Source organism: Pseudobutyrivibrio sp. UC1225 (assembly GCF_900115215.1).
In the GTDB taxonomy this organism is placed as follows: Bacteria; Bacillota; Clostridia; order Lachnospirales; family Lachnospiraceae; genus Pseudobutyrivibrio.
This window is the reverse complement of the sequence record NZ_FOVQ01000003.1, coordinates 287,941-333,941: the sequence shown is the minus strand read 5'-3', so window position 1 is coordinate 333,941 and position 46,001 is coordinate 287,941. Positions and strand designations below refer to the sequence as shown.

General features: G+C 33.4%; 42 protein-coding genes (1 of these 42 running past the window's edge). 2 read left to right on the top strand and 40 right to left on the bottom strand.

Translation table 11 applies throughout. The annotated features are described in order from the left end of the window. The 6 genes from BMZ41_RS06580 to BMZ41_RS06550 form a co-directional block, all read right to left on the bottom strand. The coding region (locus BMZ41_RS06580) for an S-adenosylmethionine synthetase N-terminal domain-containing protein (protein WP_143071327.1) at positions 1–542 on the bottom strand (542 nt) is incomplete at its 3' end. Between the two features lie 767 nt (positions 543–1,309). Beyond that, positions 1,310–2,377 carry a prenyltransferase/squalene oxidase repeat-containing protein gene (locus tag BMZ41_RS06570; protein WP_090527936.1) on the bottom strand — a complete coding sequence of 356 codons (1,068 nt, stop codon included), beginning with the start codon at positions 2,375–2,377 and terminating at the stop codon, positions 1,310–1,312. A gap of 120 nt (positions 2,378–2,497) precedes the next feature. Further along, entirely contained in the window at positions 2,498–3,112 is a 615-nt protein-coding gene (locus BMZ41_RS06565) for an HAD family hydrolase (protein ID WP_090527933.1), read from the bottom strand. A 34-nt stretch (positions 3,113–3,146) separates the two neighbouring features. After that, on the bottom strand, positions 3,147–4,742 hold the full coding sequence (locus BMZ41_RS06560; RefSeq protein ID WP_090527930.1) for an aldolase catalytic domain-containing protein: 1,596 nt from the start codon (positions 4,740–4,742) through the stop codon (positions 3,147–3,149). 8 nt (positions 4,743–4,750) lie between these two features. Continuing rightward, positions 4,751–5,407: an acylneuraminate cytidylyltransferase family protein gene (locus tag BMZ41_RS06555; RefSeq protein WP_090527927.1), complete on the bottom strand. Its 657-nt coding sequence runs from the start codon at positions 5,405–5,407 to the stop codon at positions 4,751–4,753. A gap of 76 nt (positions 5,408–5,483) precedes the next feature. Next, positions 5,484–6,578, bottom strand: a complete 1,095-nt coding sequence (locus tag BMZ41_RS06550) for an FkbM family methyltransferase (RefSeq protein ID WP_090527924.1) — start codon at positions 6,576–6,578, stop codon at positions 5,484–5,486. 264 nt (positions 6,579–6,842) lie between these two features. On the opposite strand from BMZ41_RS06550, the gene BMZ41_RS06545 reads away from it, so the two are divergent. Beyond that, entirely contained in the window at positions 6,843–7,904 is a 1,062-nt protein-coding gene (locus tag BMZ41_RS06545) for an IS110 family RNA-guided transposase (protein WP_090527921.1), read from the top strand. Between the two features lie 217 nt (positions 7,905–8,121). On the opposite strand, the gene BMZ41_RS06540 is transcribed toward BMZ41_RS06545, so the two are convergent. The 33 genes from BMZ41_RS06540 to BMZ41_RS06380 form a co-directional block, all read right to left on the bottom strand. After that, the gene (locus tag BMZ41_RS06540; RefSeq protein ID WP_090527918.1) at positions 8,122–9,213 is read right to left on the bottom strand and encodes a hypothetical protein; all 1,092 of its coding nucleotides are present in this window, start codon (positions 9,211–9,213) and stop codon (positions 8,122–8,124) included. A 27-nt stretch (positions 9,214–9,240) separates the two neighbouring features. Then, positions 9,241–10,062, bottom strand: a complete 822-nt coding sequence (locus BMZ41_RS06535; RefSeq protein WP_090527915.1) for a class I SAM-dependent methyltransferase — start codon at positions 10,060–10,062, stop codon at positions 9,241–9,243. A gap of 36 nt (positions 10,063–10,098) precedes the next feature. Continuing rightward, a complete protein-coding gene (locus BMZ41_RS06530) occupies positions 10,099–11,367 on the bottom strand; it encodes an ABC transporter ATP-binding protein (protein WP_090527912.1) in 1,269 nt (422 codons plus the stop codon). Between the two features lie 2 nt (positions 11,368–11,369). After that, positions 11,370–12,209 (bottom strand): ABC transporter permease, encoded by an 840-nt coding sequence (locus BMZ41_RS06525; protein WP_090527910.1) that lies wholly within the window; start codon positions 12,207–12,209, stop codon positions 11,370–11,372. After that, on the bottom strand, positions 12,210–13,118 hold the full coding sequence (locus BMZ41_RS06520; RefSeq protein WP_090527905.1) for a glycosyltransferase family 2 protein: 909 nt from the start codon (positions 13,116–13,118) through the stop codon (positions 12,210–12,212). Beyond that, positions 13,115–14,131, bottom strand: a complete 1,017-nt coding sequence (locus BMZ41_RS06515) for a glycosyltransferase family 2 protein (protein ID WP_090527902.1) — start codon at positions 14,129–14,131, stop codon at positions 13,115–13,117. The genes BMZ41_RS06520 and BMZ41_RS06515 overlap by 4 nt, the downstream gene beginning before the upstream one ends. A gap of 12 nt (positions 14,132–14,143) precedes the next feature. After that, positions 14,144–14,845, bottom strand: a complete 702-nt coding sequence (locus BMZ41_RS06510; RefSeq protein WP_177184165.1) for a hypothetical protein — start codon at positions 14,843–14,845, stop codon at positions 14,144–14,146. Positions 14,846–14,922: 77 nt separating this feature from the next. Then, positions 14,923–15,621 carry a hypothetical protein gene (locus tag BMZ41_RS06505; RefSeq protein WP_090527895.1) on the bottom strand — a complete coding sequence of 233 codons (699 nt, stop codon included), beginning with the start codon at positions 15,619–15,621 and terminating at the stop codon, positions 14,923–14,925. Next, a complete protein-coding gene (locus BMZ41_RS06500) occupies positions 15,605–16,636 on the bottom strand; it encodes a glycosyltransferase family 2 protein (protein ID WP_090527893.1) in 1,032 nt (343 codons plus the stop codon). Before BMZ41_RS06500 ends, BMZ41_RS06505 begins: the two co-directional genes overlap by 17 nt. Before the next feature lie 6 nt (positions 16,637–16,642). Continuing rightward, positions 16,643–17,734, bottom strand: a complete 1,092-nt coding sequence (locus tag BMZ41_RS06495) for a polysaccharide deacetylase family protein (protein WP_090527888.1) — start codon at positions 17,732–17,734, stop codon at positions 16,643–16,645. A gap of 15 nt (positions 17,735–17,749) precedes the next feature. Further along, on the bottom strand, positions 17,750–18,853 hold the full coding sequence (locus BMZ41_RS06490; protein ID WP_330388830.1) for a DegT/DnrJ/EryC1/StrS family aminotransferase: 1,104 nt from the start codon (positions 18,851–18,853) through the stop codon (positions 17,750–17,752). A gap of 17 nt (positions 18,854–18,870) precedes the next feature. Further along, positions 18,871–19,275, bottom strand: coding sequence for a sugar 3,4-ketoisomerase (locus tag BMZ41_RS06485; protein ID WP_090527885.1), 405 nt, complete (start codon positions 19,273–19,275; stop codon positions 18,871–18,873). Between the two features lie 113 nt (positions 19,276–19,388). Then, complete coding sequence (locus BMZ41_RS06480) at positions 19,389–20,327, bottom strand: glycosyltransferase (protein WP_090527882.1); 939 nt, start codon at positions 20,325–20,327, stop codon at positions 19,389–19,391. Between the two features lie 9 nt (positions 20,328–20,336). Continuing rightward, positions 20,337–21,272, bottom strand: coding sequence for a glycosyltransferase family 2 protein (locus tag BMZ41_RS06475; RefSeq protein ID WP_090527879.1), 936 nt, complete (start codon positions 21,270–21,272; stop codon positions 20,337–20,339). Beyond that, entirely contained in the window at positions 21,273–22,487 is a 1,215-nt protein-coding gene (locus tag BMZ41_RS06470) for a glycosyltransferase (protein WP_090527876.1), read from the bottom strand. It lies immediately after the preceding gene. 9 nt (positions 22,488–22,496) lie between these two features. Beyond that, entirely contained in the window at positions 22,497–23,945 is a 1,449-nt protein-coding gene (locus BMZ41_RS06465) for a DUF362 domain-containing protein (RefSeq protein ID WP_090527873.1), read from the bottom strand. A gap of 37 nt (positions 23,946–23,982) precedes the next feature. Beyond that, positions 23,983–24,843: an ATP-grasp fold amidoligase family protein gene (locus BMZ41_RS06460; protein WP_090527870.1), complete on the bottom strand. Its 861-nt coding sequence runs from the start codon at positions 24,841–24,843 to the stop codon at positions 23,983–23,985. Between the two features lie 23 nt (positions 24,844–24,866). After that, positions 24,867–25,805, bottom strand: coding sequence for a glycosyltransferase family 2 protein (locus BMZ41_RS06455; RefSeq protein ID WP_242942018.1), 939 nt, complete (start codon positions 25,803–25,805; stop codon positions 24,867–24,869). 10 nt (positions 25,806–25,815) lie between these two features. Next, positions 25,816–26,901: an NAD-dependent epimerase/dehydratase family protein gene (locus BMZ41_RS06450; RefSeq protein ID WP_090527867.1), complete on the bottom strand. Its 1,086-nt coding sequence runs from the start codon at positions 26,899–26,901 to the stop codon at positions 25,816–25,818. Between the two features lie 11 nt (positions 26,902–26,912). Next, complete coding sequence (locus tag BMZ41_RS06445) at positions 26,913–28,556, bottom strand: hypothetical protein (RefSeq protein ID WP_090527864.1); 1,644 nt, start codon at positions 28,554–28,556, stop codon at positions 26,913–26,915. Between the two features lie 17 nt (positions 28,557–28,573). After that, the gene (locus BMZ41_RS06440) at positions 28,574–29,542 is read right to left on the bottom strand and encodes a glycosyltransferase family 2 protein (RefSeq protein WP_090527861.1); all 969 of its coding nucleotides are present in this window, start codon (positions 29,540–29,542) and stop codon (positions 28,574–28,576) included. Further along, complete coding sequence (locus BMZ41_RS06435) at positions 29,535–30,596, bottom strand: glycosyltransferase (protein ID WP_090527858.1); 1,062 nt, start codon at positions 30,594–30,596, stop codon at positions 29,535–29,537. The genes BMZ41_RS06440 and BMZ41_RS06435 overlap by 8 nt, the downstream gene beginning before the upstream one ends. Before the next feature lie 12 nt (positions 30,597–30,608). Further along, positions 30,609–31,448, bottom strand: a complete 840-nt coding sequence (locus tag BMZ41_RS06430; RefSeq protein ID WP_090527855.1) for a glycosyltransferase family protein — start codon at positions 31,446–31,448, stop codon at positions 30,609–30,611. Between the two features lie 33 nt (positions 31,449–31,481). Continuing rightward, complete coding sequence (locus tag BMZ41_RS06425; RefSeq protein ID WP_090527852.1) at positions 31,482–32,420, bottom strand: alpha-1,2-fucosyltransferase; 939 nt, start codon at positions 32,418–32,420, stop codon at positions 31,482–31,484. 3 nt (positions 32,421–32,423) lie between these two features. Further along, the gene (locus BMZ41_RS06420; RefSeq protein WP_090527849.1) at positions 32,424–33,362 is read right to left on the bottom strand and encodes a glycosyltransferase family 2 protein; all 939 of its coding nucleotides are present in this window, start codon (positions 33,360–33,362) and stop codon (positions 32,424–32,426) included. 23 nt (positions 33,363–33,385) lie between these two features. Next, complete coding sequence (locus BMZ41_RS06415; protein ID WP_090527846.1) at positions 33,386–34,567, bottom strand: glycosyltransferase; 1,182 nt, start codon at positions 34,565–34,567, stop codon at positions 33,386–33,388. 16 nt (positions 34,568–34,583) lie between these two features. Next, entirely contained in the window at positions 34,584–35,861 is a 1,278-nt protein-coding gene (locus BMZ41_RS06410; RefSeq protein WP_090527843.1) for a glycosyltransferase, read from the bottom strand. Between the two features lie 2 nt (positions 35,862–35,863). After that, the gene (locus BMZ41_RS06405) at positions 35,864–37,579 is read right to left on the bottom strand and encodes a formyltransferase family protein (RefSeq protein ID WP_090527840.1); all 1,716 of its coding nucleotides are present in this window, start codon (positions 37,577–37,579) and stop codon (positions 35,864–35,866) included. A gap of 5 nt (positions 37,580–37,584) precedes the next feature. Then, entirely contained in the window at positions 37,585–39,831 is a 2,247-nt protein-coding gene (locus tag BMZ41_RS06400; protein WP_090527838.1) for a glycosyltransferase family protein, read from the bottom strand. 15 nt (positions 39,832–39,846) lie between these two features. Then, complete coding sequence (locus BMZ41_RS06395) at positions 39,847–40,239, bottom strand: HAD family hydrolase (RefSeq protein ID WP_090527835.1); 393 nt, start codon at positions 40,237–40,239, stop codon at positions 39,847–39,849. Beyond that, a complete protein-coding gene (locus tag BMZ41_RS06390; protein WP_090527832.1) occupies positions 40,232–41,686 on the bottom strand; it encodes a hypothetical protein in 1,455 nt (484 codons plus the stop codon). The genes BMZ41_RS06395 and BMZ41_RS06390 overlap by 8 nt, the downstream gene beginning before the upstream one ends. A gap of 1 nt (position 41,687) precedes the next feature. Further along, positions 41,688–42,554 carry a lysylphosphatidylglycerol synthase domain-containing protein gene (locus BMZ41_RS06385; RefSeq protein ID WP_090527830.1) on the bottom strand — a complete coding sequence of 289 codons (867 nt, stop codon included), beginning with the start codon at positions 42,552–42,554 and terminating at the stop codon, positions 41,688–41,690. A 10-nt stretch (positions 42,555–42,564) separates the two neighbouring features. Beyond that, positions 42,565–43,365: a glycosyltransferase family 2 protein gene (locus BMZ41_RS06380; protein WP_090527828.1), complete on the bottom strand. Its 801-nt coding sequence runs from the start codon at positions 43,363–43,365 to the stop codon at positions 42,565–42,567. 129 nt (positions 43,366–43,494) lie between these two features. On the opposite strand from BMZ41_RS06380, the gene BMZ41_RS06375 reads away from it, so the two are divergent. Beyond that, positions 43,495–44,670, top strand: coding sequence for a glycosyltransferase (locus BMZ41_RS06375; protein WP_090527825.1), 1,176 nt, complete (start codon positions 43,495–43,497; stop codon positions 44,668–44,670). 27 nt (positions 44,671–44,697) lie between these two features. Here BMZ41_RS06375 and BMZ41_RS06370 read toward each other — a convergent pair whose 3' ends face one another. Continuing rightward, positions 44,698–46,001, bottom strand: the 3' end of a protein-coding gene (locus tag BMZ41_RS06370) for a hypothetical protein (RefSeq protein ID WP_090527822.1). 1,597 nt of this gene lie beyond the right edge of the window; only the last 1,304 of its 2,901 coding nucleotides appear in the window; the start codon falls outside the window, past its right edge; it ends in the stop codon at positions 44,698–44,700.

Genomic DNA, 46,001 nt, shown 5'->3' with positions numbered 1-46,001 from the left:
TCTACAGATACCTGTGTCTTTCCATCTGGTCGGAGGTACTTTAAAGTACCGTCTTTGCGGACATTTGCAAGCTGTAGAGCAAGTCTATGAGCAAGAGAAATAGGATAAGGCATGAGCTCTTCTGTTTCGTTTGTAGCGTAACCGAACATCATACCCTGGTCACCGGCGCCTGTATCCAGGTCGTCTGTAAGTGAGCCTTCCTTTGCCTCAAGAGCCTTGTCAACACCCATTGCAATGTCTGCGGATTGTTGATCAAGAGCGACCATAACAGCGCAAGAGTTTCCATCAATGCCTTTCTTTCCATCGTCATAACCGATTTCAAGAAGAGTCTTGCGAACAATAGCTGGAACATCGAGGGTAGCCTTTGTAGTGATCTCACCTGTAACAAGTACGAAACCTGTACATGAACAAGACTCACAAGCTACTCTACTCATAGGATCTTCAGCTAAGCAAGCATCGAGGATGGCATCAGATATGGCATCACATACCTTATCTGGATGGCCTTCTGTTACTGACTCTGAAGTAAATAATAGTTTTTCCATTTGATTTTCCTTCCTATCCTTTTTATACTCTATATATTCTAAAATTAAAATCAACTAGTATGTATAGAGCATACAGTTACTTATATTTTCTAAACCATTCCCTTAATCTTTTATATTGCTGATAAAACTGCTTCATAATAAACAAATAAGCAATTGACATAAAAAATGTAATAGGAAAAGTTAAAATAAATCTTATAAAAAACCTCCTATATATCTAGCATACTCCCACTTGATAATATATGTTATAACCAAATATTGTATACAATAGATAATCGAACTTATTCTTCCCAATACCTTTGTATCACCTTTAAAACACTTAAATGGTAATACATCACAGTTTAATATTAATCTAAAAAAATAATAAGCAACTAAAATAGTAAAACTCCATCTGTAGCATAAACGTTGCCTATATTTGTGTTAATTAGAGATTCGATACAAAGTAATATAATAAAAAGCAAAAAATGATTTCTATAATATGAAAATGATTTCTGTTTTTCACAACAAACTAGTCCAAGGAGCAAATAAGGGATAATTCGTACCCCCATTCTATTCTGATTCCCATAAAATATCCGCTACATAATAGAAAAAAGGTACTGCTATACATAGAAATAACAATGTCATAAATGTATTAAGGCTTTCTAATATATCTTGAAAGGGATGAGTATGATTAGCTACAACATTTATACACATGATAAATCTGAAAAAATCAATTCTATCAATACGTCTTTCAACCATTTCAGCATTATTATGCACAGATATATTCATCTTTACCTATGATATCCTCTTCTCTGCATTTCATCTGCTTCAATTAGTTTTTTTATTAAATAATACTGTCCATCATTCTCAGTCACATTATACATATAATCAGGTGATATACTTGAAAACTCAAGCTTTTCTTTTAATGCTAATGCATCTAAGAAATACTTAACAGCCCAACTGATCTCCGCGTCAGGAAAATAATATGGTCTCTTTCTTCCTCTGTAAAAGTTAGCCACAAAACCTGGTGCAGGATAACTACCATACCATCCACCTGACTTATTCTGTAAGCTAATTGCATAATAAAATAGTGAATTACCTTTCTCTAACTCCCCAAGCTTATACCATACAACAGCCAGCTGAAAACAGCCTGTAGAACATATCCATGGAACGTCTTTTAATCCTGGTATAGCTCCTTTTGACGTTCTATACTTTTCAAGTCGCTCCATAGATTCTCGACATAATTCAATTTCTCCAAGGTCATATAGTCCTTCCATGACATATGCATAAAAATGTGACAACAGACTAAAATTCTTAATCCTATCGAGTTTATTCTCCTTATAGTATTTAAGAATCTTATTTACACCCTCAAGGTATTCAGATTTATTAAAAATATGTCCTGCCTCCCTAATAGGTGACAAACAATAAATATGTATAAGCTCTGAACAATAGTCTTCATTCGCCCCCCATGCATCTTTGCATGGAGTAGTTAGTCTACCATCCGATTGCATGTTGGAAAGAATCCAATCACAGCCCTTGATAATATGTTCATCTACTTCAGGAATAATGTTTCTGATCGCTAAAAGTCCTTTCAAAATCTGAGCAGAATCAAAAACATATGGTGCAACATTCCCACTATCATACCAGGAACCATCATCCTTTTGTATCGAGCACAAATATCTAGCATATGCTATAGCCAAATCACATTCTCCCCACTGAAGCAGCGACGGAATATAGTATCCGGTGACCTCCGGATAAATACATAGCTCTTTAGACGTTACTGTAATACCATTTCCTCCAATAGTATAATTATTTATCCAAGTAATTGCCCTATTAAATACTTCATTTTTGTTTTTCATTGTTCTTTCCACCTTAAAAAAATAATTACTTCTTTGCTATTCTTTTATCAAAAAGAAATAATCCACCATCTATATATCTAGTTTGATTTTAAACCATTAATAAATCATATAAACATCACTTCATACATATTTCAGAATATCTGATATAGTACTAATCACATTTAACACACACCCACACTCTCCATATCCATATTTAGCAAAAACAAAACGGAAATCGTTTTCTTTAGCTGCAGTATAATCACCCATGGTATCACCAACCATATAATACTCCTCTACACTTATTACCTTTCTTATGAAAGCTAACATATCATTCTTCGATGATACACCATCTTCTACCACATACTGAACAATATCAAACATTTCTTTAATTTTGAAATAATCCAATAGAACTTCTACTTGTTTTTTTGTCTTCATGGTGGCAATTGCAAGCTTTATTCCTTTTGACTTTAATATGCTAAGTGTTTCTATCATAAAAGGGTACGGATTCGATTTCTTGATGTATTTTTCAACATATATTTTCCTGTACAATCTTGTGGCATTTTCAGCTACTGCTGAATCATAATTCTGAAATATACTAAGCGATTTATATATTGGCGGACCAATATACTTATCTGCATCTTCACTTCTTATGTACTCGCCACCATAAACTTTTATTACTTCATTTAATGCTTGTATTATTCCTTCTTTTGTATCGAATAGAGTCCCATCAATATCAAACACTATGCATGTATCCATTTAATATTCAACCTTCTATATATCTTTTTATTATCTATAATATATTTCCCCCATATATATCTAAATACGTTTTGGTTATAAACTTTATGTTAGATTTTTCTTTAAACTTTCTAATCATACAATTCATTCCAATATTCATCCTATCAATTGATTCTTCACTTATAAACACAGTTAAATCATCGGATTCGTAGTTCAATCTGGAATCTTTTAAGTATCCATCATATCCAGCTAAATATATATCGTTAACTCCTAATTCTTCAACTGCAAATTTTATAGCCATCAGTCCAGCATTATCTTTTACACCATCTATATCATTTAATAATATTTTATAATCAATTGTAGCAAAAATATCACCACTATGAATGTTACTTGTAGCTATCACTCTAGCTCTTGATGCCTCAGACAACTGGTTAAATCTTCGAATATTACTCACAAATATGTAATCTACATTACAGCCTGCATACTCGTGATTAATACTTATAACTATTGGCTTATTATTCTCAACAAATTTTGCTATCTTTTCTTCTTCTTTTTTTGCTGAAGCCCCCGGAGCTATAAGCAGAACTTCCCTTCCACTAACTTTTTGTTGAATCTCAGCTATGCAATCCTTATTCTTATTCTCTCTAGACATATAACTCATGTATAGATCATTAATATACTCCTCATCATACTCAACAGCTTTATCCTTATCCATCAAGGAAAAAATCTCATCCATGTCCTCTAGCAGTAAAGCCTCTTTTGACGTAAGGTATTTTGCATAATTCGGATGAACCATATGTGCTGCTGATAGATAATTAGGTAATGAATATCCCCATGGTTTTTCGTTATAAAAACGTGATAACACCTCGTCCATTATTCTCAATAATGGCTTTATTTCATAGTTCTTTCCATATTTTGAATTTAATTCGTTAAGAAACAATTCAGAATTAAGATTCCCTGCGCCTCTCCCCATACCATAAATAGAACTATCAATAATAATATTTCGATTTCTGGCGCTCTTTAGTAAACTTTTACAATTCGAAAATGCCCCTTGCAAATTGTTATGGGAGTGAAATCCTATATAAGTATTTTCATTTATTTCCTTGTCAGCAATCTGAAAATAATGTAACAATATATCCTCATCCATTGTTCCAAAACTGTCGACGATGTAAAAAGCATATGGATTCAATTCATTTGCTTTACTAATTAACTCTATAAATTCATCATCCGAATATAACATTGTTACCATAGGTTGCATATATAACTTATAGCCTTTTTGTTTAATTATCTTACATGAAGTCATGGCCTCATTAAGTGATTTCTTATGAAAAGCCAATCTTATTCCGCCTATAACACTCTCTGCGGCATCTGGTAAATCTTCTAGTTTATATTCACCTAAATTCATCATAACAACATATTCAGACTTATTAGCTTCTTTTGAAATAAATGCTTCAATCTGCTTCAAATCTGTATATTTAGATATATCTTGATTATATGAAACTCTACTTGTTAAAAAACCGCATTCAATAATATCCACACCCGCTATGGCCAATCCATTTATGATTTTTTCAATATTTTTTTCTCTAAAATTCCAGTTATTACAATATCCACCATCTCTAAGTGTACAATCCAATGATAATATTTCGCCCATATTAATACCTATCTATTCATATAATTAAATATCGCATCAGCTATCAAAAAATCTTCTGCTTCATCAATATCTATACTTTCTATTTCCCCAACTTTCACAACAAATGGATGTTCGCCTATTCTTCTTCCTAACCCCTTAATAACTTCTTTGGTATAGATATAAAAGCCGCTAGTTTCCATAAGGAATGGTTTTAGATCCTGTGTACGAGGTATGTTATTTAAATCGTAGTTATATGGTTTATTTTCACCTTCAACCCACAAAAAATCCTGTAATACTTTAGCTGCAAACGATGAATCAAATTTTCCACTTATTACATTATCTAATCCCAATTGAATACTTTCAGTTTTTACAAAAGGAGCTGTTGTATGAGTCATCAAATAAATATCAGCTGGGATATCCTCAGAAAATGCCTTGAGAACCTCAATCATCGACGTACTATCTAAATCTAATCGTTCATCTCTTTTCAAATATTCAATTCCATCTGGTAAATATTCCTTTATGTCAGAATTACTACAATATACATATATTTTATCAACACCCTCCACTTTTTTTAATGTTTCCAATATATATGTACATAGAGGCTTCCCATTCGTAAAAGCCTTCGTGTTTTTCTGTGGCAATCTTTTATTATTTAACTTCATTGGCACAACTGCAACTGTTTTCATTATCTTCCTCACTCATCATGCATAAAACTTCGTGGTTCTATATTATGTAGACGTACCTTTAAGATTATCAATATTATTACACAGCATATAATACTGTTTCCTGTACAGATAGCTTCCTATAATGTCTAAGATAAAGCTTATAATCTGGATTCATCGATTTAATCAGTAGCGGAATTTTTATTAAATCATCTTGTTTATGATATACAGAAATCATTAATTTAGGTTTATCTCTCATAATCACCTTTTGTGCGCCTAACAAAGCTTGATACTCTGCACCTTCAATATCCATTTTTATGTACGATACCCGTTTATTGTCACATACGTTATCTATTGTATCAGACTCGACTTCTAACTCATAAGATAAGGATTCATCTTCACTTACTTTTCCTGAGCCTGAACCCAAACAATCAAATAGTAACTTTGTTCTTTCGCTCCAAACAGCGATTTCTTTTACTTCAACACATGGGTACTTATTTCGTATTATTTCTGCGTTTTCATGGTCAGCTTCAAATGAAATAACTTCACCGTATACTCCTTTGCTATGATTAACATACGACTCAATAGTATCACCAATATATCCTCCACAATCCACAAATATACCATCTTTAGTGTATGCAATTATATCTTTATCAAAATACTGATCTTTACAATTATCCGCAATGTCTTTAATTAAACTGATATCATGTGATAACTTGTACTGTAAAACACCATATAATACCCTTTTAGATTTATCATCTTGTAACATGTTATAAGTCATATTTAACAAACTAATATGATTACGAATAAACGACTTATCGTCTACTTTTAACATTGCTAAATCAGGAATATATACCTGCCTTTCTGTTATTCCATACTCAGTATTTAGCTGATTAAGAATTTCATCACCCTCTCCACACGAAATTACTATAACAGTATCTGCCTCTATCCCAACGTCTAGGACATCTGATGGTTTTTTTACTTTGATACCTACAAATTCAGAGTCCCACTTTAAAGGATTATTATCTATAAAACATTCAATATTTCCTTTTATTGATGAACATTTTTGGTCAATATATTCAACAACTCTAGCACCTCCTACCCCAGCGCCAAATAAAATTATCTTTTTCATTTTTAAGAATTCTTCAATTATTCTTTGTTCGAAATCAACATCGTAATTTAGCTCTAATTGCATTTGTCCCCCTATGATTAATTCAGAAGCAAATTAATCTACTTTCCTTTCTTTTTGATAACTGTGCCATAATACATTCAGATACTGTGGACTTTTGATTTTTCCCTGTAGCAATGACTACTGTATGGAGTGTATTGCCATTACCTTTATCTGAATTGTTTATAAGCTGGATGTCCCATTTATATCAGAGCACTTATTTCAATCAAGTGTACGATGATAATCGTTGGTGGATATCACAGTATCAGTCTTAATTGAAAGGAGAACGTTATGATTTACGTCGGCATCGATATTGCCAAACTCAAATCTTTTGAGAAAGACCAGATCATCATTGGTCATGGTTCTACGGCTCACCATGGCAACAACCTTTTGATGTTACTAGTACCAAAAGGCTATAATGTTTGCCTTATCAATCCTATTCAGACTGCGCAAATGAAAAAGAACAACATTCACAAAACCAAGACTGATAAGGTTGATACTATTATTATCTGTAAAGTTTTAATTATGCATCCCCACAGGTTCATTACGCTCTATGACATTGGTCTTACGCAGCCAAAGAACCTCGGAAGGTTCAGACAAAAGATTGTGAAGCAGAGTACCCAATTAAAGATTCAGCTGACTTCTTACGTGGTTCAAGGTTTCCCTGAGCTACAGTATTTCTTTAAATCTGGAATACATCACAAGGGATGCTATGCGCTTCTTAAAGAAGCTCCTACACCTGAAGCCATTGCTTCTATGCATTTGACTCATCTTACGCACCTTTTGAAATCCGCTTCCCAAGGCCATTTTAAAAAGGAAACATCTGTAGAATTAAGAGTTCTAACACAGAAGTCTGTCGGTTCAAGCGACAAATCTTTATCTATTCAAATCACTCAATCTATTGAACAGATTGAGCTATTGTATAGGCAGTTAAAATTAATTGAATCCGAAATGAAAGACATTGTCACATCATTAGATTCTGTAATAATGACCATACCAGGCATTGGTTACGTCAATGGCGGTATGATTCTTGGAGAAATCGGTGACATCACCAGATTCTCCAATCCGAGTAAGCTTTTGTCATTTGCTGGACTTGATCCCTCTATTTACCAATCTGGTAACTTTGAAGCCAAGCACACTCGTATGTCAAAACGTGGCCCAAGAGCCTTACGTTATGCATTGGTTAATTCAGCACACAATGTTGTTAAAAACAACAAGACTTTCAATGATTACTATCATCAAAAAGTATCTGAAGGCCGCTCGCATTACAATGCTTTAGGCCACTGTGCAGGTAAGCTCGTTCGCATCATTTATAGGATGCTAACTGATAATTTTTCCTTTAACCTAGATTAGCATATGTCTTACATAGATTTTTGAAAGGCCTCCGCTAGAAGGTCTAGTTAGAGTCAGCTATTTTTAGCCTCATAAGTCAAACAAATTATTCGCTAAATTTTTTCTTGACTATTCATAGCTGGTCTCCATATGCAAATCTTATTCCTTGCTTAAGCATGTTTATATTTAGCTAACCGCCATATTTCAAAGATATATATCAACGATATTACATCTTATACTACTTTAAATTCGTATACCCTATGCAATCTATTAAGTATTCTTTTATTGGTTCATATCGTCTCTTTTTTGCAATTTGCATTTTTCTTGTTTTACTCATAGTATTATCTATCTTACTAATATAATCAAAAAGCAAATATAATTCCCCTTTATCTAGCACATCATCATATCCATACCAATAATTACAAAAACTATATTTTTCCTCTGAGATTTTTTCATCATAATCTGAGAATAGGCTCTCAAATTTTTTCATTGTTTCTTTTACAAGTCCATTATTCGTTTGAACAACATTTTCCTTGCCTGATTCAATGAAATCAAACTCTCTATGAAATATTGATACAGGAACACCTAAATAAATGCAATATCCAAGAGCAGAAGTATATCCATCAATTAATGCATAATCTGCCATCTTTATTATAGTCTTCATACAATCATTAAAATCATAATTTTCTCTCCGTCCGGCAGACGTAATAATCCATCCTTCCTTCAAATATCTAAAATGTAATCCTCGCTCAATATCAACAAAATACATCGACACTATTACCGTATCGAATCCATATTTTTCCTTAATTTTTTTTACATATTCTATAAAAGCGTCAGATTTATCCTTATAATGAAAATCCTCTATATCATGCATTGGATAAATTAAAAGTGTTTTTCCAAGTGATTTTTTTATTACTTTATAGTCAAATTCATTGTAAATCGAATTTGCATAATGAATAGATGGACCTATTGGGAAAATAGGAACATCCACATATTGCGACAAAAAATCTTTTCGCTGACTTGAATTTACTATTAATGCCTTTTTTTCTTTCGCCTGCCAATCATACAAATCTAACATGTCCAACCCTGGAGCATGTTCCGAGTGTGCTTCTATTGTCTTTGTATAACCAGAATATCTCTTCAGAATATAATTATATCCATAAAATCTTGAACTTCCTAATACTTTTCTATCATAGTCTGGGCGTGATAATATTATATTATTGTAGTCAAAAATATTTGTTATAGTTGCATTTTTTGTTCTCCTACCATTATTACTTAATAATGGGTTTTTTTTTAGTATTTCAATTCGTATTCGCTTAAAATAATCCATATTTTTTCTCCTAGGAAATGAGTCTTATTACTTTTCACACACACATACCAAATCATTTTCCTTCTCATGATTCAAGTACGCCAATCTAACTATAGCCTTCACTTTAAATCCCGTTTCTTGAAGCAATGCAACCATACTTTCTTTTGAAAAAAAACGTACATGCTGTTCATCATCTATCATTCTCTCAAACGGAACTGAAATAAAACACAACCCTCTATCTTCTAAAATCATATACATATTAGATAATGTTTTTCTTATATCTGGAACATGTTCCAACATTTCCAACGAGATAAGAACTCCATACTTAGAATCCTTATTAATACTATCAATATCTATACATTCAGCATCTGAAATATAATCTCTAATCTCCTTAATTCTATTCGGATTCAAATCAATCCCCTTTATTTTATAACCACTTTGTGCAAGGTATTTATCTATACTGCCATGTCCACAAGCAACATCTAAAATATATGTATTCTTAGGAATATGTCTTTCTATATATTTTGCTATTATCCTCATACTCATTCTATGTTCAAAATATTCATCATAGTACATTTTATCTGAGTCTGCCTCTCCATACCACAATGCTATTCTTTTCAGATCATGATTTTTACATAAATCTACGAGTTCTCTATTTCTCTCATTGTAAAATTGATTTCTATAGATACACTCTGACTCATTACTAATCACATAATAACTTGACACCTCATCAACAAATGATTTTTCAAATCGTTTATATTCCAACATTTCTTTGCAAGCAATCGAAACCTTACATCTTGTCAACATATCAAAAAATAAACAAATCTTTAAATAAATATGTTTAAATATCTTTTGAAATAAAACTTTCAACTTATTCGCTCTCCTAACATGAACCACTAAACAATTTTACTCTCTAACTTGTAATGCATTAAAAAAAACATTACCAAACCAATCTTTTCGCCATTGAAGTCTAACTTCACAATCTTCCACTCTAAATGGCAGATTATTAGTTTGATCCAAACTGCGATCCCATCCCCCCATATCATTTTGCCGATGCAAATTAAACTGCATAGCATAATTACCAGCTGGTAATTCTTTAAATTCTGTTTGAAAACTAACTATCTTTTTTTCGCCTTTTTTCATATCTGGAATTCTAACATAGTCAAAGCCTATTGGTGAATTATCTAATTCATTAATAGATATTCCCATATAGAGATTTTCCAAATCCACAAACGACTCTATTTCTACATCAAATAATACTTCTTCCTGATTAGAAAAAAATAGACGGTCTTTATTTTTAAATGAAACATTATTCATCATTACTAATGAACCAAGTCTATCAACCCTAGTACCTCTATCTTTTAACGTATTATCGATATAAGCTGAAGATACATCTGTGTTACTATCCATATATACAGCTATAGCATCTTCAACCCCTCCATCAAAAACCACTTTTCCATGTTTTAGGACAATGCATCTGTCGCATAGATTTCGTATGGTTGCCATATTATGGCTCACATAAAGTACAGTCTTTCCTCCATGAGCTTCATCCCCCATCTTGGAAAGACACTTTTTCTGAAATGCCATATCTCCAACTGCTAACACTTCATCCATAATCATAATTTCCGCATCAAGGTGAGAAGCTACAGCAAAAGCTAGCTTAACATACATTCCCGAAGAATATCGTTTTACTGGTGTATCTATAAACTGTCTGCATTCTGAAAAGTCGATAATAGACTCTATCTTTTCATCAACTTCTTTTCTGGTCATTCCCAAAATTGCACCATTCATGTAGATATTCTCTCTACCAGTAAGTTCACCATGAAAACCAGTACCAACTTCAAGCATTGAAGCTATTCTACCATCAATCCATATATCACCTTCTGTAGGTGCAGTAACTCTGGAAAGAATTTTCAAAAGGGTCGATTTTCCTGCTCCATTCCAACCTATAATTCCAACGGCTTCTCCCTTTTTTATTTCAAGATTAATTCCATCCAACGCGTAGAAACTATTTACTGAATTAGAATACCCTTGGCCTATCATAAGGTTTGGATCCTCTTTTCCTCGCTTTCGAGCCCACCAAGACTGAAGCTCTGCGTTTAGAGTTTGTCCCCCTATAGCGCCAAGCATATATTGTTTTCTTAAATTTTCTATTTTTATAGCTATATCTGACATATTTATACCGTATCCATAAATGTTTTTTCTATTTTACTGAACAAAACTATTCCTAATGCTAAAACAATTAGGGTTACTATCCAACTTATCCCCCAATAACGCCAAGCGTCTGTTTGTATTCCAAGTAGTACACTTCGAAAGCACTCAATTACTGGTGACATTGCATTTATCATATACACCGACATATATTTCTTCGGAATAATATCTGCTGTATAAACAACTGGAGTAGCGTACATCCAAAGCTGAACGCCGAATCCCACAAGGATAACCAAATCTCTATACTTTGTAGTGAGAGCTGCTATGATAATACCACACCCAAGTCCAAGTAATCCTGTTTGGAATATTAGAACAGGAACTAATAAGAGTGAGTATCCAAGTCCAAAATTATAACCATTTAAACTATAATAAACGATTGCAACAACAAGCATCGCTAACTGTATTCCTAAATCTAGCATTCCTGTAAGAACAGACGAAATAGGCATTACAAGTCTTGGAAAATACACCTTTCCCATGATTGCTGCATTTGCTGTAAAAGTGCTAGATGTCTGTGTGAGACTAGTTGCGAAAAAGGTCCACAAAGCATTACTACACAAATAGAAAACAAATTGTGGCACTCCGCTTGTTGACAATCCAGCTAAATTGCCAAATACCAAAGCATATAGCGTCACAGTAATTAATGGGTTGAAAATAAGCCATAACGGACCAAGAATTGTCTGCTTATATCTTGTCGAATAATTTCTTTTAAAGAATAGCCATATAAGATCTTTATAATGAACTAACTCTTTCAAATCAATATCAAACCATCCAGTCTTAGCTTTTATATGTGTTGTATATTCCTCCATTTATCTAATTCTAATTCCTTTCATCTTTCGATAAATTTTATAAACCAACGAGTCACTTATATTTTTTTGTATATTATTTTTTCTTAATTTATGGCTTAAGTATTTCTCATAACTACAATCAATTGATAATAACATCTGCAATGTCTCATCCTTGTGAGACTCTGCCCTTACCATAATATGATCAAAAAATTCATGATTTAAACCATGTTTTTTCGCATCCGTGTATAGCGACATGAAATTCTTTTCTATAGCCCTATATGTCTGTTCCTTTATGGACGCTTTCTTTGTTTCAGTGAGAGAACCTGCATGTCTTCTATACAAGTATAGATTATCTGTAATATGTATTACTCTTCCATATCTATATATACGCATCCAGTAATCATAGTCCTCTGCTAAAAAGAGATTTGCATCGTACTCTCCAACTCTTTTTGCAACATCAGCTGTATATAAGAAACAAGCTCCACATACATTTCCTACAACAATTTTCTCTGGTTCTTGAAGTTTTCCTTCTCCAAGAATGTTTCCGTCAACATCAATATTAGTATAGTCAGCATATACCATTACAGCATCTGGATTTTTTTCAAGAGTCTCAACCAATTTACATATAGCATTAGGTTTATACATATTATCATCAGAAGTCCATGTATAATAATTACCTGTTGCTTCTCTAAAACCTGCATTTAATGTATTCGGTAATTTTAAATTACACTCATTAGAAATAACTTTTATTCTTGAATCATTGTTTGCAATACATTGGCATATCTCCAATGTATTATCTGTAGAACAGTCATTGACTATTATTAATTCCCAATTATCATACGTCTGGTTTACTATACTTTCTATTGAATCTAATACATGTTCAGCTCCGTTATAAACAGGCAGAATAATTGAAACTTTTTTTTCATTCATTTTAATAAATGTCGCATCCTTCCAACTATTTTAACAACACCAATATATAGTCTATATAGCGGTTTGCTAATATAAAAAACTTTAATAGGCCCGCCACCGTTCATATACTTCACTACCAACGGCTTTATCCTATCAAATAATATTTGGGACTCGTGGGAATTCTGTTCCTTTTTATTCATATGTTCCCAATTATTCAACATCATCAATGTAAACAATTTGATTTGTTGTTCTCCAACTACAGCTGTAATGTATGGGTGTTTCTTCAAAAATATATCTGTTTCTTCAGCACTTATGCACATTGAGCGATTTTTCTCAATCCAATTCGTTCCCTTAACAATAGAATCTGTTCTATATCGTCTATAATACAGCGGTTCGTGAAGAATTGAAACTCTATCACACAGACAAGTTAATTCAAAATTGAACAAATTATCCTCATGCAATATTCCCTCATAAAAACGAAGATTATTTTCTTCGATAACCTTTCTTCTAGTAAAAATTAAACAACAGCTAGGATAGTAATCATTATTATCTATAGCTTGTTTATAAAAATTTATACCACTAAGATAATTCGGATAGTTCCCAGAATATTTATATCCACCTTCATCTATTCCTGTCCATTTATAATCATTTGTACCATCTTCAAATGTATAAGCAACAAATCTTACTTGGTCCAGATTTTCTTCCTTTGCCTTTTTATATAACTTCTCTAAAGCATCATCGGCAAGATAATCATCACTATCAAGAAAATATATATATTCACCACGAGCTTCAGACATGCCTGTATTTCTTGCTGCACTAAGACCACCGTTATCTCTGTTAATTAATTTGTAATTTTCATTTCTGTTACAATATTTTTTTGCAATAACTTCAGAATTATCTTTCGAACCATCATTAACAATTATAACTTCGATTTCCTTCAGAGTCTGTCGTTCAATGCTATCAAGACATTCTGAAAGATACTGTTCAACGTTATACGCTGGTACAATTACACTTACTTTTATATCAGTTTTCATATTCTTTATTTTCTAATTTTTTACAGGTAAAATGTTAACCTTTTTTGCCTCTATTTTTCTTATCTCCAACAAAACGATGACTACAAATACATATGAAATAAGCCACATCTCGAAAAAATATTTAAAGAAACTAGCTGGCATCGAAAGGGTAGTAATAGCAATATGCACTAGTACACCAATCATAATAATCATCATAGGCTTATTTTTCACAATCAATGAATGTATTAGGGCTCCTAGCATAAACACTAACGGCAAAAACAAATTATAAGTATTCTTTTGGGCTCCAACAGCATAATATGCTCTAGCTCTAGATTTAATAAATACCATTGGTTGTTTCATAATTACTGCAAATACTGCATCGCTAAATTCCTCATAGGTTACAGACTTTTTTTCTCTTTGAATATAATACATCCCATCCATAAACCATGTCGTATCAAAGTAGTTCATTGCAAACCCATTCAGTCCCATATCACGATTATATTTATCTGCAATATTTAAATCTATATAACCATTTATAATCTCTAATTCTTCTGCAATTATTTGTCTATCAAGTGATTCTTCACCTAACATATGTACTATAATTGCATCCAGCTCAGTCCCCTTTTCCTTTACACCATTAATCATTACTGGAATAAATACTAATATTTCGCACAAAATAAATGCAATAAGAAATCTTTTTCTTATCTTAGAGTTACAATTTTTCAAATATGCCAAATATAACAGCACCGCCCCCACAAGTAGTAAATAGATCCCCTCTCGCCTTAAAACCGACAGGAGTGAAATAATAAAAATCATCCATATATTGGATTTATATTCCCCCCCTCAATAATGTCCATGTACAATTTAACCATTGCAAACAGATATAAAAATCCATACCATTGCATTCTATGAACTTCTATACCCAAGGTCAGAAATGGAGGCATTAAACAGAATGCATATATAATATACACAAGGTTTGATTTATAATGAGCTTTTATTCTCCACATTATATATCCCATTATCAACGATTCGAGAACAATCTTAACAATTACTGGAGCCAAAACAATTGGTAGGATAAAAAAACATACCAAAAATATTTCTGAGGTATAAACAAAAAAATACGGATACAACCTAACAGCAGCATCCCATATATTTTTCTCATCTCCCCAAAAATAGCTGTACACATCACTATTCGAATTTACATACTTGTATATAAAAAAGACAATAAACACAACTAAAAATGGAATCGAAAAAATAAGAATTTGACGTTCTTTTCCATTAATTAAAACAGCTTTAACAATAAATTTTACTAATAAAACTATACAAGAAACAGCTATTAAAATAGCAATGACTAACCACAATACTTGTTCTGATTTACTAACAACATTGGAATAAACATTGTTCATTCCAATGCTGTAATTGTTCTTTAAAAATCTAATTCCTAGTACAAAAGATAATACAGCCCATATCAAACTTATCCATCTAATGTAACCACTACTTTTGTCTTTCATATAAAAACCTCTTAAGTGTGACTCCATATATATCAGATATTATATGTAACAATATTTTTCTCTTTGATTTCCAGACCGCCTTCAAGCACAATGCTAATTTAGATGAAAATTTTATATCTCTATAATTTATCCACTTAAGAGAATTGTCCATTTTCTTATCTATAGCCTCTACATTAAACAATCCGAGGTCTTCTGGATTAATTGTTCTTCTAATTCTCAGTAATTCCATCCATGTACTAGCAAACCTAAAATCCGTTTCCTTTTTCATTTTAGGATTTATTTTATTACATAAATCATATAGAAACATATTTCTGATATGATTTACTACTTCTTTTCCACTGGTCCAAATCCCATCACCAGTTTGAAAATATATAGTCCACGATTCTGGAATATAATACAAGTTCCCTTGCTGCAAAAAACAAAAGGTAATCAAATTATCATTGAAGTTATTTTCCAAAAGTCGTTTGTCTATTTTTTCTATAACACATCTTCGTGTTAACAACGTATCTGTATGAAAATATAATTTTTGCCAATACTCCTTAGGGCCATATTTTCTTTCTTTTATTTTTGCGTTAGTTACCGTGACCCTTCTTCCATCCTCGTAAAGCATATCAGTATTATGACAACAAGCTATACAATCCTTATTTGCTACATCATCCAATATCTCCACCTGTTTCTGAAGTTTATAATTATAGCAATAATAATCATCTCCATCTAGAAAAATAAAATACTCTGTTTCAACATAATCCAACAATTTTAATCTGTTACGTGATGCTCTAAAACCAGATATTTGTTTTCCAGGATTGCGATCCATCACATACAATTCTATTTGATCTGGAAATTTATCAATCCACTCTCTAACCTTTAAGCATGTTCCATCCGTAGATCCATCATCTCCTACAATAATCTTAACTCCAAAATCAGTTTTCTGATTTATAATACTTTGAAGAGTACGATCTACATATTTCTCCTGATTATAAAATGTTACTAGTACACTAACACGGAATTCCTTCATGTTGTCTTACTCAGCCCCTCTTATTTTCATTACTAGTTCTTCATTAGGGATAATATTTATAACTAATTCATTTCCATCCTGTCTAATAGAGTTTCCTGATTTTTCGATATTCATATCATCTGGAATAGTTATATGAACAGTTAATGGCTGATTAAATGTACTGGATGACATATTTTTTTTATTTAGTTTTCCATACACATGTAGGTCACTATCATCAATATACGCATATACATTTATATTTTGTTTCTCTCTAATATACTTTACAGCCTCATCAAAAGTAGCTACCCAAATATCATTGTTATCAGATTTCTCTTTTATATAATCCATGTGCTTTTCAGCATCAGATATAAGAATGGTCTGATATCCGCCATCATCTTCTAGCATAACATTATGCCACATTTCTATAAGCCACACATTGTCTGATATAGCAGTATCAACCCATCCATTCCTTACTGATAAATCTGTACCTTCATCTTGTATTCCTTGTACCATAAGATTCATCCAATCGCCTTCATTTGTTCCGTCTTTTGGCGATAAGGGATTATACCCTCTGTTACCTCTTCTTACAGCCCAAAAATCATTTTCTTCAAGAATTTTATATCCCAAATCACACATAGTATTCTCAGGACACACGAAAACTATCTGTTTTTTACCTAGTTTCTCCTCATACCACTGATCCGCATCTACTATTTCATGTTTCAGTGCATTCTCATCCTTTGATATTTCTGTATCAGTTGCCATCTTTATATGATTATATGAATGACTCACTAAATCAATCGTGTCATTCTCCAACAACTGTTCCCATGATTCTAAATCAGGCTCAACAAATTTTATTGCACCCGCAACTGTACACTTGAGTTCTCTTTCTCCGAATATTTTATCTAAATTCTCTGCAGTTTGATAAAAACCATCATCTGATATTATAGTTACTATTGCATCTGCATCACCATATATTTCTGATATAGATGTATCTAATACTTCAGCTGTTTGTGGTATAGTAAAAATATCATTATTTCCTTTATCTTTCCCACATCCACCAAAGCATATTATAACCAAAGCGATAAGATTAATCCTAGCAATGGTCACTATTTTTCTCATATCTTAATCATCCTTTTATTTAAATTCGTTTACTACATCAATAACGTATTCTATTTCTTCATCTGTCATTCCATAATACATTGGCAAACTCAACTCAGTACTACTGATTTCCTCGGCAATTGGGTAATCTCCTTGTTTAAATCCTAAATCCTTATAACATTCCTGCAAATGTAATGGAATAGGATAATGTTTATTCGTACCAATACCATGCTCATTAAGATATACCTCTAACTCATCTCTTCTCTTGCATCTTATCCCATAGATATGCCATACAGCTTCCGTATACGTCGGAACATATGGAAGAATAATCTCCGAGTTAATAATTCCATTTTTGTACTTTTCTGCTATATATCTTCTAGCAGAATTCATTTTATTCAATTTAGAAAGCTTTGCCATAAGAAATGCTGCTTGTATTTCATCAAGTCTAGAATTATTACCTTTATATATATGGTGATATTTATAATCAGAACCATAGTTTCCCAACGCTCTTACTGTTTCTGCAAGCTTTTTATTATTTGTTAATATAGCTCCAGCATCACCTAATGCACCAAGATTTTTTCCAGGATAAAAACTGAAACCTGCTGCATCACCGAAGGTTCCAACCCTCTTCCCCTTATATGTAGCACCATGAGCTTGCGCACAATCTTCTACCACAAACAATCCATACTTTGTAGCAATTCTCATTATTGCATCCATATCACATGCTTGGCCATATAGATGGACCGGAATAATAGCCCTAGTTTTATTGGTAATCTTCTCTTCAATAAGATTTGGTGAAATATTATATGTACTAATATCTGGTTCAACAAAAATAGGGGTGGCACCTACATAGGTAACTGCTAAAGCTGTTGCAATGAAAGTATTTGACGGAATGATAACTTCGTCACCTTCTCCAATTCCTAAAGCTTTAAGTGATAACATAAGTGCATCTAACCCATTTCCCACACCTATACAATACTTTGCCCCACAATAATCGGAAAATGCCTTTTCAAAAGCTTCATCCTCTTTGCCTTCAATATACCAACTATTTGAAAAAACTCTTTCAAAAGCCTCTCTTAAATCGCTCTCGAGCTCTCTCTCCATAGGAAGAAAACTCACAAATGGTACTCTAATTTCCATAATTCATTACCTTTTTATTATTCATTAATGCCAACAAACTTCAAAAATTCTTCATAATCTCGAATATAATCTGATTCATCATATAATTCAGATGCAAAGACCATTAGCACAGCATCGTGTGTGAAATCAAACATTTCTCTCCACATATTATTTGACACATATAGCCCTTCATAAGGCTTTTCCAAAGCCACAACTTTCTTCTCTCTCCCATTATCAAGTCTAATTTTGCAGCTTCCATGAACACATACTAAAATCTGTTCAAGATTTCTATGTGCATGATGACCACGGACCACATCTGCAGCAGTATCATACATGTAGTAAACTCGCTTAATCCTAAATGGAATATCCTTGAATTCCTCCAATGAAATTAATTGACCTCTTTCATCCCCATGGGGTTGAAATGTGTATTTGATAGTTTGCATATATACACCCTTTCCTTCGTGACCTAATCAAGTCAATTATATCACAGCAATAATTCCACTTCTTTTTGAAGCACTTAATACCAAGCAAACATTTAATATATACGATATTACTACTATGGGAATTCCTTAACTGTATATAATTGTTCTAGATAAATTGCTTTCAGATACTTTTTTCTAATAAATTTAACAATTTTCATAAAAAAAGTGTTCTCTAGGATTATTCCACATTTCAAGATTCTTTGAACCCAGTTTTTAGACTGCCTATGTAATATAATCTTAGAACACGCTTTCCACTCCTCTGATATAATTTTATGCCATTTTTTCTTTCTTGAAGTCGATACTCCTGTCCCCCATTCATATTTCACAAGGACCTCATCAAAATACAATGGGATTACATCATCGTACATACAAATTCGCCATATCATATCTTCAGAATATTTAATAATTCCATCTATTTCTTGCATATACTCAAGAAACAACTCTTTTTCCCCAAGTATACTAGCTCCATTTGCATTATCTGAAAATATTAGATAATTAATTCTAGATAACAAATCGTTCTTCTTTATATATGGCATCAGATACGTTGGCCGTCTTCTAACTCTATCAACTATTTCTCCTGTTTCTCCCTTGTGATAACATACAATATCACAAAAACTCCATCTATTTTGGCTCGAAACGATATAATCTAACCATTTTCGTAATGCTTTTTCCCCATAAAGCTGATCTCCTGGACTTATACATTTCAAATATTTGCCATCTGAATTTCTAATAGAATTTAACAAATTTTTAACTGTTCCAATATTCTGACGTGCTGCACACAGCTTGTAGTCAAAAAATTTTTTTTCATAAAAATACTGTTCTAATTCTTCAAAATGGTTATTTGAGGACCCATCATCCGATATTACAATTTGTAAATTCACATCTTCTTGAATGAGGATAGATTCTATTGTTTCAATAAGCTTATCATATATAGGTTCATAACATAAAACATTTATTGTTACTTCATATTCTTTAGACATATAATCTACTTCTTTTCCTAAAACTTCACTCATATTATTCACTTATTGTTCATTTAACAATATTTGTACTATGAATCGAATATTGTATACCATGTATGGCGTTTTAATTTTTCTATTTGTAATTAATTGTAATTTATGTAATAAACTTTTATCCCCATCCAGCAGCAAATTTATAATTTCCATATTTTCACTTGGTATATAGTCACAATATCCTTTTTTCAATTGGCTTGCCACAATAGATGGCTTATACCTATAATCAAAAAATTTTCTAACACGATATGAAAACAGCTCAACATGAGACATTTTGTCTTTCCCCAAAACACTAACCACATTACTCTCGTGTTGCCTATATAAAATATGTGGAACGGAATCATAAATCACCCTTCCGCCTACTGCTAAACAAACATTGAGAACCCATATATCATGCATATAACAGTTCGAAGGTTTATACTTCTGGATTATTTCTAATAGTCTTGTATTAAAAACCATGGTACAACCAGCTGCCTGAGGCAAAACTAACGCACTTCCAAATTCATCTGTGTGATAACTTTTTTTAAATGGATTATCTATTTCCTCTAAATTTTTCCCAACAATTTTAGCATTCGAATAATATAATGCTGGTATGTCATCGTATTTTTCAAGTATATCAACCGCTGTTGATAACTTATCTGCCAGCCAATAATCATCTTGGTCAGAAAAGGCATAGTATCCACACTTTGATGGGGTAACATTGTATAACAATTCTAAAAAACTTGAGGCAGATCCAATATTTTCACCAACGTAATATGTAATCCTAAGTTTATCACTCCACTTGGTTATAATATCAATTGTAGAATCTGTCGACCCATCATCACGAATTTTGACATCTAAATTTACACTTTTTTGTGCCACTATACTAGACAATTGTTGTTCTAAATATTTTTCTCCATTATATGTAGACATTAAAATTGTCACATTTTTCAATTCACTAGACTTCATTTAAGACATATTACTCTCTATCAGAGACATCCATTTCTTTATCATACTTTTTAATTCAAAATCATTTGCTCTTTGTTGAGCTTTTCTCCTATACTCATCGTTCAATTTTTTATTGGTAAGCATTTCGAAGATGGCATTTTCCATTAATATTTCTTCATTCGTTATAGATTCATCATAAGAATATTTTATACCATCAAAGGTAGGCACTAAAACTCCATATTCCGCATACTCTACATGATTAACATTTTTGAATCTTATTTCTGTTTCTGGTGCTAAAATTTCTCTTGCACCAGATTCATGATCTGTACTAATACATGGAATCCCACAAGCTAACGCTTCTATAAGAGTATTACCCATCCCCTCAAATAATGACGGCAGAACATATAATTTTGCATGAGCTAAAATAGCAAATGGATTGTTACAAAATCCTAAAAAAATGACCTCATTATCTAATTTCATTCTTTTTACCAGTTCTTCATAGTATGATCTTTCGCTACCCTCTCCCAATATGAATAATTTAAAATTCACATCTCTTTCCTTTAACTTAGAGAGTGCTCTAATTAAATGCCATTGTCCTTTTTGATATTCAAGTCTTCCTGTAGTTATGATAATATTCTCAATTGAATCCAAATCTATTTCTTTTGTAGTTAGCTCTTCATTACATAATTCTTTAATTTTTTTAATATCACAGCCATTTGGAATAGTACATATTTTTTGTTCCTTAATTCCAAAATTATCAATAAGATCTTGTCTTACTCCCTCTGAAACCGCAACAATTATATCTGCAAGGTTATATAGTATTTTTACTAACGGGAATCCTATATATCTATATATTCTATTATTTGATGTGCTAGAAAGATTAACTCTAACAGACACTATTGTCTTAGAACACCTATTTCCACTTAAAATATTCGCTATATTAGCACTTTCAGAAAAACTTATTACAGCATCATATTTTTTCTGTTTTTTTAGTTCCCGTAATTTTTTAATTCTTCTCTCAAATGCAAGGAATTGATAACCTAGAGTCAATTTATTCTTTTTTGGTTTCATTTTTAATGAAATTATATTTCCCCGGAAATCATAATTTATACTTGAGTCATCATTTAAAATAATATCTATATCATAATTATCTGGAAGATGTGTGGTTATATTTGAAACTGTTCTTTCCGCCCCTCCATTTGATAATGAGTTTATAACAATAGCAATTTTAGGCATATACAAACCTCATCCTTTAATAAACACTTCAGTCCATCCACTTGTTGGCACAAAATTCCAAAATGAACTTTTATCTATATTACTTAATAACCCACTATATTCAATCCTATTAGAAATAATTCTAGGATTATCTAATTTACCGAAATTAAATTCTTCTACAGAACTAGCATTTTGAATAGTTGGGATTTTTTTTACATCAGCCCCCATAAGTGTAGCAATAGCAATATCAAATGCCACTTGATTTTCTCCAACCGCTATCACTCCTAATTTCTTTGGAGAAGGCAAAACAGGCCCCTCCTTTTCTCCTGCAATAATCATATCAGCAATAATAATCATTTTTCTTTGCGGCGATTTACATAACTTACCATTCTTATCCGCATAAACTATTATTTTATTTAAATCTGTTATTGTCCTACTTATTGTATGATTTCCGCTCCAACTACCTTCACCAGGCTCATTATGAATTAGATTAGCCAAAATTTTAAATCCATATGCAAAACAAAATGCTGGTCTAGCCAGAAGATATTTGCCTTCCGCTTCTTTCATATTCTTGTAATCATATAAATTATCACTAAATATTCTAAGGAGACTTTTCTTCTTATATTCGTCTCCTCCACTGGAGACACTACCAACGGTATGATGTGGCAAAAATTCTTTCCTTGAATTTATTCCCACCATATTTTTCATAGCAATTGTAACACCTGCTTTGCGATGGGTCTTTGGTTTAGGCATATTTATAACAACATCGGCATCAAGTAGATAATTGGAAACATAGTATTCATGTTTTTCTCCATTATGATGTGCAGCCAAACCTCTAGGATCGTAATTCGTTATCCTAAGTTTTTTCAATAACTTTTCATCACAATTATAAAATTCGCTATTTTCATCCAAATTTATAATAGTACCAGATTGTTTATCTTCAACAGTCTGTTTATGTGAGCCCATGACTATCTCTGATTTAACCTCTCTAAAATCCACTAAACTAATATTGATTCCTTTGGATTTATAGTAATTGATTAGTTCTTCTAGACCACTCTCCTCAATTAATCGATCAAATCTGCACTCCTGCATAGGTGCATCCCCTACTACAATTATACCTTTTCCATTCTGGGCTTTAATTACATAATCTATAACTGGAGCAATAACAGATGGCTGAGTATACAAACATTCTGTTCCTTCTCCAGTACGATTTAAATCCATGACTAAATTGGGCTTTATCAAAACAGATGTGTGTTCATTAATTATATTTCCGAAAGGGTTCCACTCTTTTTTTCCATAATTTTCCTTGTCATATCCGAATAAATGAATAGCCTCTCTTACTGAATCGTATACATTATTCTCTTCATTAGAAATATCATTAAAAATATATTCAGGATATCTTCGCGAAGGTCTAAATAAAGAATTCTTTGTTGGATAACAAGCTTTGTCGGTCTTATAAATTGCCACATCTATATTCATAATTATCTCCTAATCTTACCATGACTTTAAACAAATGCTATATTCTTAGCCATGACCCTAATATGTAATCCCATTTTTCGGGATAGAATCTTTCCATTCCACTTCCTGGATAAAATGTCACCTCGCCAAAATATGCCTTCTCGCCCACCTCGAAAAAATCTACTCTAGCAAATCTCCAATTATGAGCAATTTCCTCAGCCACTTCAATCATCCATTCATAATTTTTGGGTTTTTCAATCTTCTCTGTGCTTCTAGGATATTTTCTATCAAACGGTAGTACATTCCATCCTTTATCAAAAAAAGTCACCTTCAGACCTGACGAATAACGATCCGTACATGTAAATGTACACTTTACCTCACCATTAAAAACCATGAACTTGTAATCTGTTAACTCTTCTTTTCCTTTTTCAGGTTCAATATAAGGTTCAGCCAATATTTTTCTTTCAATATTTTTATATGGCCATTCTCTACCGTTTAAATAATAATCTCTATGCAAACATTGACGTAATTTGGCTCTTGCCTTTTTTTTATCGAAATGTTCCTTATCTTTACAAATCACAACTCCACCAGAATCATGATTACACTTTAATACAAATTTTTCTGGTAATTTATCAAAATCAATTTCATCAAAATCATCCCATACACCAATAGTAGGAATAATATGCTCTTCTCCCACATATGGTTTTACCAAATTTTTAGCTTCTACTTTGTCACACCATGAAGTGTATTCATCAAAATGTTCATTTAATTTAAGCCATTGTATCTTTTCACTAAAGGATTTAGGATTATCTAAATTACATTTCTTTTTCATCAAAAATATAAAACGGAATTTAATCCACATCCTGTCAGGAATAAATCTACAAGCATTTTCTATGAGTAAATATATTTTTTTTAGCATCAATACCTACCATTTTTATACTATTAATTGTTTTCTATAATATTTTTAATATTGTATGGTCTGTCAACGTGAACGCCATAATAAGTCTTCATCATTATTTCACTCATCAAACCAAAAACAAATAAAAGCACTCCGATTATGACAAAAAATATCGTTAATAATGGCGGAATAATGTTTGTAGACATCTTTGCACCAGAGGCATAAATAACAATTGACCAGATACCACAACCAAATCCCAACATAATAAATGCCATCCCTGAGCCCCCCAGCAGGTGCAAAGGTCGGCTTGCAAATTTATTCCAAAACCATACAGAAACCATATCAACAAAACCTTTTATGGTTCGTTTCCAATTATATTTTGTTTTTCCTGCTGTACGAGGGCGATGATGAACCACAACCTCTCCAACAGTAAACCCTTTTATCTTTAGTAAAGCTGGGATAAATCTATGTTGCTCTCCGTATAAATTAATTCCTTCAAAGCATTCCTTTTTATATACTTTTAATGAGCAACCACTGTCGTGTATTCCGTCATGAATTATCAAATGCCTTAAGAAATTTGCACCTCGTGATGTGAACTTTTTCATAAATGTGTCTTTTCTGTTTTTTCGCCAACCAGAAACTATATCTAAATTATTCTCCTCAAGATACTTAATCATCATTGGAATATCAGCAGGATCATTTTGTCTGTCACCATCCATAGTAACTACATAATAATTCTTTGCTTCTTTTATTCCAGCATCCATTGCTGCTGTCTGACCAAAGTTTCTTCTCATTTGAATGAGCTTTAGAGGTCTTAATGTTTTACATATCTCAACTGTCCTATCACTTGACCCATCATCTATAAAAATAATTTCAAATTCATATCCATTTTTCTGACAAACTTCTAAAATTTCTCTGTGTAGCTCAGCTACATTTCCCTCTTCATTAAAAACCGGAACTACTACTGATATACTCTTCATCATGTTCTCTCCACTAACAATAAAATTCTTTATACCACTCTGCAAACTGTCTCAATCCTTCTCTTAATGACGTTGATGGTTTATAGCCATAATTATCTAATAATGGCTGACAATCTGCATATGTTACCGGAACATCACCTGGTTGCATTGGAACCAGCTCTTTATGAGCATCAAAATCATAATTATCAGGCAATACGCCTGCCCTTACCAACTCTTCCTGAAGGATATTTACAAAATCCAATAAATTTTCAGGATTCTGATTACCTATGTTATAAACTGCATAAGGTGGTACTGGAAGCCCATCTTCGCCTATTTGGCGTTTTGGTGCTCCTGCCATCACTCTAATTATTCCCTCTACAATATCATCAATATACGTAAAATCACGTTTACAGTTTCCATAGTTGAAAATTTTAATTTTATCACCCTTTATAAGCTTATTCGTAAATCCAAAATAAGCCATATCAGGTCTTCCAGCCGGGCCATATACAGTGAAAAATCTCAATCCCGTGCTTGGTATATTATATAACTTACTGTATGCATGTGCCATTAATTCGTTCGATTTTTTTGTGGCCGCATATAATGATACTGGATTATCAACCTTATCATCTGTTGAATAAGGAACTTTTTTGTTTGAACCATATACAGAAGATGATGATGCATAAACAAGATGTTCAACCCCTTGATATGTCGAGTTTTCATTTTTTTTATTATAGCTATACCTGCAAGCCTCTAAAATATTATAAAACCCAATCAAATTACTATCTATATACGCTTGAGGATTTTCGATGGAGTATCTTACTCCTGCCTGTGCTGCCAGATTCACCACTATCTCCGGTTGATATTCTTTAAACAAATCTTCAATAACCTGTTTATTACATATCGTATCTCTTATAAATCTATACGATACATCTTTTCTTTCTTTTATTAGTGCATCGATTTGTTTTAATCGAAAGTCCTTTAACTCTACATCGTAATAATCATTTACATTATCAATTGAAATTATACTTATACCTGAATAATCCTTTATCAATCTCATAATAAGATTCGCACCAATAAATCCAGCACCACCTGTTACCAATATTCGCTTATTATTTAACATGTTTTTTCACCCTATTTTCTCACAAATTTATGAACCTGATGTCGGCCTCTAACATCAGTATTTAATATTATCTCTCCACCAGAGAATCCTTGTGTATTTAATAACTGTTCGATATCATCCGTTAACTCATTTTTATTGGTAGTCCAGATATAAACTTCATCACTTGATAAAATCTCATTCCTTTCAACAGTATCCTCAAAAATGTCATCTGCACTGGAGAAATAAAATTTACTCTCTGGCCCCCATAAGTACGCCCCGTAAAATAACGTTCCTGAATCTCCATCATATAGGTATATATTGTGTGTATTATTATAGTTAGTAACCATATATTCTCTATCTTCAAATGACGGCCCGTCGTTATCCAAACTTATAAGTATATTCTCCTTTGAATACCCATTATATATAGTCCAGACTATTAGGCAGAAAAGTATTCCTAAGGCCAAGAAGGATAACTTATTACTATCAAAAAATTCAAGCCCTATTGGAAGTAATAAAATAACCATAAAAAAAATATTTGACATGTAGCGCCATGTATTCCATGGTTCGATTCTACTAATAATCAAAATGTAGAATAAAACAGAAAATTCTATAGTCCACCAAAGCTCGTTTGTAAACTTTTTCTTTATAGTCAATACGATGGCCAAAATATTAACTATTATAATTCCAAACAGAATTACTTTTATTTTATCAGAAGATGAATCCATTAAAAGCATTCTGATATTTCCGAGGAAATATGTAACAGAATCCACTTTACTTCTATAAAGGAAATTATAGACTGCATTTTTTAATTGACTCATATTAATTCCACTGAACTCGCCTTCAATCAATTCAGCTTTAATTGAATCATATTTGATAATAGCATATAACAAAAAAGCTCCACCATACATTCCAATTATTGTTACAGCCTTTTTATACTCCTTCTTACCAATTCTAAAAATAACAAATATTAATAACAAACCTATAGAAATGATTGCCATGTATTGAGAATTGTTATATCCAAAAAGAGTAATTAACATACTTGTTACAATAAGAACTATATAGCGTTTAAATGATTGTTCATTTTGTAGCAAATAATAAATGTATATTAATAACAATACATAAAAAGTATATAATATATAAAATCTGCAGTATCCAACGGTCATTGACACTCTGCCACTAAGCCCCATTAAAGCCACACCTACTAATCCATACACAGAATTTCTATAAAGCTTGGTGCATAGCTTAAAGGTCAATACCAAAACCATAGCAAAAATTAAAACATTTAACAGGATTGATTGAAAAAACAAATTTTCGTTTCCAAATATAGAGTTAACACCATTCAGAAAGATGTTATACTGGCGTCCTAAAATCAATCCCTTGCAATAGTCCAAAATCCCCCATGAATTAAAGATACTATTGCTTTTAAATACACATAATTCATCCCAAAAGTCATTCCCGCAGAATATGTTGTTCATGTATCTTTCAGGATTAATCCAATCTATTCTATTCTGATCCACAGCCCCCAACGCTGAAGCACGGTAAAAGCTTATAATTTCATCATAAACCAAAGTATTTCTATCTTTTAGTATATATATATTTTTATAGCAAATTATGCATATCAATATAAATAATACCAATGTTATTATATTCTCTTTTTTTATATTTAACCTCTTCATACAATCCTCAAATATAATCATTTTCCAATTATACTTTTAATCTTTATTTTAACGTTTAGAATGAGATAATTCTTTCTCATTTTTCTATATTTGCTTAATTCTTTATTTTCAAGAAAATCTCCTGTATTGTACATTGCTAATAACATATTCATTTTGCTTTGAAGATATCTACAACCATCCCTATTATTATCCTTTGCCAACATCCTATATTTCAACTGAATATATTCAAATAAAGTTTTGAGTGTTCTATCTTCATATTCATGTAACCCTCTTGTGGAAAAGAATCGAATTCTATCTTCAAATCCCTCTAGAGCATCGTTTATAGAAGTAAAAGATTCAGTTTGCATAATACTGCCGTTACGAATCATATAATAATAAAATGGAATATCAACAAAAACATATTTATTGACTTTACCTAACTCTCTATGAATCACATATACATCTTCATGAATACGCCCTTCCGGATAACGTATATGTGAAAAAACATCCTTATTAAACAATTTTTGGCACTGAATTACGGTAGATGTATCTCTATCCCACAATTGATTGTAAATATCTGTTCCTGTATATTCAAAGAATTCAAAATTGTCGTAATCAATCTCTTTTGGTACATCCCCTTCATCAAACATCTGATACCCACATGAAACTATATCTGCACCAGTGTCCTTTTGTACCTTAACTAGGATCTCATACATTTTTGTATGAATATAATCATCCGAATCTATAAATGCTATATAGTCACCCGTCGCACTATCCAACCCTGCATTTCTAGCTGATGAAAGTCCACCATTTTCCTTATGTATTACTCTTATTCTATTGTCCACTCTTGCTAATCGATTACATATTTCCCCCGATTTATCTGTGGAACCATCGTTAACCAGAATTATTTCCAAGTTTCTATAAGACTGATTGACAATGGATTCTATACATCTGTCTAAGTAATTCTCAACATTATATACTGGAACTATTACACTAATTTTACTCATATTGAAACAATCTCTTTATCCTAACACGTGTGTTATATAATTTTACTCTTATTTTTAAAATCAAATTAGCCACCCGCAGGCTTATATATACTTTCCAATATTTTTTTTCAACAATATCATTGATAATCTCTTTTTCTTTATGTGTAAAGAATTCTATGCTATCAATCCTTCTCGAAAGATTCTGCCAAAACCCTGGGACATGGTTTGAAAATAATAACTTCTTAAATTTATAATAACCTCCAGCGTTTTCTGCCATATTTTTTAACTCTACATACAAAACATGTGCTTCTAATTCAGATATTTGCCTTTGGATATTTTCATCCTCATCACCATATACAAATTTACTATATTCAAAGGATTGTAATATATCTCCAAACATATTTTCATTATATCTGTGTGAAATAGATTCCATGTTTTGTCTGTATATATATCCTGCATTGTCTGATATATATATATTCTTTGCCCTTAACAAAATCTTATAAAGATATGATAGATCTTCCCATAATTTTATAGAAATCTCTTTTCCTTGCAGAACCTCTAAATAGAGATTTTTCTTAATTATCTTTGTAACCAAACTACAAAGCACACCATTACGCCTTTGGTGTTTATCAAATATCATTTTGGCATAAATATCATCCAATTTTTCGCCTCTATACAATCCTTCTGAGGGAACATCAAATACGACTTTCCCATTTATACTATATCCTGCAGTAACAATATCTGCATTATATGTATCTGCATACTCCATAAGTACAGAAAAGTAATCTGGTTTTAAATAATCATCGCTATCAACGAATCCGAGATAATCACCTTCAGCAAGCAACACTCCCGTATAACGAGCTCTACATGCTCCCTCATTCTTTTTTGATATATACTTAATCTTGCTATACTGCTTTGCATAGCTCTGACAAATATAATCAGATCTGTCTGTTGAGCCATCATTTACCAATATTATTTCGATATCCTCATATTCCTGTTCGAGCAAGCTACAGATACACTTTGATAGATATTTTTCTGTGTTATAAACTGGTACAATTACTGATAACTTACACATAAAATTCCTCGTCTATTTCATTAAGATTGTGTCTATAATATAGTTTAATCTCCTTTTTATATATTCTGCGTAATATTTTATTCTATTGACTATTTTTCCCAAAAACGATCGTTTCACAGGATATGTACCTTTAAAATTCTTTACATCGAATACATCTTCCTTCGGAACTCCTGAAATAATACGTTCATATGGAATCTCAAATCCTATAGGATAACTGAATGCCGGGTCTAATAATCTATAATCTTTTCGCCCAATTATAGCTTTATTTACCCATGACTCATCATGCCATTTTGCAATTCTATTATTTTTCAGATCCTCAATAATCCCACAATCTAACGAATTAATTAAGTCTAAATAGTCCTTTGCCACACCACCATTCATCGCCCCATACACATAAACTTTCCCTTTATTATATGGGACATATGCTCCTGATTTACTATCTCTCTCATATGGATAATCATATATTTTTTTTCTCATAAAACCAGGATGTAAAGTAAATATCAATTTCTCTCCATCTTCTTGTCTTGGCAAAAAATCTGTTTCATTAACAACTTTGTTACAAACTACATTTGCATTGGACTGGTATATATAATCGTACTTCTCTAATTCTTCTCTAATCTCAAGAAATCTATGAAACTTGAGCAATGTTGGTAGTGGCCATGGTTCAGATTTCTGATACATTATGTGAACTCTTGACTCATCACTCCTATATATATTGGTAGCATCTGTAAATACATAATAATGCACTTCGCATTCTTTTAAAAATTTTTCCTCAAAGGAATCAATGAATCTTTTCCAAAAAGCAATGTATGGTCCTGTCGCTATGTATAAAACTGCAATTCTTTTAGTCATCTTTATTCCTCATTATTTTGTAACTATTATTTTTCAGCAAGTAGATGTACTTATTATTTTCATATATTCTGTATAAATATCATATTGCCAATCGCCCATACCATTGTACCATCTATCAGGAACAATAACTATTTTATCAGGGTTATCAGATAAATATTGTGCCCACCAACCAAAGGATGTATTACCTATGATAAAATGCTTGCATTGCGCCATCGCAGCAAGTGATAAATGAACAGGGTAATCACTGGCTTGACAAACAACATCGTACTTACTTGTATCTATAAGATTCTCTTTTACATATTCAACATTATCAGAACAAATAAAAAATAAAGGATTATCTACTTTGCTAATAATATATTCTATGGCTTTTTCATAATAATCCTGATGGCATACATCATACATGTAATTTCCAACATTGTGTTGAACTTTGATACTAATACAAACGGTATTTCTAGAACGCATTAAATCCAAATTAGGATAATTTGATTTTTTCAGTTCATCCTCAATTCGAAAACGATTTTTTATCTCGTCCTTTATGTCTGTGAAATACTTTTCACTTTGATAATAGCCATCGATATATGTATTTTTCGAGAATTTTTTAGGGAATGGAATATATCCATCCTGTACGTTTATTATGCCCAATTTCTCATAAAATTTATGTAAACGTAATGTCCTCTCATGGGCCTGGTCATTTGTTAATCCATTTTCTAAAAGTCTGTATAAAATTTTGCGTTTTAAACGCAGCCATACAATCTTCAATCCATCATTAAATGATTCTTCATGTATATATCTAACATTTGGCAATTCATAATTCACAAGCGAATTGGCATACTCTATACCTTCAGGAGAGTGATTGTTTGTATCTTCTATAATAATTGTCTCATCTTCACCTTTCAGTATCTGAACCATTCTAGCTGCAGAATATATGAAAAGCTGATTTCCTATTCGCCCTCTTAATTTTAAATAAATCATGCACTATCCTCTCGCCGAAAAAAGCCAAAGCAATTTTATCTTTATTCTGTGTGCATACAGAAGATGCACCCCAGGAATCTTAACCAATTCCACTATATCAACTATAAATCGATTCTTATTTTTTTTACTATCCTCAAGCTTTGCATATTCGTCCATAGCCTGAGGTGAAAGATATTTTTCTAAAAAATATTCTATTCTTTCTTTTATATTATCTTCTAATGTATTTCTGTTCCTTGATAAATAATATGATGCAAGATCCTGTCTCAGAGCTTTTGTAGAAGATATTCCATTGGGGTTAACCCTATACTTAAGACATGTGGTATCACACATCCCCAAACGAAATCCATGTGCCAGTGCCCTCAAAAGGAATTCGTAATCTTCACATGCATCTATATTTTTATATCCACCAAGACTGTCAAACACTTCTTTTTTGCCCAACCATGTAGGATGAGGCATACAATTAACCTCTTGAAGGATTCTCTTTAAAAACCTGTCAGTCCAACAAGTTTTATCCTCTTCAGATATAACGTTGCCTTCTTCATCCATTAAAAAAATCTTTGCAGCCACAAGATCATAAACCCCTGACTCAAGGCACTCAAGCTGTTTTTCCAGACGATTACAGAAAGCTATATCATCTGTATCCATACGGGCAATATACTTCCCTTTTGCTTCTGCCAATGCCACGTTCAGGCTTCCAGGTAATCCAATATTTTGCTCATTATATATTAATCTCACTCTGTCGTCTTTACGAGCTTCCGCCTCGATAAAGTGGATCATCTCTTCATTATCAGGAGAATCAATTACTATTAGCAATTCTATATTTTTATATGTCTGTGACAATATCGAATCAATAGATAGCTTTAAATAATCATTTGGTGTATTATATGCACTCATGATTACACTAATTAATTCATTTTGATCTATAGCTGAAACGTTATCCATTTATCTTCTATACACCTCGCAAATTATAAAGCCTTATATAAATCAATATATTTCTTAAAAGCATTCATCTGATTAAAATCTTTTGCTCTAACCTCACAAGCTTTTTCATAGTATTCATGGTCGTCACATACCTTTTCTATGGCAGCTTTTAAGGCTGATACGTTGCCCTTTTCCACTGAAACACCGCAATTACCACCTAATATTTCAGGTGCACCACCAGTAGCATATGTCACCACTGGTGTACCACATGCTATAGCCTCCATATTTACAGTAGGATATGTGTCTTCCAAAGTAGGATTTACATAAACATCCGCCGATGAATATATATCTGCCAACTCTTGTTGGTTGTTTGTCTTATTTATAGGAATGATTCCCTCAGGTAAAGACGATGCCATGTCATTGCTTAGGCCAACCAACACAATGATGTATGAGGAATTAAGCAGATTACGTAACTCTATAAAGGCATCTAATCCCTTTTTTGCATTCCAGTTAAAGGAAACACCCAGCACTATTCTTTTGTCATTTCCTATTTTTTTTCTAAATTCTTTATTTGTAGGTTTGAATATATTCAAATCTATTCCGTTGTTAATTACGGAAATAGTATTATTCGATAAAAAGGATTTTGAAACTATTTCTCCCAACCATTCTGAAGGGGTAACTACTGAAAAGCTATAGTTTTCATACAAATCCTTCTTCGTATCCTGCAACAATGCTGATTTATCAAATACCCAGCTATATGTGTTGGCCTGTGGGCACTTCCCGCAATTATGCTCCCACTTATCGCAACCCACACCATCAAAGTGGGTACAATATCCTGTAAACGCCCAACAGTCATGAAAGGTCCAAACTACTTTTATCCCGTTCTTTTTCAGATAAGAAAAAAGCATCTTTAGATTCGCATTATGTGTGTGAATATTATGCAGATGAACTACGTCTGGAGTAATTCTATCAAGTTCTTTTATAAGCCTACTTGTAATTAATCGGGAATTAAATCCATAATTACCCAGTAGCTTCGCCATAAATGCCTGAAAATATATTTCTATATTGCTTGCATATTTTATATTTCTTTTGGCATCAGATTTTTCACCCATAACATAAAGAATATAACCCTCGTCGCCATTAGCTTCCAGCAATTCATTTATTGCCATGCAAATCTTTCCGGTGCTTCCAGTTTTTTCATATGCGTTTATCTGAACAACCTTCATTATTACTCATCCTGTTTTATATTAGAGCCTTCACATCATCCCAAAACTGCTCTTTTTTCGACTTATCCAGATTATCTCTACCAAATTCCACCGCCTTATTTGAATAAGCGAGAATGGAATCCCTGTCAGCTATAATCTTTTTAAGTGTCGCATCTATATCCTTCTTATCATCTATACAAAAAGCCAAATCATGTTTTTTAAGATATCTGTATCCAGCCTGCTGATTCCATGCCACGGCTATTGTGGCACAACCGCTTTCCAAACAGTCAATTATCTTAGTTGAAAAGGCCAGCCTTGTTCTTAGCTTATATTTCAGCTCAAAGGATTCCACATGAAGGGCAATATCTGCACTCTTATAGATTTTTCTCAGCTCGTCATAGGATACCCTTCCCATGATTTCAGAAGAACGTCCGTCATTCAAAAGCTTTACATACTTATCAATCAGGGTGTCTCCTGTGTATATTTCAAGCTTTGCCTTCACTGAATCCTTATTAATCTCTCTTAGGCTTTCTGCGATAATCGATAAAGTCTTCCATCTACCATACAACAGATTTCCTGCATAAATGATTCGTAGTGGATTATTCAGGCTTTCCTTTGGTGATACATTTATGAAATCGCCATACTTTTTAAGCACCTTGAAATCAATTCCAAGAGCTTTTCCCATCTCTTCCTTTTGTTCATCTGTCATGGTGTAGAAGAGATCAAACATATCTTTATTCTTTCTCAGAGCTTTTCTGAAAAGAATTCTATTAATCCAATATGCTGGTTCAAAACAAATCTGTTTAAAGAAATACATATCATCCCACAGATAAGATACCACCGGGACATTAGCCTTCTTCTTTACATATGCCAGCACATCTATCATTTCTTTTGTGCCGTAGCATGGCGAATAGATAACATCTGGCTTGAAGGATTCAATAAAATCATCCAAATCATTATTCTCCCACTTTGCCATGCTCCAAGCAAATGTTCTAAACAAATAAAAAATGTGAAAATTAAATTTCCTAAAAAACTTATATACCTTACTGTTTACTCGTACATCCTCGACATTATTATTCTTTGGCCAATCCTTGTAGGAAATCCTCTTTCCCACCTTTGTGCCCTTAAAAAGATTTAATAACATCATCTTGTCGGTCATCTGGTAATAATCTTTGCACAAGCTATTGAATGGCTCACCAGGTGAACAATATATATTTGCGAATTCAAAACCTGAATCAGAAAAAAGATTAGTCGTTACATTTCCAGCATTATTATCTTCTCTCCAAGTTTCTAATGATACAATTAAAACCTTCACTCTTATTTTTCACCCTTATCTAATATTATGCCTTCAGCTATCTCGCCCATATTCATGGTTCTAAATCCATACTTTTCTTTGAGAACCTGATAGTATTTTAATATTTCTTCCAGATTCTCAAGGTTCTTTTCTGTGTATGTTGAAAAATTGTGTGGATGCCACCATAAATGGAAAACTTTTCCATGCTTGGCAGCGTATAGCATCTGTCTCTTTATTCTGTGTAGCTTCAACCCTTCAAACATAGCTAATTTCGATATATAAGGCCTATATAATCTAGAACCTGTAATATTTACCATTCCATTTACATAGCTTGGGCTATGGGTATTTGAACCGCTAAGATTGATATAGCTATCCAGCAATCTAAGTCCTCTCAGTAACAGACCACTCATCTTATTATAAATCCAGTTGTCTTCCAACCCTCTGTAGGTTGTGAAGCCTCTTTCAGCACACTTTTCCAGATACTCTCCATCGATTTGATTTCTTGGGAATACTATAGATTTTGGCTCCACGCCGTGCTTATTTAAAACATTTTTTGCACTATTTAAATCTGCCTCAAACTGCTCCAAAATCTGTCCTTTTTCAGTGCAATAATAGTGCGAAAAGGTATGGCTACCAATTTCCTGTCCTTCCACTACTTTAATAAGCTCAATGGACTCTGGATAATAAAACATTTCCGCTATATCAGGATTATTGTATTTCAGGTAGGTAGAAACTTCTCCATTGGCATAGGTAGGCCTGAACACCTCTGCTGGAGCAATAGCGTCATAATCACAGCTATTCTTTGTTAGAATACCGCCCACAATTGCCCATGTAGCATGAATTCCATATTTCTTAAATACTTTTAATAGCTCAGGGATAACCACCTCCTTAGTCTGATTAATCTGGTCTCTAAAAGCATCTGCTTCTATAACATCACTCATGCCCCAGTACAACTCATAATCCAAAGAGACACACATCATGCCCTGCCTGGATCTTTTTAAATATTCAAAAAGTGTTGGATGATACCAAAGCTTTGATGGTAAATCCACCCTCTTGGTGTCTATTATTCCTGTCTCATTAAACTTACGTAATATATCAAGCTCCAGCTTGATTCCCTCGCCCACCTGAATATATGGATAGGTTACGTAATTATCCTCTCCTGTTACAGTAATTACCTTTTGTTGGATAACATCACCTGTATCGATACCAGCATTTACCATGTGCACTGTCACACCGCAGTTTTCAAAATCTCCATTTGCCACTGCCCAATAAGCACCGTGAACACCTCTGTACTTTGGAGTGATGCCTAAATGCATATTTATAATTGGACACTTAATCTGCTCCAAAATAGCTTTGGAGATAATTCTTGTACCATTTACAATAATAATATCTGGATTAGCTTCGTTTATTGCCTTTATAGTTTCATCTGAATTAACACTTGGTACATTGATAACAGGTACTTTTTCCCTGAAATCTTCTGATATGTTCAAATCAAACTTACTAATAATTTCACTAATTCTAGATTTGCTTTTTTTCTCTAATCTTCTTGGTACAAATGTTAGAAAGGCAATCTGTCCAGCCACCTTTAATAACCCGAGTCTCTTAATTCTTCCTGTGGCCAGTTTCTTTTTAGAAAGCCTTTCTTCAAACACTACTGTACAATCAGAATATTCTTTACTTACCGCATTTATTACACAGTTAGAATAATCACCCTCTGTGCATAAAAATAATATTTTCATTCAATCTATCTCCGCTGCCACTTCTTGTTGTAGACCACAATTATACCTACAATTGAAAGTATCGAAACTATTTCAGCCACTCTCCAATGCCATGGTTCCTCAAAACCAACTCTAATCTCACCTGAATATGGCTGAACAAAATTTACTGTAAGCTTATTATTATTTCCTCTTACAGCATCCAGTTTATTACCATCTTTATCTCTTGCAATGATATACGGATATGCGAATCTTGGAAGCTCCACTGCTTCTCCAGCTTCTACATCCACATCGACTGTCAAATCCACTCCGTCTTCTTTTACCACAGAAGCCTTCATATCTTCGCCATAGTCGATAGCTTCTTTTGAAACATTAGTACCGTCCAACAGGTACTGGCCTGCTATAAGCTCGTACATTCCAAATTCGCCACCACGAGAGTAAATAAATAAGTCTGCCGTATCATAAGAATTGTTGATGCTTATTGCAAATCTCTCATCCAAATACTGACTGAGGAAGAAACAAGTCATAAGTGTGCTAGCCAATGCTATATAGGCATAAATCCTTTTGTCTATAAGCTTTAGCTCGATTATTCTATCAATACACAAGCAAAGCAACACACTCAAGAAGCAAATAGCGATACCTATATATCTGTACTGGAACTGTACTGTTACTAGCATTTTTCCAATCTTTGGAATCTCATATACTCTATTCCATGGGAAACAGTCGCTAGCCACAAATAACATAACCACTGAACCTGCAAATGTCACTTTGATTCTGTTATCAGCCTTCTTTGTAGCAATTAAATAAAATCCAATTAAAAGACCCACCATTAAAATAAGACCAGGTGTATGTAAGCCTCTTCGATTAGAATAGTTACCTCCAGTAATTGATTTAAAGAAGGCGAAGTAATCAGCTATATGTGCGCCATTAGCCTGAATATAATCAGATGTAATAGTGCTCTTTAGCATAATATCAAGTCCTTTATAGAATTCCACAAATGGAACTATAAATGAAGCACTTATCAACATGCAAAGAACCACTGCTCCACCTATAACAAGGAGGGTTTCCTTTCGGAAGGTTCTCTTAAATAAAACAATAGCAACACCAGTCAGGGTAAGCACCATCATCTCGGTAGATAAAACATGGTTATATACAATTCCTGACATACCAATTGCAAGAATAAATGCATTCTTCCAATAGCCCTTTTCCTTTACATCCTTTGTGTAAATATTCCAAATAGCTAAGATAACAATTGGATAGAAACATGTAGCAGTATATTCTCCTACAGCAGCTCTTGCATAAAGGCAAAGTAATCTGTAGGTAGAAAGTGTATATGCCAATGCAAATATTCCAGCAGTAACATCCTTTTTAAACATCTTCTTACCACAAACAAAAGTAATTGCAGCCGTAAGAATATTTGCTAAGAAAATATATGCCTTGTAGCTTTGCATAATAGTAAAGCCAATAATTCTAAGGACGGCTGGGATATATAATAATACATCACCATAATAAACAGGCACAGGATATCCATAATCATCGTTGAATACAGAATATGTTCTAACCGGAAACTCTCCATTTAAAAGACCTTTTGCTATAGCCTCTATTCTGACCATATGGAATCTGATATCATCTCCATGCAAGATTCCCTTTGCCAAAAGTGGAAGAGATGCTAAAAATGCAATTCCAGCCACAAGATAAATATAATTTCTATTCTTGTAAATACAATCGACGAATGCTAAACAATTGAATAAAACGCATGCCAATACCCATACAAATATCAACGATTTTACGTCGTTATTATTTCTAATTATCTGCATTCCTGTTATTTCAAAATCTCCACCATAATACTGCTTGATTCTGAAATTGAAATTTTCTACATGAGACTTTAGTGCGAAATCATATCTTACTTCATTCTTATTATTACTAAGCATGAAATAGTCAGCTGTGTCTATGACACCCTTTTCTACATCCAATCCCACCTTGTGAATTGCTGTAGAATTGTAATCGATTACTATGGTGTATGTGCCAGGCTTTAAGGAACAACCAGGTCCATAAATAAGACTTTCTGTATCAATGTACGGCCTAGCAGTTTCGGCATCAAATTTCCAAGATGAACCATTGTAGCTAAAATCCTCAAAAGCCGATTTCATATCAGCAAGATCTACATTGATAGTATTATTTCCCTTTGAGCGGACTGCCATAGTGATAATCATCAATGCCAACACCAACAGTTCCACAACAAATACGATTATCTTTTTGTCTCTTAATTTTTCCAACTCATTATCTCCTAATTAATGTTCTCTTGAACGGGCACAAATCTCCTCAAGCTCCTCTGGAGTGTGCTTTAAAAATTCATCTGGTCTTACTGTTCTGTCGTCTACATAAAAGCCCTTGTGTCCTGGCCAAACCTTTCCAAATACAATTTCATCGTATGGAATATCCCATTTCTCAAGCCACTCGTGTAATACTACTGCAGTATTTTTATTAATAAGACCGATATTTCCGTTATAGGAATTCATGTTTCTAGATGTATAAAGAATAATCTTGGCTCCATCAGCTTTGCATTCTCTAAGCTTTTCTACCATATCTGGGTATGGAACCAAATCCTCGTATCGCTCTTCTTTTTTCTTTATAGGGCAAAGTGTGCCATCAATATCAAATACAAATGAGTAGTCCTTATACATCTGCCTCAATCTCCTTCAAAATTCTATCCACGTTCAAGATAAATCCAAATACCTTGTGTGGGTTATCAATATGTAATGGAAGCATAGAAATAAATAATGATGCTTCGTAAATACGAACTGTTAAATAATCAAATCCGTTTTCTTCTACCTTAGCCTTGAATATCTTCATATATTCGCTGTTATCGAATGGAATCTCTAAATCGTAACTAAAATCCTCAGCGATTCTAATATCAAACAAGCCATTGTTAAAGAAATCATACTTGCCACATACAGAGTGGCTAAGCTTTGCAATGTCGTAGTATGGATTAGTCCATAAATCCTCTTCCTTGCTGGCTCCCTTAGGATCGATAAACTTCAAAGTCTGTGTAGACTTATTGTATAAAGTATTTGCGAAGCAAGGATCTCCGTGGCCTATTACAAGCTCTTTTGGATAATTATTTCTAGCTTCAATCTTGTCCTTGAGAGCATAATATCTCTTTAATAAATCATCGATGGAAATATTATCCACTCCTGAAAGGAGAGTATCGATTCTCTTGTATTCAGGAAGCTTCTTTAAATCCGCGATACGGCTATCAACCTTATTGATGTAAAGCTCATCAGCCATAGCCTTGTATTCTGTATCAGAACAAGCCTTTGAATGACGGCACTTGAAGAAATAGAAATACTTATCCATAAGTGTCTCAAACTCAGACTTTTCCATGGAACCATGTACCCACTTGATAGCTAGGTCTGTCATGTGGAGACGCTCCATGGTATAGCTAGCTTTTTCATCATCCTCTTTATAATCGAAAGGCATGACAAACCAGTACTTCATATCCTCTGGAAGTAGGTGATAGAAATCATACTCTGCCTTAATCTTTTTCTTATTTGTAGATGATTTTACAAGAGTATATTCATTTCCCTTTAAGCTATTGAAATATCTGGAATCAAAATTTCCTGTGACACACTGGATAAAGTTTCCGATAATTCCAATATCTACCATGCCGTCGATATTGAAATGCTCCTCCAGCTCCTTTATAAGATCCCAAGCCTTACGGCCTGCAATGATATTTTTACAAAATGCCTTGTAGGAATCTAAGTCAGGAAAAAGTGCTGCTACTGCTCTATTTCCATCAAGAGCGCCAAAAGGCTCATCGATAAAGGCAAGCTTTTCAAAAGAAAGGCGAGCCTTTCTGGCATCTGACACGATATAATTTGAAAAGCAGTGAATTACCCTCACATCCTGCATATTATACACATCCAGATGCTTTAATAACTCAACATATTCAAATACAGAATGAATCTTCTGCCATACCACATCAGAGAAGATTTTCTCCATCTCTTCTTTGTAGTAATCCTCTAAGCAGCGCTTCTTCACTACTACATCGGCAAATCCCTTCTCGCCAATGATGTCCTGAATTACTTCACTTTTTCTTCCTGTATCATCATAAATAATAATTGTCTTCATGCTACTTCCTCTCGCTCTTTGCTATATCAAAAGCTTTTACAAAAAGATAAATCACAATCATAAGTACTACACTAAGTAATACAAAACGTCTTAATTCTATTGTCTGATTGCCCATCAAAGCTGACTCCAGATACTCTGAAATCTTTCTTGTAAGGGAACCATCTGCATTAATTCCGTTCATCCTAGCTAAGACTACGACGCTACCAATCTCTGTCACCCATGCCAAAAGAGATAATACGTAAAGGATGATTCCTCGTCCTCGTGATACGTTCATTATTTCAAGATAAACCTTGTTCATGGCCTCAAGTGATTTCAGCGCAGCTATTTTTCTTGTCGATGCATCTGCTCGCAGTAAAAACTTTTTCCAGTATGAATACAAACCTGGAAATACCAAAAACATCAAAACAAAGGCTACGATGAATACCAGTAACAGATATACAAGAGGTATAATCGCTTCTCCGCTACCTAGCCACATCACAATAATCATAGTGACAAGTGCGATAGTATCCATGAAGCGATCCATTAATACTGTAACTACACCTTTGAGCATGTTGCCCGTGTAATGACCATAGCAGTACATCCTGAAAAACTCACCAAGCTTAAATGGAAGCAAAATACTTACAGGTGTAACCTTACAGTATGTCTTCGCATATGTGGAAGGTGTGATATCCGCTCCATAAAGTGCCAGATATAATCTGAGAGCCTTTAGGAAATGCACTAGCATAACGGTGGCTATGATAATAAGTATCTGCCCTCCGCCAATCTGCTGAAAGTCCTTCAATCCCTCGAAGTTCATAAAAAAGATTAGTGCTGCCAATAGCAACACTAAAATATTTATCAAGTTATAAGCAAAAGATTTTTTCTTCATCCTGTCACCACTACTGCTGATTTGAATAAATAACCTGAGCAGTATAAGCCTCCACGATTTTGTCTCTATGTTCGCCTTCTGCAAACTTCTTTTTGTCAACTATATAAACACCAAGCATTTTTAGGACCACAATCGCTTGATTTACCATTTTAACATTTGAAACCTGATCGTCCTCACGCCAGATAATTGGGAAGAACTTTACCTTGTGCTTATAAAAAGCAGAACCTATTACCATGCAATAATTGAACACAAGATTATCCTTATACTTCAAGTAGAACTTATCCTTGAGTATTTCCACTTTATACATATTTAGTCCGGCGCCTAAATCATATACTCTATATCCACATCCCAATGAATAAATCCAATTATATACGATGTTTCCAAAGGTTCTAAAATTCGAATAGCCCTGAAGCTGGGAACCTTTCATAAAACGTGCTCCAAGGAAACAATCATATTTTTCGTATTCCTTATTCTTAAGATATGGGAGAATATTAACTATATCCCCCTGATCATCACCGTGAAGTACAATAGCATAGTCAAAGCCATTCTCAATAGCGTAGTTAAAGGCCACCTTGTGTGAGCCACCAAGCCCGTAGTTATCATCATTTCTAAGAAGTGATACCTTTACAGGAAGCTGGTGTTCCTTCAAATAATCCTGAACCACCTGCTCACCATTATCAGTACTTCTGTTATTGATAACAAGTACCTCTGAAAGATATCCGCACACCTCATCTGTAAGCTGTCCTAATACTCTCACAATCTGCTTCTCGCAGTTGTACATTGGTATAAAAAGTAAAATCTTGTTGTCCATAATTATAGAAACCTTCCTTACTCCCCTATTTTCACACAATAACACAGAGTAAATTATACACTATCTACCAATAATATGAAACGTTTAAAGCCATTTCTCTATAGGTATAAAAGTGCTATTATACATATTATGAAAATATTAATGATAAATGTGGTCTGTGGAGTCAAAAGCACTGGCAGAATCTGTACAGATTTAGCTATGCAGCTGGAGAAGCAGGGCCATGAAGTAAAAATAGCATACGGCAGAGACAATATTCCTTCTCAATACCAGCGTTTCGCTGTGCGCATTGGCTCTAATATGGACGTGAAAATGCACGGACTTAAAGCTCGTCTTTTTGATGGAATGGGTATGGGCAGTAAGGCTGCTACCGAGAAATTTATTGATTGGGTAAAAGAATACGATCCAGATGTTATTCATCTCCACAATATTCATGGATACTATATAAATGTTCCAGTACTTTTTGACTATCTTAAAACCAGTGGTAAAAAGGTAATCTGGACTCTTCATGATTGCTGGAGCTTCACAGGACACTGCACATATTTTAATTATGAGAACTGCAATAGATGGCAGACTGGCTGTGGCGGCTGTCCTCAGAAGGGTGTATACCCTGTTCTTTGGGGCACTGACCATTCCGCTGAGAATTTTAAATTAAAAAGAAGTCTCTTTACAAGCCTTTCAGATTTAACTATCGTAACACCTTCTGTATGGCTGGAGAATCTGGTAAAGGCTTCCTATATGGGACAATACCCTGTCCAGACTATCCATAACGGAATTGATACATCTGTATTCAAACCTGTAAAGAGTGATGTTCACGAGAGGCTTGGGCTAGTTGGTAAAAAAATCATCTTAGGTGTAGCCGCTGTATGGGATAGAAGAAAGGGGCTTGATGATTTTCTCCAGCTCTCTAAGCTTATAGATGATAGCTATGCCATTGTACTTGTAGGTCTTAAAAAAAAGCAGATTGAGAAGCTTCCTGAAAAAATAATCGGAATCAGAAGAACTGATTCCGTAGCTGAATTAGTAGAGCTATACTCTGCTGCATATGTTTTTGTTAATCCTACCTACGAGGATAATTATCCTACCACAAATTTGGAAGCCATTGCCTGTGGCACTCCTGTAATCACATATAACACTGGTGGTAGCCCTGAAAGTGCAAATCTCTTTGGAGTAACCTTAAAGGATAAAAATGCAGGTGCAATACTTGAGGCATTATCATCCGTTGATAGTATCTCAAAATCAGATGCCAATCTTTCAAATGAAAAGACTATAAAAGAATATTTAACACTATACAAAGAAATGCTATGACCATTCCTTGGCCATAGCATTTCTTTTTTACTCCACCTCTCTGCATTTAAGCATTCTAAGTGTCTTTATTACAGGAACCTTTATTTCGTTTCCGCCCTTTGTAACAGTGATTGTTAGCTTAGAGTGGGAATTCATCAGCCAGCCTCTCACTGCGCCTACAGGAAAAAGTAGCTTGCCTTCGTCCATGTTGCAGGTCTGAGAACATTTTTCACCCATATCACTAATCCATGATACCGTAACCTTGGTGTCAGGGTTATATTCTTTTCTCAGCAAACCTTTTATTATACCTGCTGCACTCTGCTCTACCACTGAATGATTGTCATATAACACATAGCTGTAGTCTTGTGCCCGATTCTCGAATTCAAGATAGATGAAATCTGCATCATTACCATCAAAGACTTTATCAAAGGATACTTCTACTTCATCTCCCTTGGTTGATAAGTTATAACTAATGTCTGGCTCTGTGAATATAGACTCGAGGGTATCCATAGAGCTTCCAAAAGAACCAGCCACCTTGCCAATATCCTCTGCAACGTAATCAAGCGGCAGTGTTACATTGTTGTTCTGAGCAAGTATCTGCTCCCTTGATACACTTCCATCATTAGGTAAGAATAATCTTGCGTTATTATCAAATACATATTCTCCTGATGTTAGCAACCAATGATACAGATAATAATTTCTCAGTGGATTAACATTAAGACCTACTATAGAATCGTTTGCCTTAATATTTTCTATACTCTCCTCTACTGCACCATAACCCTTTATGGTGTTCAGGATTTCCATTACAGAATCACCCTTGATATCACAGAGATAGAACAAGCCAAAACTGTCTACCAAGCCAAAGTAAGAATTATCTCTTCCAAGAGTGTCTACATAGTTGTTTGTACGAGTAACATATTCATACTCGCTCTGCTCGATGAAGCACTCTCCCAGTCTTGGCTTATCATTTGCCACGTACACATATCCCTCAGGGACTGTGTAGCTGGCTTCCATTTTTGAACCATCTCCAATATGAAGTACTCCCTCTGCTGAAACCACAGAAATAATAAATATCGCAAATGCGAATATCCAAAGTGTATTCCTATTTTCGTCTTTAATGAATCGCCCAATCAGAACTATTAATATTACAAAGGCTGCAGTCACCACACCATAGCTTCGTGCATAGATTTCATTGTAATCAAAGCGTACAACTGTATAGCTAAAGGAAACTAACATCATTAGTCCCATTGAAAGAGCTAAAAAGCCATTCTCAGGATTATTGATTCTAATTCTCTTATTTTCTATATATACATTTCCGCTCTTTAAGAACAGCGCCACCGAAAGCCATACAA

Bases quoted from the DNA above. Each gene is read 5' to 3' on its own strand.
- BMZ41_RS06570 (WP_090527936.1), bottom strand. From the start codon at position 2,377: ATGAAAAACAAAAATGAAGTATTTAATAGGGCAATTACTTGGATAAAT.
- BMZ41_RS06565 (WP_090527933.1), bottom strand. From the start codon at position 3,112: ATGGATACATGCATAGTGTTTGATATTGATGGGACTCTATTCGATACA.
- BMZ41_RS06560 (WP_090527930.1), bottom strand. From the start codon at position 4,742: ATGGGCGAAATATTATCATTGGATTGTACACTTAGAGATGGTGGATAT.
- BMZ41_RS06555 (WP_090527927.1), bottom strand. From the start codon at position 5,407: ATGAAAACAGTTGCAGTTGTGCCAATGAAGTTAAATAATAAAAGATTG.
- BMZ41_RS06550 (WP_090527924.1), bottom strand. From the start codon at position 6,578: ATGCAATTAGAGCTAAATTACGATGTTGATTTCGAACAAAGAATAATT.
- BMZ41_RS06545 (WP_090527921.1), top strand. From the start codon at position 6,843: ATGATTTACGTCGGCATCGATATTGCCAAACTCAAATCTTTTGAGAAA.
- BMZ41_RS06540 (WP_090527918.1), bottom strand. From the start codon at position 9,213: ATGGATTATTTTAAGCGAATACGAATTGAAATACTAAAAAAAAACCCA.
- BMZ41_RS06530 (WP_090527912.1), bottom strand. From the start codon at position 11,367: ATGTCAGATATAGCTATAAAAATAGAAAATTTAAGAAAACAATATATG.
- BMZ41_RS06525 (WP_090527910.1), bottom strand. From the start codon at position 12,209: ATGGAGGAATATACAACACATATAAAAGCTAAGACTGGATGGTTTGAT.
- BMZ41_RS06520 (WP_090527905.1), bottom strand. From the start codon at position 13,118: ATGAATGAAAAAAAAGTTTCAATTATTCTGCCTGTTTATAACGGAGCT.
- BMZ41_RS06515 (WP_090527902.1), bottom strand. From the start codon at position 14,131: ATGAAAACTGATATAAAAGTAAGTGTAATTGTACCAGCGTATAACGTT.
- BMZ41_RS06505 (WP_090527895.1), bottom strand. From the start codon at position 15,621: ATGAAAGACAAAAGTAGTGGTTACATTAGATGGATAAGTTTGATATGG.
- BMZ41_RS06500 (WP_090527893.1), bottom strand. From the start codon at position 16,636: ATGAAGGAATTCCGTGTTAGTGTACTAGTAACATTTTATAATCAGGAG.
- BMZ41_RS06495 (WP_090527888.1), bottom strand. From the start codon at position 17,734: ATGAGAAAAATAGTGACCATTGCTAGGATTAATCTTATCGCTTTGGTT.
- BMZ41_RS06490 (WP_330388830.1), bottom strand. From the start codon at position 18,853: ATGGAAATTAGAGTACCATTTGTGAGTTTTCTTCCTATGGAGAGAGAG.
- BMZ41_RS06485 (WP_090527885.1), bottom strand. From the start codon at position 19,275: ATGCAAACTATCAAATACACATTTCAACCCCATGGGGATGAAAGAGGT.
- BMZ41_RS06480 (WP_090527882.1), bottom strand. From the start codon at position 20,327: ATGAGTGAAGTTTTAGGAAAAGAAGTAGATTATATGTCTAAAGAATAT.
- BMZ41_RS06475 (WP_090527879.1), bottom strand. From the start codon at position 21,272: ATGAAGTCTAGTGAATTGAAAAATGTGACAATTTTAATGTCTACATAT.
- BMZ41_RS06470 (WP_090527876.1), bottom strand. From the start codon at position 22,487: ATGCCTAAAATTGCTATTGTTATAAACTCATTATCAAATGGAGGGGCG.
- BMZ41_RS06465 (WP_090527873.1), bottom strand. From the start codon at position 23,945: ATGAATATAGATGTGGCAATTTATAAGACCGACAAAGCTTGTTATCCA.
- BMZ41_RS06460 (WP_090527870.1), bottom strand. From the start codon at position 24,843: ATGCTAAAAAAAATATATTTACTCATAGAAAATGCTTGTAGATTTATT.
- BMZ41_RS06455 (WP_242942018.1), bottom strand. From the start codon at position 25,805: ATGATGAAGAGTATATCAGTAGTAGTTCCGGTTTTTAATGAAGAGGGA.
- BMZ41_RS06450 (WP_090527867.1), bottom strand. From the start codon at position 26,901: ATGTTAAATAATAAGCGAATATTGGTAACAGGTGGTGCTGGATTTATT.
- BMZ41_RS06445 (WP_090527864.1), bottom strand. From the start codon at position 28,556: ATGAAGAGGTTAAATATAAAAAAAGAGAATATAATAACATTGGTATTA.
- BMZ41_RS06440 (WP_090527861.1), bottom strand. From the start codon at position 29,542: ATGAGTAAAATTAGTGTAATAGTTCCAGTATATAATGTTGAGAATTAC.
- BMZ41_RS06435 (WP_090527858.1), bottom strand. From the start codon at position 30,596: ATGTGTAAGTTATCAGTAATTGTACCAGTTTATAACACAGAAAAATAT.
- BMZ41_RS06430 (WP_090527855.1), bottom strand. From the start codon at position 31,448: ATGACTAAAAGAATTGCAGTTTTATACATAGCGACAGGACCATACATT.
- BMZ41_RS06425 (WP_090527852.1), bottom strand. From the start codon at position 32,420: ATGATTTATTTAAAATTAAGAGGGCGAATAGGAAATCAGCTTTTCATA.
- BMZ41_RS06420 (WP_090527849.1), bottom strand. From the start codon at position 33,362: ATGGATAACGTTTCAGCTATAGATCAAAATGAATTAATTAGTGTAATC.
- BMZ41_RS06415 (WP_090527846.1), bottom strand. From the start codon at position 34,567: ATGAAGGTTGTTCAGATAAACGCATATGAAAAAACTGGAAGCACCGGA.
- BMZ41_RS06405 (WP_090527840.1), bottom strand. From the start codon at position 37,579: ATGAAAATATTATTTTTATGCACAGAGGGTGATTATTCTAACTGTGTA.
- BMZ41_RS06395 (WP_090527835.1), bottom strand. From the start codon at position 40,239: ATGTATAAGGACTACTCATTTGTATTTGATATTGATGGCACACTTTGC.
- BMZ41_RS06390 (WP_090527832.1), bottom strand. From the start codon at position 41,686: ATGAAGACAATTATTATTTATGATGATACAGGAAGAAAAAGTGAAGTA.
- BMZ41_RS06385 (WP_090527830.1), bottom strand. From the start codon at position 42,554: ATGAAGAAAAAATCTTTTGCTTATAACTTGATAAATATTTTAGTGTTG.
- BMZ41_RS06380 (WP_090527828.1), bottom strand. From the start codon at position 43,365: ATGGACAACAAGATTTTACTTTTTATACCAATGTACAACTGCGAGAAG.
- BMZ41_RS06375 (WP_090527825.1), top strand. From the start codon at position 43,495: ATGAAAATATTAATGATAAATGTGGTCTGTGGAGTCAAAAGCACTGGC.